This window comes from Mycobacteriales bacterium (assembly GCA_035995165.1).
Lineage (GTDB): Bacteria > Actinomycetota > Actinomycetes > Mycobacteriales > CADCTP01 > CADCTP01.
In genome coordinates this window covers 1-57341 of record DASYKU010000059.1, presented here as the reverse complement: position 1 = coordinate 57341, position 57341 = coordinate 1, and the positions used below count along the sequence as shown (strand labels likewise).

53 protein-coding genes, 1 tRNA gene, 3 pseudogenes and 1 riboswitch (1 of these 58 running past the window's edge) are annotated in these 57341 nt (G+C 74.7%); of the genes and pseudogenes, 17 read left to right on the top strand and 40 right to left on the bottom strand.

Annotated elements, in window-relative coordinates; all coding sequences use genetic code 11:
- The 3 genes in view from VGP36_09970 to VGP36_09960 are tightly spaced (at most 38 nt apart) and all read right to left on the bottom strand, a layout consistent with a single transcriptional unit that may run on beyond the window.
- Positions 1–1014, bottom strand: the 5' portion of a protein-coding gene (locus VGP36_09970) for an MDR family MFS transporter (GenBank protein HEV7655037.1). It extends 402 nt beyond the left edge of the window; only the first 1014 of its 1416 coding nucleotides appear in the window; it begins with the start codon at positions 1012–1014; its stop codon lies beyond the left edge, outside the window.
- A 38-nt stretch (positions 1015–1052) separates the two neighbouring features.
- Complete coding sequence (locus VGP36_09965; protein ID HEV7655036.1) at positions 1053–2876, bottom strand: hypothetical protein; 1824 nt, start codon at positions 2874–2876, stop codon at positions 1053–1055.
- Positions 2861–3616: an ABC transporter ATP-binding protein gene (locus VGP36_09960; GenBank protein HEV7655035.1), complete on the bottom strand. Its 756-nt coding sequence runs from the start codon at positions 3614–3616 to the stop codon at positions 2861–2863. Before VGP36_09960 ends, VGP36_09965 begins: the two co-directional genes overlap by 16 nt.
- A 77-nt stretch (positions 3617–3693) precedes the next feature.
- Between VGP36_09960 and VGP36_09955 the strand changes: the two genes are divergently transcribed.
- A complete protein-coding gene (locus VGP36_09955) occupies positions 3694–4455 on the top strand; it encodes a sulfite exporter TauE/SafE family protein (GenBank protein HEV7655034.1) in 762 nt (253 codons plus the stop codon).
- A 78-nt stretch (positions 4456–4533) separates the two neighbouring features.
- Here VGP36_09955 and VGP36_09950 read toward each other — a convergent pair whose 3' ends face one another.
- On the bottom strand, positions 4534–4935 hold the full coding sequence (locus tag VGP36_09950; GenBank protein HEV7655033.1) for a VOC family protein: 402 nt from the start codon (positions 4933–4935) through the stop codon (positions 4534–4536).
- A 204-nt stretch (positions 4936–5139) separates the two neighbouring features.
- On the opposite strand from VGP36_09950, the gene VGP36_09945 reads away from it, so the two are divergent.
- Complete coding sequence (locus VGP36_09945; protein HEV7655032.1) at positions 5140–5730, top strand: PASTA domain-containing protein; 591 nt, start codon at positions 5140–5142, stop codon at positions 5728–5730.
- Here the strand turns inward: VGP36_09945 and VGP36_09940 are convergent.
- Positions 5727–6866, bottom strand: coding sequence for a lysylphosphatidylglycerol synthase domain-containing protein (locus tag VGP36_09940; GenBank protein ID HEV7655031.1), 1140 nt, complete (start codon positions 6864–6866; stop codon positions 5727–5729). The two genes, VGP36_09945 and VGP36_09940, sit on opposite strands and share 4 nt — an antisense overlap.
- A gap of 197 nt (positions 6867–7063) precedes the next feature.
- Here VGP36_09940 and VGP36_09935 point away from each other — a divergent pair, with 197 nt between their 5' ends.
- Entirely contained in the window at positions 7064–8668 is a 1605-nt protein-coding gene (locus tag VGP36_09935) for a Na+/H+ antiporter (GenBank protein ID HEV7655030.1), read from the top strand.
- 164 nt (positions 8669–8832) lie between these two features.
- Here VGP36_09935 and VGP36_09930 read toward each other — a convergent pair whose 3' ends face one another.
- Genes VGP36_09930 through VGP36_09920 form a run of 3 tightly spaced genes read right to left on the bottom strand, consistent with a single transcriptional unit; the run spans position 8833 to position 11464 of the window.
- Complete coding sequence (locus VGP36_09930) at positions 8833–9789, bottom strand: sucrase ferredoxin (GenBank protein ID HEV7655029.1); 957 nt, start codon at positions 9787–9789, stop codon at positions 8833–8835.
- Positions 9790–9815: 26 nt separating this feature from the next.
- Entirely contained in the window at positions 9816–11042 is a 1227-nt protein-coding gene (locus tag VGP36_09925; protein HEV7655028.1) for a cupin domain-containing protein, read from the bottom strand.
- Positions 11043–11062: 20 nt separating this feature from the next.
- The gene (locus tag VGP36_09920; protein ID HEV7655027.1) at positions 11063–11464 is read right to left on the bottom strand and encodes a hypothetical protein; all 402 of its coding nucleotides are present in this window, start codon (positions 11462–11464) and stop codon (positions 11063–11065) included.
- A gap of 183 nt (positions 11465–11647) precedes the next feature.
- Between VGP36_09920 and VGP36_09915 the strand changes: the two genes are divergently transcribed.
- Genes VGP36_09915 through VGP36_09900 form a run of 4 tightly spaced genes read left to right on the top strand, consistent with a single transcriptional unit; the run spans position 11648 to position 15192 of the window.
- Positions 11648–12292: a hypothetical protein gene (locus VGP36_09915; GenBank protein HEV7655026.1), complete on the top strand. Its 645-nt coding sequence runs from the start codon at positions 11648–11650 to the stop codon at positions 12290–12292.
- Positions 12293–12302: 10 nt separating this feature from the next.
- Positions 12303–12911: a sulfite oxidase-like oxidoreductase gene (locus VGP36_09910; protein ID HEV7655025.1), complete on the top strand. Its 609-nt coding sequence runs from the start codon at positions 12303–12305 to the stop codon at positions 12909–12911.
- Positions 12904–13617 (top strand): FAD-binding oxidoreductase, encoded by a 714-nt coding sequence (locus tag VGP36_09905; protein ID HEV7655024.1) that lies wholly within the window; start codon positions 12904–12906, stop codon positions 13615–13617. Before VGP36_09910 ends, VGP36_09905 begins: the two co-directional genes overlap by 8 nt.
- A 42-nt stretch (positions 13618–13659) precedes the next feature.
- Positions 13660–15192, top strand: coding sequence for a fused MFS/spermidine synthase (locus VGP36_09900; protein HEV7655023.1), 1533 nt, complete (start codon positions 13660–13662; stop codon positions 15190–15192).
- On the opposite strand, the gene VGP36_09895 is transcribed toward VGP36_09900, so the two are convergent.
- The 3 genes from VGP36_09895 to VGP36_09885 form a co-directional block, all read right to left on the bottom strand.
- Positions 15176–16057: an NAD(+)/NADH kinase gene (locus VGP36_09895; GenBank protein HEV7655022.1), complete on the bottom strand. Its 882-nt coding sequence runs from the start codon at positions 16055–16057 to the stop codon at positions 15176–15178. The two genes, VGP36_09900 and VGP36_09895, sit on opposite strands and share 17 nt — an antisense overlap.
- Before the next feature lie 26 nt (positions 16058–16083).
- Positions 16084–16443, bottom strand: coding sequence for an oxidoreductase (locus tag VGP36_09890; GenBank protein ID HEV7655021.1), 360 nt, complete (start codon positions 16441–16443; stop codon positions 16084–16086).
- Between the two features lie 284 nt (positions 16444–16727).
- A complete protein-coding gene (locus tag VGP36_09885; protein ID HEV7655020.1) occupies positions 16728–17312 on the bottom strand; it encodes a nucleotidyltransferase family protein in 585 nt (194 codons plus the stop codon).
- A 104-nt stretch (positions 17313–17416) separates the two neighbouring features.
- Between VGP36_09885 and VGP36_09880 the strand changes: the two genes are divergently transcribed.
- From VGP36_09880 to VGP36_09870, 3 genes are all read left to right on the top strand, one after another.
- Positions 17417–17878 (top strand): SRPBCC family protein, encoded by a 462-nt coding sequence (locus tag VGP36_09880; GenBank protein HEV7655019.1) that lies wholly within the window; start codon positions 17417–17419, stop codon positions 17876–17878.
- Between the two features lie 64 nt (positions 17879–17942).
- The gene (locus VGP36_09875; GenBank protein HEV7655018.1) at positions 17943–18356 is read left to right on the top strand and encodes a hypothetical protein; all 414 of its coding nucleotides are present in this window, start codon (positions 17943–17945) and stop codon (positions 18354–18356) included.
- Between the two features lie 75 nt (positions 18357–18431).
- The gene (locus VGP36_09870; GenBank protein ID HEV7655017.1) at positions 18432–19946 is read left to right on the top strand and encodes a CYTH and CHAD domain-containing protein; all 1515 of its coding nucleotides are present in this window, start codon (positions 18432–18434) and stop codon (positions 19944–19946) included.
- Here VGP36_09870 and VGP36_09865 read toward each other — a convergent pair.
- The 15 genes from VGP36_09865 to VGP36_09795 form a co-directional block, all read right to left on the bottom strand.
- On the bottom strand, positions 19943–20950 hold the full coding sequence (locus VGP36_09865) for a DNA topoisomerase IB (protein ID HEV7655016.1): 1008 nt from the start codon (positions 20948–20950) through the stop codon (positions 19943–19945). The two genes, VGP36_09870 and VGP36_09865, sit on opposite strands and share 4 nt — an antisense overlap.
- Complete coding sequence (locus VGP36_09860) at positions 20931–21818, bottom strand: glycosyltransferase family 9 protein (GenBank protein HEV7655015.1); 888 nt, start codon at positions 21816–21818, stop codon at positions 20931–20933. The genes VGP36_09865 and VGP36_09860 overlap by 20 nt, the downstream gene beginning before the upstream one ends.
- Positions 21809–22516, bottom strand: coding sequence for an SDR family oxidoreductase (locus VGP36_09855; protein ID HEV7655014.1), 708 nt, complete (start codon positions 22514–22516; stop codon positions 21809–21811). Before VGP36_09855 ends, VGP36_09860 begins: the two co-directional genes overlap by 10 nt.
- Positions 22509–24053 carry a PfkB family carbohydrate kinase gene (locus tag VGP36_09850; GenBank protein HEV7655013.1) on the bottom strand — a complete coding sequence of 515 codons (1545 nt, stop codon included), beginning with the start codon at positions 24051–24053 and terminating at the stop codon, positions 22509–22511. The genes VGP36_09855 and VGP36_09850 overlap by 8 nt, the downstream gene beginning before the upstream one ends.
- A complete protein-coding gene (locus VGP36_09845) occupies positions 24050–25273 on the bottom strand; it encodes a glycosyltransferase (GenBank protein ID HEV7655012.1) in 1224 nt (407 codons plus the stop codon). The genes VGP36_09850 and VGP36_09845 overlap by 4 nt, the downstream gene beginning before the upstream one ends.
- On the bottom strand, positions 25270–26211 hold the full coding sequence (locus VGP36_09840; protein HEV7655011.1) for a glycosyltransferase: 942 nt from the start codon (positions 26209–26211) through the stop codon (positions 25270–25272). Before VGP36_09840 ends, VGP36_09845 begins: the two co-directional genes overlap by 4 nt.
- Positions 26208–27296 (bottom strand): glycosyltransferase family 9 protein, encoded by a 1089-nt coding sequence (locus VGP36_09835; protein ID HEV7655010.1) that lies wholly within the window; start codon positions 27294–27296, stop codon positions 26208–26210. Before VGP36_09835 ends, VGP36_09840 begins: the two co-directional genes overlap by 4 nt.
- Positions 27293–28768 carry an HAD-IIIA family hydrolase gene (locus VGP36_09830; GenBank protein ID HEV7655009.1) on the bottom strand — a complete coding sequence of 492 codons (1476 nt, stop codon included), beginning with the start codon at positions 28766–28768 and terminating at the stop codon, positions 27293–27295. Before VGP36_09830 ends, VGP36_09835 begins: the two co-directional genes overlap by 4 nt.
- A gap of 11 nt (positions 28769–28779) precedes the next feature.
- Positions 28780–30414 carry a carbamoyltransferase C-terminal domain-containing protein gene (locus VGP36_09825; protein HEV7655008.1) on the bottom strand — a complete coding sequence of 545 codons (1635 nt, stop codon included), beginning with the start codon at positions 30412–30414 and terminating at the stop codon, positions 28780–28782.
- A gap of 311 nt (positions 30415–30725) precedes the next feature.
- Positions 30726–30869: a GPGG-motif small membrane protein gene (locus VGP36_09820; protein ID HEV7655007.1), complete on the bottom strand. Its 144-nt coding sequence runs from the start codon at positions 30867–30869 to the stop codon at positions 30726–30728.
- 92 nt (positions 30870–30961) lie between these two features.
- Positions 30962–31369, bottom strand: coding sequence for a ChaB family protein (locus tag VGP36_09815; protein ID HEV7655006.1), 408 nt, complete (start codon positions 31367–31369; stop codon positions 30962–30964).
- 90 nt (positions 31370–31459) lie between these two features.
- A complete protein-coding gene (locus VGP36_09810; protein ID HEV7655005.1) occupies positions 31460–31654 on the bottom strand; it encodes a CsbD family protein in 195 nt (64 codons plus the stop codon).
- A gap of 91 nt (positions 31655–31745) precedes the next feature.
- Complete coding sequence (locus VGP36_09805) at positions 31746–33215, bottom strand: ATP-binding protein (protein HEV7655004.1); 1470 nt, start codon at positions 33213–33215, stop codon at positions 31746–31748.
- Positions 33212–34894, bottom strand: coding sequence for an FAD-dependent oxidoreductase (locus VGP36_09800; protein HEV7655003.1), 1683 nt, complete (start codon positions 34892–34894; stop codon positions 33212–33214). Before VGP36_09800 ends, VGP36_09805 begins: the two co-directional genes overlap by 4 nt.
- Before the next feature lie 183 nt (positions 34895–35077).
- A complete protein-coding gene (locus VGP36_09795; protein HEV7655002.1) occupies positions 35078–36667 on the bottom strand; it encodes a Na+/H+ antiporter in 1590 nt (529 codons plus the stop codon).
- A gap of 143 nt (positions 36668–36810) precedes the next feature.
- Between VGP36_09795 and VGP36_09790 the strand changes: the two genes are divergently transcribed.
- From VGP36_09790 to VGP36_09770, 5 genes are all read left to right on the top strand, one after another.
- A complete protein-coding gene (locus tag VGP36_09790; GenBank protein HEV7655001.1) occupies positions 36811–37074 on the top strand; it encodes a UBP-type zinc finger domain-containing protein in 264 nt (87 codons plus the stop codon).
- Between the two features lie 41 nt (positions 37075–37115).
- Positions 37116–37598, top strand: a complete 483-nt coding sequence (locus tag VGP36_09785) for a hypothetical protein (GenBank protein ID HEV7655000.1) — start codon at positions 37116–37118, stop codon at positions 37596–37598.
- A gap of 69 nt (positions 37599–37667) precedes the next feature.
- Positions 37668–38384 carry a methyltransferase domain-containing protein gene (locus tag VGP36_09780; protein ID HEV7654999.1) on the top strand — a complete coding sequence of 239 codons (717 nt, stop codon included), beginning with the start codon at positions 37668–37670 and terminating at the stop codon, positions 38382–38384.
- Positions 38381–39571 carry an acyl-CoA dehydrogenase family protein gene (locus VGP36_09775; GenBank protein ID HEV7654998.1) on the top strand — a complete coding sequence of 397 codons (1191 nt, stop codon included), beginning with the start codon at positions 38381–38383 and terminating at the stop codon, positions 39569–39571. The genes VGP36_09780 and VGP36_09775 overlap by 4 nt, the downstream gene beginning before the upstream one ends.
- Positions 39568–40611, top strand: coding sequence for a 3-oxoacyl-[acyl-carrier-protein] synthase III C-terminal domain-containing protein (locus tag VGP36_09770; GenBank protein HEV7654997.1), 1044 nt, complete (start codon positions 39568–39570; stop codon positions 40609–40611). The genes VGP36_09775 and VGP36_09770 overlap by 4 nt, the downstream gene beginning before the upstream one ends.
- 479 nt (positions 40612–41090) lie before the next feature.
- On the opposite strand, the gene gcvP is transcribed toward VGP36_09770, so the two are convergent.
- Positions 41091–43961 carry an aminomethyl-transferring glycine dehydrogenase gene (gene gcvP, locus VGP36_09765; GenBank protein HEV7654996.1) on the bottom strand — a complete coding sequence of 957 codons (2871 nt, stop codon included), beginning with the start codon at positions 43959–43961 and terminating at the stop codon, positions 41091–41093.
- Between the two features lie 92 nt (positions 43962–44053).
- Positions 44054–44146, bottom strand: a riboswitch (glycine riboswitch).
- Between the two features lie 214 nt (positions 44147–44360).
- Here gcvP and VGP36_09760 point away from each other — a divergent pair.
- Positions 44361–44579 carry a hypothetical protein gene (locus VGP36_09760; GenBank protein HEV7654995.1) on the top strand — a complete coding sequence of 73 codons (219 nt, stop codon included), beginning with the start codon at positions 44361–44363 and terminating at the stop codon, positions 44577–44579.
- A gap of 1 nt (position 44580) precedes the next feature.
- Positions 44581–47013 carry a glycoside hydrolase family 3 C-terminal domain-containing protein gene (locus VGP36_09755; protein HEV7654994.1) on the top strand — a complete coding sequence of 811 codons (2433 nt, stop codon included), beginning with the start codon at positions 44581–44583 and terminating at the stop codon, positions 47011–47013.
- Positions 47014–47158: 145 nt separating this feature from the next.
- On the opposite strand, the pseudogene VGP36_09750 reads toward VGP36_09755, so the two are convergent.
- The 13 genes and pseudogenes from VGP36_09750 to cmk form a co-directional block, all read right to left on the bottom strand.
- Positions 47159–47614 (bottom strand): annotated as a pseudogene (locus tag VGP36_09750) (MerR family transcriptional regulator).
- A 145-nt stretch (positions 47615–47759) separates the two neighbouring features.
- On the bottom strand, positions 47760–48227 hold the full coding sequence (locus VGP36_09745) for a bifunctional nuclease family protein (protein ID HEV7654993.1): 468 nt from the start codon (positions 48225–48227) through the stop codon (positions 47760–47762).
- A 105-nt stretch (positions 48228–48332) separates the two neighbouring features.
- Complete coding sequence (locus VGP36_09740; protein HEV7654992.1) at positions 48333–49085, bottom strand: MerR family transcriptional regulator; 753 nt, start codon at positions 49083–49085, stop codon at positions 48333–48335.
- 4 nt (positions 49086–49089) lie between these two features.
- A pseudogene (locus tag VGP36_09735) lies at positions 49090–49434 on the bottom strand (FHA domain-containing protein).
- Positions 49435–49543: 109 nt separating this feature from the next.
- Positions 49544–49611 (bottom strand): annotated as a pseudogene (locus VGP36_09730) (zinc-ribbon domain-containing protein).
- 101 nt (positions 49612–49712) lie between these two features.
- On the bottom strand, positions 49713–50099 hold the full coding sequence (gene gcvH, locus VGP36_09725) for a glycine cleavage system protein GcvH (protein HEV7654991.1): 387 nt from the start codon (positions 50097–50099) through the stop codon (positions 49713–49715).
- A gap of 14 nt (positions 50100–50113) precedes the next feature.
- Positions 50114–51469, bottom strand: coding sequence for a DUF881 domain-containing protein (locus VGP36_09720; GenBank protein HEV7654990.1), 1356 nt, complete (start codon positions 51467–51469; stop codon positions 50114–50116).
- 116 nt (positions 51470–51585) lie between these two features.
- Positions 51586–51918: a small basic family protein gene (locus tag VGP36_09715; GenBank protein ID HEV7654989.1), complete on the bottom strand. Its 333-nt coding sequence runs from the start codon at positions 51916–51918 to the stop codon at positions 51586–51588.
- On the bottom strand, positions 51915–52946 hold the full coding sequence (locus tag VGP36_09710) for a DUF881 domain-containing protein (GenBank protein ID HEV7654988.1): 1032 nt from the start codon (positions 52944–52946) through the stop codon (positions 51915–51917). The genes VGP36_09715 and VGP36_09710 overlap by 4 nt, the downstream gene beginning before the upstream one ends.
- Entirely contained in the window at positions 52943–53566 is a 624-nt protein-coding gene (locus VGP36_09705; protein HEV7654987.1) for a CDP-alcohol phosphatidyltransferase family protein, read from the bottom strand. Before VGP36_09705 ends, VGP36_09710 begins: the two co-directional genes overlap by 4 nt.
- 34 nt (positions 53567–53600) lie before the next feature.
- Positions 53601–53674 (bottom strand) — tRNA-Pro (locus VGP36_09700).
- 273 nt (positions 53675–53947) lie between these two features.
- Positions 53948–55291 carry a ribosome biogenesis GTPase Der gene (gene der / locus VGP36_09695; GenBank protein HEV7654986.1) on the bottom strand — a complete coding sequence of 448 codons (1344 nt, stop codon included), beginning with the start codon at positions 55289–55291 and terminating at the stop codon, positions 53948–53950.
- Between the two features lie 735 nt (positions 55292–56026).
- Positions 56027–56737, bottom strand: coding sequence for a (d)CMP kinase (cmk, locus tag VGP36_09690; GenBank protein HEV7654985.1), 711 nt, complete (start codon positions 56735–56737; stop codon positions 56027–56029).
- Between the last annotated feature and the right edge of the window lie 604 nt (positions 56738–57341).

Here is a 57341-nt window from a genome sequence, read left to right as displayed (position 1 = left end):
GGTCCGGAAGCCGGCCCGCAGGTAGATCCTGCCGGCCTGGGACGCCGCGATCGGCCAGCCCATCGACAGCGTCGCCAGCGCGAACCCGGCCACCAGCGGCCCGTGCCCGAGGACCTCCTGCACGTACGTCGGCACGTACGAGGTCAGGCCGAGCACGACCGCGCCGACACCGACGGCGACCAGCCCGCTGGCCACCAGCAGCCGACGCCGGAACACCCACAGCGGCAGCACCGGCTCCGGCGCGACCCGCTCGGCGAACCAGAAGGCGACCAGCAGCGCCACCCCGGCCGCGAGGACGCCGATCGAGGCGGGGGCGTCCCAGGCCCAGGCCTGCCCGCCCTCGAGCACGGCCAGGATCACCAGCGTGAGCCCGGCGGTGAGCAGCGCGGCGCCGCGGTAGTCGATGTGCGGGCGGCTGCGCTCGACCCGCTCGGCGAAGTTCCGGACGAGCATCGCCGCGGCCAGCAGGCAGAGCGGGATGTTGACGAAGAAGATCCAGCGCCAGGACGCGTACTCGGACAGGACACCGCCCAGCGTCGGCCCGACCACCGAGGCGATTCCCCAGACGCTGGCGATGTAGCCCTGGGCCTTGGCCCGTTCCTCGGTCGAGTAGAGGTCGCCGACGATCGTGATCGTGACCGGGGCGATCGCGCCCGCACCGAGGCCCTGCACGACCCGGGCACCGATCAACGTGCCCATGCTCCAGGCCGCACCGCAGAGGATCGAGCCGAACAGGAACAGGCCGATGCCGAAGAGGATCACCGGCTTGCGGCCGAAGAGGTCGGCGAGCTTGCCGTACACGGGGACGGAGACGGCCTGGGCCAGCAGGTAGATCGAGAACAGCCAGGGGAACGCGGAGAACCCGCCGACGTCGGCCACGATCGAGGGCACCGCGGTCGCGATGATCGTCGAGTCGACGGCGACCAGGCCGGTCGCGAGCATCACCGCGATGAGGATCGGCCCGCGTTCGGTACGGAAGCCGACCGCGTTCGCTCCCTGCCGTCGCTCAGCCATCACCGGAAGCAAAGCACTCCGGCCGGCGCCCATCTCCGTCAGGTGGCGGCGGCGTACCGGGCGGGCAGCCTCCAGGCGACCGCGTACATGCCCAGGCCGAGCGCGACCATGGCGACGACGACGAGCCAGTTCCAGGGCGCGGGCAGGTAGAGCGCGAGGAACCAGGACCGGACCTGCGGCGCGAACAGCAGCAGCGTCCCGGCCACCAGGCCCTGCGGGAACAGCGGGATCGCGCCGAGCGACCAGCACGTCCCGATCACGACGGTCGCCCACGGCGGCAGCGTCACCCCAGGCCGGGCGTTGGACCGCCCGGCCCAGGGCACGACCGCGTCGGACCGCCCGGTCCGCAGCAGCGTCAGCACCTCCGGGCCGCGCCGGACCAGCCGGTCCCCCGCCACCCGGCCGAGCCACCACGCGGCCGCGGCCCCACTGGCGACACCGACCAGGACCCCGGCCCACTCCAGCACGGCCAGCCCGCTCAGATAGCCGGCCAGCACGACGCCGATCGCCGGTACGGCGGCCAGCGGCACCAGCAGGATCATCGCCATCACCAGCCCGGCCGCGGCACCGTCCTCCTCGGACGTGGCGAGCGGGTTGCCGGCCCGCTTCTGCGGGTCGGTGCCGGGCACGGTCGCGACCACGGACAGCACCAGCGCCAGCCCGATCCCGCCGCCGGCCAGCGCGGGCAGCGCGGCCAGCACCCACGGCCAGGCCCAGTACTGTCCGGACACGACCGTGAGTACCACGGTGAGCAGCAGCGCGGCCGGGCCGACGACGAGCAGCCAGGCCAGCTGCCGGCCGCGGACGTCGGTGCGCTCGGCGCCGGGCGTGAGCAGGGTGAGCCAGAGCGCGGTGCCGTCGCCGCCGTACAGGTTGGCGCTGGTGCCGGCGGCCATGATCACCGCGATCGGCGCGGCGAACGGCAGCATGTCCGGGATCCCGGCGGCCAGCGGCAGCGCGGCGATCGCCAGGCCGTAGCAGAGCGAGAAGACCAGCGTGTTGATCCGGACCAGGTCCCGGCCCCAGCTGCGCAGCTCCTTGCCGACGACCGCGCCGAGCGGGCCGGTGCCGCGCAGCGGCCGCCCGCTCCCCCGCGGCGCGCCGACCCCGGCGGACGCCCGGCCGGCCGCGATCCGCCGCACGAGCAGGGCGCTCCAGGCCAGCAGCAGCACGCCGCCGAGCCCGAGCAGGCCGCCGAACGCCGCCATCCGGAGACCCCACGAGCTGCCGTCGACCGCGACGACCGGCCAGCCCGACGGCAGCGCGCGCAGGACCGTGCCGAAGTCGGCGGCCACCCCGGCCTCGGTCAGCGGCACGATCAGCCACCAGCCCTGCGCGCTCAGCGCCAGCACGACGCCGGTGAGCAGGCCCATCACGACCGCGCCGGTCCGCGACCGCAGCAGCATCCCGAACAGCGCCACCGCCACCCGCGACGCCAGCACCAGCACCGCCAGCGCCAGCAGCGCGACCGGGACGGCGACCAGCGCCGGACCGACCCCGAGCTGGGCGCCGCGGACCACCAGCCCGAGCAGCGCGAGCAGGCTGACCGCGGCGGTGATCCCGACCAGGCCGCCGGCCAGCAGCCCGGTCGCGAGCGTGCGCGGCCGCAGGCCGATCGAGGCGACGTACTCCGGGCGCAGCGTCTCGTCGCCGCCGCCCATGAGGACCGGCCCGATCACCCAGCCCAACGCCCAGACCAGGTACGCCGAGGCCAGCAGGTCCGGCCGCAGCCCGGCCAGCAGCAGCGTCCCGATCGCGGCCAGCACGCCGACGGCGCCGCCGGCGAAGACCGTGAAGACCCGCTCGCCGCGCCAGCTGTTGCGCAGCAGCGCGACCTTCATCCGGATCAGGACGACAACCACGACAGCCCCTCCAGCGACGCGGTCTTCGCGCCGACCAGGTGCACGAACGAGTCCTCCAGGCTGGCGGCGGCGCCCCGTACCCCGGCCAGCGGGCCGGCGGCGACGACCGCCCCGGCGGCCATCACCCCGACCGTGTCGCAGACCTCCTCGACCAGCGACATGACGTGGCTGGACAGCACGACCGAGCCGCCGCCGGCCACGAACCGGTGCAGGATCTGCCGGATCGTCGCGGCCGAGACCGGGTCCACCGACTCGAACGGCTCGTCCAGCACCAGCAGCCGCGGCGCGTGCAGCAGCGCGACGGCCAGGCCGATCTTCTTGCGCATGCCGGTGGAGTACTCCAGCACCAGCGTGCGCTCGGCCCTGTCCAGCTCCAGGACGCGCAGCAGGTCCTCGGCCCGGCGGCGGACCTCGGCCTCGGGCAGCCCGCGCAGCAGGCCCAGGTACGTCAGGACCTCCCGGCCGGTCAGCCGCTCCGGCATGGCCAGCCCGTCCGGCAGCACACCGACCAGCGCCTTCGCCTCGGCGGGCCTGGCCCAGACGTCGACGCCGAAGATCCGCGCCGTGCCGGAGTCCGGCCGCAGCAGCCCGACGGCCATCGACAGCGCCGTGGTCTTGCCGGCGCCGTTCGGCCCGACCAGGCCGAAGAACGACCCGGCCGGCACCTCCAGGTCGATCCCGGCGACGGCCGTCGTCGGCCCGTACGTCTTGGTGAGCTTCGAGAGCTGCAGGGCCGTCATGTCCCCGAGCCTGCCGTGTCCGGACCGGCGGCTGATCAACCGATCGGTTGGTCGGCGGTCCACCCTAGGGTGGGGGTGTGGCAGATCTGTCCGCCGGCGTACTCGTCCTGCTCGCGCTGATCGGCGTGGTCGGCGGGGTCGGGATCAGCGCGGTCGGGCCGGGCGGGGTGCTGCCGACGATCGGGCTGTTCGCGCTGACCCCGCTCGCGCCCGCGGTGGTGGCCGGGACCGCGATCGCGACGAACATCGCCTGCGGGATCGCCGGGACCGCCGCGTTCACCGCGTCCGGGCAGCTGCGGGACGCGGCCACCCGCCGGACGGCCCTGATCCTCGCGGCCGCGGCGGTGCTCGGCACTCCCCCGGGCGTGGTGATCAACACCCACGTGTCGAAGAAGGCGTTCGGGATCCTGCTGGCGGTCTTCGCGGTCGCGGTCGCGGTGCTCGTCTGGTGGCGCGGGCGGCAGGAGGCCGCTGCCGGGCACGCGCACCCGCGGACCTGGGTGCTGGTCGTGCTCGGCGCCGCGGTCGGCCTGGTCAGCGGCGTCCTCGGGCTCGGCGGTCCGATGCTGACCGTGCCGCTGCTGCTGGCGATCGGCGTCGGCGTGCTGGAGTCGCTGGCCGCGGCCCAGGTCCAGTCGATCGTGATCGCGTCCGTCGGCACGATCGGGTACGCGATCCACGGCAGCGTCGACTGGGGTCTGGTGCTGCTGATCGGCGCGCCCGAGCTGGCCGGGGTGATCGTGGGCTGGCGGATCGCCCGGGCGCTGCCGACCGCGACGCTGCGCGGGATCCTGGTCGTGGTGCTGCTGGCGCTGGCGCCCTACCTGGCGCTGCGCTGAACGCCGGCCGGGCCGCGGCGGCGGTCCGGCCGGACGCAGGCTGCCGGCCGCGGCGGCGGTCCGGCCGGACGCGCAGGCTCAGCCGGCGGGCGGGGCGAAGAACTCCAGCGCGATGCTGTCGGGGTCGCGGAAGGACAACCCGGAGCCGTAGGTCGCGTCGACCACACCGCCGTGCTTGATCCCGAGCTCGTCCAGCCGGGCGGCCCAGCTCTCCAGCTGGGCCCGGTCGGCGCAGGCGAACGCGACGTGGTCCAGCCCGGCGTCCCGCTCGTTGAAGTCCACCGAGCCGGCGTCGACGTGCTTGTGCAGGCCGAACAGCTGCCCGCCGTCGAGCAGGTACACGGTGTGGTGGAACGTGCCCGACTGCTCGTCCTCGTCCAGCACGGGTTCGGCGTCGAACAGCGCCGAGTACCAGCGAGTGCTGCGGTCGAGGTCGGTCACCGTGACGGCGACGTGGGCGAGGGACGGGAACGCGGGCATGCGCTGACCTCCAGGGATGACGGTGTCGGCCTTCACCCTGCCACTGCCGTACGGGTCCTGGCGCGGTCCGGACGGGCAGTCTTCCGTTGCTCCGGCGGGATGGGCGGGGACGTCCCGGACCGGACCCGGACGTACTGATCGGTCCCGTCCGGGCCGGGCGTGGGTTATCGTCCTCGGCGACCTGACGGCGTGGCGGGAGATCCGGTGGACGACGAGTTCGACCTGTTCCGGGAATCCCCGCGATCCACGCCGCCTGCGCGGCGCCCGCTCTGGCTGCTGCTCTCCGGCGCGGTGGTGGTCGCGCTGCTCGCGGTGGTGGGGGTGTTCTGGATGGTCTCCTCGGTGACCGGCCGGGGCGGCACGGTCTCGGCCGCCGCGACGCCGCAGCCGCCCGCGACCTCGGTGGCGGCGCCGGCGACCACCGCGGCCGCGGCCACCGGCGAGCCGGCCCCGCCGACCACGACCGTGCCGGCCCCGCCGACCGCGACGTTCACGGTGCCGGTGAAGCCGCTGCCGTCCGCGCACACGGTGGCGCCGCCGAAGCCCAAGCCGAAGCCCACGCCGCGGCCGACGTTGTCCACGCCGGTCGGGAAGCTGGTGACGGTCCCGGACGTGACCGGGCTGCGGGTGAAGCCGGCGACGGCTGCCCTCACCGCCGCCGGCCTCAAGGTCCAGGTGCTCGGCGGGCTGTTCACCACCGACCGGGACGACCGGCGGGTGACCTCGCAGCGGCCCACCGCCGGGTCCGTGGTCCGGGCCGGGTCCACCGTCATCCTGGTGACCGACGGGCTCTAGAGCAGGGCGCGGCGGCGGAGTACGCCGGCGGCGACCAGCCCCGGCACGGCCGGCAGCCAGACCGAGACCAGCCGGGACAGCAGCGCCGCGGCGGTTGCGGCCGGCAGCGGCATGCCGGCCGCGGTGAGCCCCGCGACCAGCGCCGCCTCGACCGGGCCGATGCCGCCCGGGGTCGGGATCAGCGACCCGGCGGTGGCCGCGCCCAGGTAGATCGCGGCCAGCGTGACCAGCGGCAGCGAACCGCCCGCGGCCGAGACGCAGGCCGCGAACGCGAGCACGTGGAACAGGGTGAGCGCGGCCGAGGCGGCCAGCCCGCCCGCGACCCGCCCGGGGTGCCGGCGGGCGTGCGCGGCCAGCGCGAGCTGCCCGCGCCAGGTCGCGGCCAGTACGGCCCGGACCCGGGCGCTGACCCGGGCCGCGATCCAGCCGGCCAGGACGAGCACGGCCAGCACGGCCAGGACGACCAGGACGATCGTGCCGCTGGGCAGCGAGGGCCCGGCGGCCGAGCCGGCTCCGAGCGCGGCGACCACGGCCACGGTCGCGACCAGCTGCGCGGCCTGGCCCGCGGCGACGGTGGCGGCCGCGTCGGCGACGCCGGCCCCGGACCGGGTGAGGTAGCGCACGATCACCGCCGGCATCCCGGCCGCCGAGGGCATCACCAGCCGCAGCCCGCCGACCGCGAGCTGGGCCAGCAGCGTCTGCCCGAACCGCAGCGGCAGCGGGGAGAACCCGGTCACCGTGTACGCGGCGGCAACCAGCGACAGCGCGAACCAGCCGAACGCGCCGGCCAGCGCGACCGGGTCCACCGCGGCGAACGCGGCGTCCAGCTCGGCGTCCCGCAACTGCAGCACGAGCATGGTCACCGCGGCGACCAGCACGCCCCCGGCCACCCACTTCGACGCCCGCGCCCACCCTCCGGCCCGGACGCCCGACCCGAAGCCCCGCCCGGCCGCCGTCCCGGCGACCGACCCGGAGACCGACCCGACGCCCGGAACGACGCCCGGAACGAGGGCCGGAACGAGGGCCGGGCCGACGCCCGGACCGGGGCGCGGCCCGGGCCGCGATCCGGGTCGCGGGGCGCGCCTCGGCCGGGGAACGGGCCGGGTGACCGTGGGCGCGGGGGCGGTGAGGACCATGTCCTCACCCTGCTCAGCCGGACGCGCCCCCGCATCGGGGAACGTGCCGAACCGGACTCGGGGTTCTCCCGGATATGGGGCGAGAAGAGTCACCTGTTGATCGTCGGCCGGACGGGTACGCCGGAGAACCGGGCCAGCGCCCGTACTGCCGGTGGGGCTGACCTCACCCCGCACCGCGGAAAGGGGATAGTGCACGCGTGATCGAGCACCAGGTGGCCTTCGTGCTCGCCGCGGTCGGGGTGGTCGTCCTCGGCTCGCTGGTGGCCCGGCGGCTGCGCATCCCGGTGCCGGTGGTGCTCGTGCTGGCCGGCCTGGCGTACGCGGCGCTGCCCGGGCGCAACGTCGGCCTCGAACCGGACCTGGTGCTGGCGGTGATCATCCCGCCGCTCCTCTACTCCGCCGCGATCGAGGCCAGCCTGGTCGACATCCGGGCCAGCCGCCGGCCGGTGGCCTCGCTCTCGGTCGGGCTGGTGCTGGCGACGGCGTTCACGGTCGGCGGGCTGCTGCAGCTGATCGTGCCGGGGCTGCCGTTCGCGGCCGCGCTGGCGCTGGGCGCGGCGGTGGCGCCGCCGGACCCGGTGGCCGCGCTCGGGGTGGCCCGCCGGGCCGGCCTGCCGCCGCGGCTGATGACGCTGGTCGAGGGCGAAGGGCTGCTCAACGACGCGACCGCGCTGACCGTCTACCAGGTCGCGGTCGCCTCGGTGGCCGGCGCCGGATTCTCCCTGCTGCATGCGTCCGGGCAGTTCGCGCTGGCGGCGCTGGGCGGGATCGCGGTCGGGTTGCTGATCGCCTGGCTGTCCCGGCAGCTCTACCGGCGGCTGGACGACTCGCTGCTGGAGACGGTGGTGTCGCTGGCGACGCCGTTCGCGGCGTACCTGGCCGCCGAGGAGGTGCACGCGTCCGGCGTGCTCGCGGTCGTGGTGGCCGGGCTCCTGATCAGCCACTCCTCGCCCACGGTGATCTCGGCCGCGACCCGGCTGCAGGCGCTGTCGGTCTGGCGACTGGTCGCGCTGCTGCTGGAGGGCCTGGTCTTCCTGCTCATCGGCCAGCAGGTGCCGGTCGTGCTGGGCGGGCTGGACGACATCACCCCGGGCCGTACGGTGCTGGCCTGCGTACTGACCCTGGCCGGGGTGCTGCTGGTCCGGCCGCTCTGGCTCTACCTGCTCGTGCACCTGCCCGGCCGGATGCTCGGGGAGAACGCGGCGGCCCTCGGCGGCCGCGAGCTGATCGCGCTGTCCTGGGCCGGCACCCGCGGGGTGATCACGCTGGCGGCGGCGTTCGCGCTGCCGCTGACGACCGGGGACGGGCGGCCGCTGCCGGGGCGGGAGCTGATGCTGCTGTGCGCGTACCTGGTCGTGCTGGTGACGCTGGTCGGGCAGGGGCTGACGCTCGGGCCGATCCTGCGACTGCTGGGGTTGCGCGACGACCGGGCCGGGCGGCTGCGGGCCCGCGGCGAGGCCCGGGTCGCCGCGGCCGAGGCGGCGCTGCGGCAGCTGGACGACCTGTCCGCCGGCGCGGACTTCGACGCCGACGTGCTGGAGCGGGTGCGGCAGGACAACGAGCGGCGGCTGCACCGGCGCAAGGAGCGGCTGCGGCTGCTGGACCGGGCCGACGTCGACGAGGCCGACGGCGTCGGCCCGGGCCTGGAGGTGGCGGAGCTGCGCCGGGCCATGATCGAGGCCGAACGGCGGGAGCTGCTGCGCCGCCGCGACTCCGGGCAGCTGCGGGACGCCGACCTGCGCACGCTGCAGCGGGAGCTGGATCACGAGGAGCGGCTGCTGTCCCGCAGCGAGCCCTCCTGACTAGAGGTGGACGACGCAGTTGCCGCCGTCGCGGTCGGCGTGCTCCGCGTCGAACCAGTGCCCGCCCGCGGACCTTGGTGGCACGGAACATGCGGTCTCCCCCGAGACTGTCGACGTCCCGACCAGCATGCGTCACGCTGCGACATGCTCCCGGCACGACACGCTCAGGCCCGTTCGAGGCGGAGCAGCTCCCAGGTGCGCGGGCGCTCGGCCCGTATCGAGGAGCAGGTGAGCCGGACCGGCGCGCCGAGCGCGGCCCGGACCGTCACCAGCAGGGCGCCGCCGGGCGCGGCCAGGCGGACGCGCCAGGTCCGGTCGGCCAGCGCGGCCATGCCGAGCGGGCGCAGCGCGTCCACCCGGGTCTCCCCCAGCGCGAGCCGGGCGTGGTGCTGGGCCGCCTGGGCCGGCGGCGCGAACGCGGACCGGCCGCGGAGCAGGTCGGTACGGACCTCGCCCTGCTCGTACGCGGTCGCCACCGCCGGCGCCGTGGCCGGGGTGACGTGCCCGTAGAACAGCCCGTGCGGCAGGGCGACGACGTTCGCGGCGAACCGGTCGCCGCCGATGTGCGAGCACTCCCAGACCGCGCCCGGCCGGGCCGCCTCCAGCGACTGCGCCACCGGGCGACCGCGGATCGCGCAGCAGGCGTCGTGCCGGCCGTGCGCGCAGACCAGGTAGAGCGGGCCGCCGGGCTCGCCCGCGTCGGCGCCGACCGGGAGGTCCAGCAGCTCGTCGGGGCGTTCCCAGCTGCCCCAGCCGACCCGTTCCCGGCCGGCCCGGGAGTCGACCACGGCCCAGGCGCGGCGGGCCGGGGCCGGTCGGCGGCCGGGCCGGCGGATCAGCAGCACCCGGATGCCGGCCCCGTCCTCCCAGCGGCGCAGGAGCTCCGCCCCGACAGTACGGTCCAGAGTGGACTCCAGCAGCGCGTCGGACCCCCAGCCGCCGGGCTGCTCGACCAGCAGCCAGCGCGCCGTCGGCGAGGCCGAGCCGAGCCGGAGGTCACCCCGCCGCTCGGCCGAGGGGGCACACCGCTCGGAGATCCCGCCCGGCCCGCTCCCGAGCCGCTCCAGCGCCTGGCCCAGCCGGAACACCGCCGAGACCGCCGCCGGAGGTCCCGCATCCACGGGGACTCCGGGAGCGGGCGGCTCGCTCATTCGGCCGACGGCACCACGATCGACTCGCGCAGCAGCCGGGCGGTCAGCGTCCGCCCGTCGGCCGCGTCCAGACCGGGCAGCTCACCCGCGGCCAGAACCTGTCCGGACAGCAACGCCCGCAGCGCGTCCGCGGTCGCGGCCGGCAGCGAGAGCGTCCGGTCCGGCAGCTCCAGCACCACGGTGCCGCCGTCGACCGGCCGCAGCCGGTGCCGCAGTCCCCCGCGCACCCGGACGGTCGTGCCGTCGGTGACCGAGCGGGCCGCGGCCGCCTGGGCCAGCGGGCCGACCGGCTCCGGCCGGGTCTGTGTCCACACGCGACGCCGCACGCGGTCGGCGACCTGAGCCGGGTCGGCCTTGCCGAGCCAGCCGGTCAGCGCCTCGACGGTCGCGGCCAGATCGGGCCCGAGCTGGTCCGGGTCGGCCACGTCGACGCCGAGCGGCAGCGAGGTCCGCAGCTCCGGTTCCTCCGCCGCCAGCGCGGTCAACGCCTCCACCAACGCGTACCGGGTGACGGAGTGGATGCCGATCGTCAGGTGTACGGACACGTCGCCGAGCGCCTCGGCCGAGTGCAGCCAGCCCCGCGGCAGGTAGAGCGCGTCACCCGGGCGCAGCATGGTGTCGATGGCCGGTTCCTCGGCCGCCCGCGCCGCCACCGCGGTGCGGTAGCGGTTCCATTCCTGGTCCCGCAGCGGCGCCTCGTGCACCGGCGCGTGGATGGTCCACCGCTTCTCGCCGGCGACCTGCAGCACGAACACGTCATGGACGTCGAAGTGCGCCGAGAACCCCTTGTTCTGCGGGGGTGTCACGTACGCGTTGATCTGGACCGGGTGCCCGAGCTCGGCGGCGAGCCGGCCGCCGAAGTCGACCAGCGGCGGCCAGGTCCGGTGCAGTCCCTGCAGCACCAGGGTGGAGCCGTCGGCGAACAGCTCGGTCAGCCGGTCGTCGGCGAGCTGGTCGGAGACCTCGGCGCCGGCGCCGCCACCGCGGGTGAACCGGGCCGGCTCGACGACCTTGCCCTGGTTGGCCACCCGCAGGAACGGCGTACGCAGCCCGCGGGTGGAGACCAGCTCGTCCACCGCGGCCAGGCTGAAGAGGTCCGCGAAGTTCCCGGCGGCGGGCGTCAGCAGGGGCTTGGCCGCCCAGTGCGAGGCCGCGAACTCGGCCGGGGAGATGCCGATGCAGCGGCGCAGGGCCGGGCGGTCCGGAGTGGGACCGCCCGGCACCGCGACGCCGGATTCCGTGCTCAGCGCTGTGCCCCGCCGTCCGCTCCGCCATCGGCGCCGCCGTCGTGGACACCGGCCGCGCCGGAGTCACCGGCACCGGAGTCGGCCGGACCCTCGGCACCGGAGTCGGCGCCGCCGTCGGCACCACCGTCGGACACGCCCGACGCGCCGCCGCCCGCGCCCGAGTCGGCCGGACCCTCGGCGCCGCCGTCCGCGCCACCATCGTGCGTCCCGGCCACACCGTCGGCCGCGCCCGAGTCGGCCGGGCCGCCGGCACCGGAGTCGGCACCGGAATCGGCACCGCCGTCCGCGCCACCGTCGGCACCACCGTCGTGCACGCCCGCGACGCCGTCGGCGCCACCGTCAGCCGGACCCTCGCTCCCCGGTCCGGACGTCACCATGTCGTCATCGTCCAGCGCCATCAGCGCAGCCTCCTCGTCGAGTCGGGGTACGGGCCGACCAGGCCCGCGCCGACCCTAGGCGTGCCCCCGAGGGGCCACAACTAACCGGTCGGCAAAGGGAGATCATCGTCCCGCCAGTAGTGTCCTCGGCTACGGCACGCCGGGGCTCCGGCGGCCGTCCGCGACGAGCCCGGATGGTGTGCGGTGACCGGAAGAGTGCTGCTGGTGGCGCTCGGCGCGGTCTGTGCGCTGATCGGTCTCGCGCTCGGCGTCACCGGTGTCGTGCTGCTCCTGCTGACCGGCCGCGACGGCGCCTTCGGCGGCAGCGCCGGCACGCTGTCCACCCAGCGGTACGCGTTGGTCTCCGACGCCGCGGGCCTGGGCACCGGTGGCCTCGACGCGACCGTGCGGGTCCGGGTCGAGTCCACCGACGGCGGCCCGGTCTTCCTCGGCGTCGGGCCGGCCGCGGCGGTCGACCGCTACCTGTCCGGCGTCGGGTACGACGAGCTGACCGCGGTCCGGCTGTCCCCGCTGCGGGCGACGCTGGTCCCGCACGAGGGCGCCGGCGGCCCGGCCCGGCCGGCCGGTCAGCGGGTGTGGACGGTCAGCGCGACCGGCAGCGGACAGCAGACGATCGACGTACCGGTGCGTACGGGCGGCCAGCGGCTGGTGGTGATGAACGCCGACGGGTCCGCCGGCCTGGAGGTGACCGCCGCGCTGGCGTTGCGGGCCGGTTTCCTGCGCCGGCTCGCGCTGGGGCTGCTGGTCACCGGGGTGGTCGTCGCGCCGGCCGGCGGTGTGGCGCTCGCCATCGGCGTACGCCGGTCCGTCCGGCTGCGGGCCGAGTAGATTCCTTCCCGTGCGAGCTTCGCGTGGTTTCACCGGTCGTCGCCGCGGCGGCGAGCCCGGCCGTCTTCCCCCGGGTCAGTACGACGTGGGCTCGGGGTGGCCCGTCCTCACCGCGGAGCTGACTCCGCGCCTCGACCTCGACTCGTGGTCGATCACCGTCAACGGGCGCGTCGAGAAGCCCATGACGTGGACCTGGAAAGAGGTCCAGCAGCTGGCGCCGGACCGCTTCAGCGGCGACATCCACTGCGTCACCACGTGGTCCAAACTGGACACGTCCTTCGCCGGCATCTCGGTCGACACGCTGCTGGCCGAGGCCCGGCCGACGCCGGAGGCGACGTTCGCGGTGGCGACGAGCAGCACCGGCTACACGACCAACCTGCCGCTGGCGGACATCACCGGCGGCAAGGCCTGGATCGTCTGGGAGCACGAGGGCCGGCCGCTGCCGGTCGAGCACGGCGGGCCGGTGCGGATGATCGTGCCGCACCTGTACTTCTGGAAGAGCGCGAAGTGGATCGAGACGATCACGCTGCTCGACCACGACGAGCCCGGTTTCTGGGAGGTCCGCGGCTACCACGACCGCGGCGACCCCTGGCGCGAGCAGCGCTACCAGGGTGACTGAGCCGGCGCCGACGCCGGGGCCGTGGACGTTCGCGACGGTGGAGTCGGTGCGGCCGGAGAACGCGCACGTGGCCACGTTGCGGCTGCGGGTGCCGGACCGGCGCGCGCACCTGCCCGGACAGCACTACATCGTCCGGCTCACCGCCGAGGACGGTTACAGCGCCAGCCGGTCGTACTCGGTGGCCTCGCCGCCGGAGGACGCGGGCGTGGTCGAGCTGACCGTGGACCGGCTGCCCGCGGGCGAGGTCTCGCCGTACCTGACCGAGGACGTGGTCGCGGGCGACGAGGTCGAGGTGCGCGGGCCGGTCGGCGGCTACTTCGTCTGGCGCGGCGAGAGCCCGCTGCTGCTGGTGGCCGGCGGGTCCGGGGTGGCGCCGGTGATGGCGATGCTGCGCTCGCGCCGGCTGTCGCACCCGGACGTCCCGGTCCGGCTGCTGTTCTCGGTGCGGGCGCCGGAGGAGCTGATCTTCGCCACCGAGCTCGGCCCCGAGACCACGGTCGTCTACACGCGACGGACGCCGCCGGCCGCGACGAGACCGGCCGGCCGGATCACCGCGGACGACGTCGCGGCGGTCGCCTTCGACGACGGCCCCGCGTACGTCTGCGGCTCCACCGGCTTCGTCGAGGCCGCCGCGACCCTGCTGGCGCAGCAGGGCTACGACCGGAGCCGGATCAAGCTGGAGCGGTACGGCTCATCCGGGTCCTGACCCGCTCCCGCGCGTCACAGCGCTGTCGGGGATCCTGACCCGGTGAGCGACACCCGCACCGAGCGCCCGACCCTCGCCCTGCCGCCCGCGTTCGCCGCGGTCATCGTGTTCGTCGCGGCCGCCGCGGTGCTGGTGCTGGAGACGCTGGCGCTGCGGCTGATCGCCCCGTACGTCGGGGTGACGCTGCAGACGAACACCGCCGTGATCGGCGCCGCGCTGATGGCGATCGCGGTCGGCGCCTGGGCCGGCGGCCGGGCCGCGGACCGGGTGGACCGGCCGCAGCGGCTGCTCGGCCCGCTGCTGCTGGTCGGCGCCTGCCTGACCCTGCTCACCCTGCCGGTGGTGCGCTGGGTCGGCACCGCCACCCAGGGCACCGGCGACGCCTCGGCGACCCTGCTGCTGGCGATGGCCGCGGTGATCCTGCCGGCCGGGCTGCTGTCCGCGGTGGCGCCGATCGTGGCCAAGCTGCAGCTGCGCGACCTGCACGAGACCGGCACGATCGTCGGCAAGCTGTCCGGGATCGGCACCCTCGGCGGCATCGTCGCGACGTTCGCGACCGGCTTCATCCTGGTCGCGGCGTTCCGGACCAGCACGATCCTCATCGGCACCGGCGTCGTCGTGGCGGTCGTGGGCGCGCTGGTGTTCCTCTGGGACCGCCGGCTGCCCGGCGGCGCGGGCACCGGCCCGCTGCCCGGGGCCGCGATCGCGCTGCTGCCGCTGTCGATCCTGCTGGTCGCGGTGGCGCCGAACCCGTGCCAGAAGGAGACCGAGTACCACTGCGCCCGGGTGGTCGCCGACCCGGAGCGGTCCACCGGCCGGACGCTGGAGCTGGACACCCTGCGCCACTCGTACGTGGACCTGGCCGACCCGCGGTACCTGGAGTTCGACTACACGAAGGCGCTGGCCGCGGTGGCCGACTCGATCCGGCCGGCCGGGACGCCGATGACCGCGCTGCACATCGGCGGCGGCGGCTTCACGATGCCGCGCTACCTGGCCGCCAGCCGCCCCGGCACCCGCGGCACCGTGCTGGAGATCGACGGCGGCGTGGTCTCCCTCGGCCGGCAGCGGCTCGGCGTCGACGCCATCCCGAACCTGTCCGTACGGGTCGGGGACGGGCGGACCGGGCTGCGGGAGCAGCCCCGGGATGGCTACGACTTCGTCGTCGGCGACGCGTTCGGCGGCCTGGCGGTGCCCTGGCACCTGACCACGAAGGAGGTCGCCGAGCAGGTCCGCGACGTCCTGCACGACGACGGCGTGTACGCGGTGAACGTCATCGACTACCAGCCCGACCGGTTCGCCCGGGCCGAGATCGCCACCCTGAAGTCGGTCTTCGGCCATGTCGCGCTCATCGGCGCGCCGGTCACGGTGGCCGGGCAGGGCGGCGGCAACCACATCCTGGTCGCCTCCCGGCAGCCGCTGCCGCTGGCCGGCATCCAGCGCGACCTGGCCACCCGCAACGCCTGGCTGGTCGCCGACGAGCAGGCCACGACCCGGTTCGCCGGCGCCGCCGAGGTGCTGACCGACGCGCACGCGCCGGTCGATCAGCTGATCACCCAGTTCACCCGGTCTTCGTGACGTCGACCTCGTCCAGCTCGGCCGGGTCGGCCAGCCGCAGCTTGCGCCGGGCCCGCTGGTAGAACGTCGTCGTCCCGAGCCGGACCACCCGCCCGGCCCGGGCGCAGAGGAACACGTTCACGGACTGGCCCGGCTCGACCGTGCCGGCCAGCAGCCCGTCGACCTCGACCGCGAGCCGGCCGCTGGTCGGCAGCAGGTCCAGCCCGACCGGCTCCCCCGCGGACAGGAACACCGCCCGGTTGAACGCCGAGTGCGGCGCGACCGGGATGACCAGCAGCCCCTCGGCCCGGGGCGAGACGATCGGCCCGCCGGCCGAGAAGCTGTACGCGGTGGACCCGGTCGGCGTGGCGATCACGATCGCGTCGGCCGCGTACCGCACGAAGGGCTGGCCCTCGACCTTGACCTCGACCGCGGCGACCGGCTGGCCCGGGTGCCGCACCACCGCGACGTCGTTGAACGCGAACGCGGTCGAGTCGTCGAAGTCGACCTGGACCGCGACCCGGGTCTCCACGGTCGAGTTGCCCGCGTCGATCTCGGTCAGTGCGTCCGGCAGGTCGGGCACGTCGATCTCGGCCAGGAAGCCGAGCCGGCCCAAGTTCACCCCGAGCACCGGCACGGCCCTGGGCTGGGACAGCCGCAGCGCCCGCAGCATCGTGCCGTCCCCGCCCAGGCTGATCAGCAGGTCCAGTCCGGACAGCTCGCCCGGCTCGACCTGCTCGATGTCGTAGCCGATGCGGTCGACCTCGCCGGGCACGCCGACCAGCGTGTGGTTGTTGCGGCGGGCCCAGTCCTCGATGGCCTTGACCGCCGGCTCGGAGTCGCGGCGCGGGTGCAGGACCAGGCCGACCCGCTTGGGCGAATGCATGGCCCCAACGTACTGGCCGTCGCGACCTAGAGTCCGCTCTCGCGCTTGCGCCTGGCGTTCCAGTCCCGCATCCGCTGCGGGTAGCCGACGACGGCGGCCTCGTACACCGGCAGCCGCAGGTCGCGGGCCAGCTTGCCGATCGCGGCCGGCGAGCCGACCCGGCGGCGGGTCCACTCCCCGTCCGAGGCGACCGCGACCGCCGTGGTGTCGGTGGCCGTGGTCTCCGGCTCGACGTAGAACTCCACCCCGACCTTGGTCGAGGCGAACTCGCGCAGGTGGGCCAGATCCTCCTTGGTCGCCTCGCGGTCCAGGAGGGTCCGCACCCCACCGGCACCCGCGGCCGACCGGCCGCGTCCGGACCGGCGCCGCCGATCGAACAAACCCATGCGTCCACTGTGCCTGATGTCCACGAAAATCAGTGTGAAGGACGCGGCACCGGATCGGCTGTGGGCGGGCTGAGCGCATCCTGTGCGCCGGTCCGGGCGGCCGAGGGCAGCCAGACCACGACCGTGCTGCCCACTGCGGGCACGTTGTGCAGGGCGACGGAGCCGCCGTGGCTCCCCGCGATCTGCCGCACGATGGCCAGCCGGAGGCCGGCGTGCACCCGGACCGGGCGGCAGGCGGCCGCGCGCCGCCCGGCTCCGTCCGACTCCGGGACCGGGCGGCGGGCTCAGTCGGTCAGCCCGAGGCGGTCGGCCAGCAGCAGGAACGCCTCCGCGAACGGCGACTGCGCGGTCCGCTCCCGGACCTGGCCCCAGTCGACCTGTTCCCGCAGCGCCCGCACCATCGGCAGCGCGCTGCCGAAGTCCGCGTAGTGGTCCCGGTACGTCAGCAGCTTGGTCACCACGAGGTCGGTCGCGGCCAGCACCGGCATCTGCACCGAACCGACCTCGATCTCCTCGGCCCGGCCCAGGATGTCCTCGGTGACCGGTTTCCCGGACAGCCGGAAGATCAGGTCGACCAGGTTGCCGCGATCCCAGAGCTTGGTCAGCCAGTCCTCGGGCGCCTCGGTGTCGGCCTCGAACCCGGTGGCGGTCATCGCGTCGACCGCGTGGGCCACGTCCCGCTCCAGCAGCGCGAAGTCGGCGTCGTGCTCGGAGCGCGGACCGCCCCGCGCGTACGTGGCCCAGCCGCCGCAGAGCGCGAAGGTGACCCCCGCCCGCTTGAGCTCGACCGCGGCCTTCTTCACCGTCTCCAGCAGGTCGGCGTCGACGACGGCGTCGGTGGCCTCGGCGACCTGCTCGGGAGTGCTCACGGCCGGAGCGGTACCCGCGCCGGCCCGGCGGCACACCGGCGCTGTTTGGAGTGATCCGGTCCGGGCATCCCTGCGTGGTAGCAGAAGGGAGGAGGACCGTCCTGATGAGCACCGTCGAGAAGTCGATCGACGTCGACGTCCCGGTCGGCACCGCGTACGACCAGTGGACCCAGTTCGAGTCCTTCCCGCAGTTCATGGAGGGCGTCGACCGCGTCGACCAGCTCTCCCCCACCCGGACGCACTGGGTGACCTCGATCGGCGGCGTGCACCGGCAGTTCGAGGCCGAGATCACCGAGCAGAGCCCGGACGAGCGGATCGCCTGGACCTCGGTGGACGGACCCAAGCAGGCCGGGGTGGTCTCCTTCCACCCGGTGGACGCGGGCACGAGCCGGGTGATCCTCGTCGTCGACTTCGAGCCGGCCGGCCTGGTGGAGACGGTCGGCGACAAGCTCGGCTTCGTCGGGCGCCGGGTCGAGGGCGACCTCGAGCGCTTCAAGAAGTTCATCGAGTCCCGCGGGACCGCCGAGGGCGGCTGGCGCGGCCAGGTCGACCGCCAGACCCCCTGAGCGCCCGCGGCCGATCTGGACGAGGATGTTCGGTGGGGGCCCTACTCGGGGAGGAGCACTGACCATGGAGCGCGGCAGCAGCAAGCACTCGGCCCGTCTCGACGACGAGATGGAGCAGGAGGTCCAGGGATTCATGACGGCGGAGCGGCCGACGCGGGCCGAGGAGTGGAAGGAGACCGAGCCCACCGGCGAGGACCAGGTCGACCCGGGTCGTCTCGAGGCGCCCGAGGGCCTGCAGCCCGGCGTGCCGGCCGGCATGACCCAGCAGGACGTGGAGCTGCGCAGCGAGCTGGGCGAGCACCTGCCCCGCTCGGTGTTCCCGAACGACGAGTCCGGCCTGCTCGGGCACCTCGTCGACACCAACGCGCCGGAGCGGCTGCAGCAGCTGGTCCGGCAGCTGCCCACCGGCCAGGTGTACGAGCAGCTCGGCGAGGTCGTGCAGGCCCTCGGCCTGCACGAGGAGGGCGAGCGCTTCTGACGCCCGTCCGCTGATGTACGCCGGGTAGCCTGCAGGTGAACGACGGCGACGGCGACGGTGCGGGAGGCGGGGACGGTGGCGAGCGAGATCGAGCGTAAGTACGAGGTTCCGCCGGACTTCGCGGTCGACCCGCGCCTCGCCCCCGCCGGCACCACGCTCGGCGAGCCGGCCACCCACGACCTGGTCGCCGTCTACTACGACACCGCCGACCTGCGGCTGGCCGCGGACAAGGTCGCGCTGCGCCGGCGTACCGGCGGGACCGACGCCGGCTGGCACGTCAAGCGCTACCGCGCCCCGGACGAGCGGGACGAGGTCCAGCTGCCGGCCGGGCGGACCGCCGCGGTGCCGGCCGCGGTCGGGGCCGAGGTCCGCGCGATCAGCCGCGGCGCCACCCTGCGCCCGACGGTGAAGATGGCCACCCGCCGGACCGAGTGGCCGCTGCTCGACCCGGACGGCCGGGTGCTGGCGCTGGTCGCCGACGACGAGGTCGCCTCCGAGGTGGTCGCCGACCCGGCCGCGGCGCAGCGCTGGCGCGAGCTGGAGGTCGAGCTCGTCGACGGCGACCGCGAGCTGCTGCGCACGGTGGACAAGAAGCTGCGCAAGGCCGGCGCGGCCCGCTCGGCCGACCCGGCCAAGATCGCCCGCGCCCTCGACGGCCGCTGGCCCGAGGCCGAGCCCGAGCCCGGCCCGAAGGGCAGCGCCGCCGCGGTCGTCGGCGCGTACGTGCGGGCCCAGCGGGACACGATCGTCGCGTACGACCCGCGGGTCCGCCGGGACGAGCCGGACGCCGTGCACAAGATGCGGGTGGCGACCCGGCGGCTGCGCAGCACGCTGAAGACGTTCCGGCCGCTGTGGGACCGGGCCGCCGGCGACCACCTGCGGGCCGAGCTGAAGTGGCTGGCCGACGTACTCGGCCGGGTCCGCGACGCCGAGGTGATGGCGGGCCGGCTGGAGGCCACGCTGCACACGCTGCCGCCGGAGCTGGTCGTCGGCCCGGTCTCGGCCCGGCTCACCGACGGCGTCCGCGCGCGGGGGGTCAAGGACCACAAGGCGCTGGTCACCGCCCTGAACGGGCGGCGGTACGCGGCGCTGCTGGACGAGCTCGACGCGCTGCTGGCCGCGCCGCCGACCGAGCACGGCCGGCGGCCGGCGAAGACGTACGTGCCGCACCGGGTGAAGCGGACCGTGGCCGAGGTGGACCGGCTGCTGGACACCGCGGAGAAGGCCGAGCCGCACGGTCCGCCGCTGCCGGGCGTGCTGGGCCGGGACACCGCGCTGCACGAGGCCCGCAAGGCGGCCAAGCGGTCGCGGTACGGGGCCGAGGCGGCCGCTCCGGTCGGCGGCCCCGGCCCGGCCGCGCTGGCCGCGGCGATGGAGGACCTGCAGGAGCTGCTCGGCGACCAGCACGACTCGGTCGTCACCCGCGAGCTGCTGCGCGCGGCCGGCATGCAGGCGCATGGCGCCGGCGAGAACGGCTTCACCTACGGCCTGCTGCACGCGGAGATGGCCACCGAGGCGGCCGACCTGGAGGCCGGGCTGCCCGCCGCCCGCAAGGCGATCGCCCGCCCGAAGGCGACCGGCTGGCTCTAGTCGGGCTCCACGTGCAGGAGGTCCAGGACCTCCTTCTCCAGGGCCGAGCGCATCGCGTCGTCGGAGCGCCTCGTCGGCGGGACCGCGATCGTGGTGCCGCCGTGGTAGAGGTCGACCACCCGCGGGTCCACATAGGACGCCTTGCTCACGGCCGGCGTGTTGCCGAGCGCCTCGGCGACCGCGACGTACCCGGCCCGCACGGCCTTGTCCCGGCCGCGCCGGCTGGCCGGGACGGCCGTCCGGCCGAGGACGGTGGCCATGAGCACGGTCGCGTGCCAGGTGCGGAAGTCCTTGGCCGACATGTCCAGCCCCGACACCTCGCGCAGGTACTCGTTGACCGTCGCGCTCTTCACGTCGTTCCAGGAGTCCCCGTGCCGGTAGGCGAACAGCTCCGGGTTGGGGTCGTCGGCCCGGTCGTGCAGCGCGGTGACGACCGCGGCCACGCGGGCGTTGCGGACCTCCTCCTGGCGGCGGATGCCGGCCTTGGCGGTGTAGTCGAAGACGAGGCGGGCGCCGCTGACGGTGACGTGCTCCCGGCGCAGGGTGGCCAGCCCGTACGTGCTGTGCTCCTCGGCGTACTCCTCGCCGCCGACCCGGAACAGGCCGAGGTCCAGCAGCGTCGCCGCGGCGGCCAGCACCCGGTTGCGGTCGAGGTCCTCGCGGCGCAGGTCCCGGGCCCAGCGCCGGCGCAGCGCCGGCAGCTTCTCCCCCACCTGCAGCACCCGCAGGTGCTTGACCCGGTCCCGGTGCTCCCGCCAGGCGTCGTGGTAGCGGTACTGCCGGCGGCCGGCGGCGTCGGTCCCGACCGCCTGGATGTGCCCGTTCGGATACGGGCTGATCCAGACGTCCTGCCAGGCCGGCGGGATCACCAGCGCCCGGATCCGCTCGACCGCGCCCCGGTCGGTGATCCGGCTCCCGTCCACGTCCCGGTACGTCCAGCCGGTGCCGGCCCGGCGGCGGGTGAAGCCGGGCCGGTTCGGGTCGCTACGGCGCAGCCGGGGCACGGATCCCCCTCCGGGCCGCGGCCAGCACCTCGGCCACGGTGATCCGCAGCAGGCCGGGGTCGGGCTCGGCGCCGTGCGGGTCGCCCCGGCCGCCGGACCAGAGCACGGTGTGCGGCCCGGAGCGCGGGCCCCACTCGGCCGGCGGGGTCGGGCCGAACAGCAGCACCGACGGCGTCCCGTACGCGGTGGCGAGGTGGGCGACGCCGGTGTCCCCGCAGACCACCAGCGCGGCCTCGGCCACCAGCGCGGCCAGCCCGGTCAGCCCGGTCGGCACCCACTCGGCCCCGACCGCGGCGGCCAGGTCGCGTTCGGACGGTCCGGCGGTGACCACGACCCGGTGCCCGTCCGCGGCCAGTTCCCGGGCCACCGCGGCGAACCGGTCGACCGGCCAGCGCCGCGACCCCGACGCCGCGCCCGGGTGGACCACCACCGCCCCCGGCGCCGGGCTCGGCTCGTCCGGCCGGTCCAGCCGGAGGTCGCCCGGATCGGCCGGGACGCCGTACCAGGACAGCAGCCGGCACCAGCGGTCGACCTCGTGCTCCCCGTCCGTCCACATCGGACCGAGGCCGTACGACCAGAGCTCGGCCGGCCCGGTCGCCCGCAGCAGCCGGGTCGACTGCGGCCCGCGGCCGTGCAGGTTCACCGCGAGGGCCGGCCCGTCCGTCCGGAGTGGACCGTCCAATCCGGACCGCGGCAGCACCGCGTCGACCGTGCCGGACAGCCGGGCCAAGGGTTCCAGCGCGGCCGGCCCGGCCAGCACCAGGCGGTGCCCGGGCCGGGCCCGCCGCAGTCCCCGCAGCGCCGGCACCGCGGTCAGCAGATCGCCCAGCCCGAGCGCCCGCAGCACCAGCAGGTCGGCTACGGCCACGAGCTCTCCACCGACGGCGTCACCACCAGCTCGCGCACCTCGCAGCCGGCGGGCTGGCGCAGCGCGAACAGCACGGTCGCGGCCACGTTCGCCGGGTCGTTGAGCTTCGCGTCCGCCGGCGGCTTGTACTTCTCGTCCCGGTCGTCGAAGAACGCGGTCTGCATCCCGCCCGGCACCAGCATCGTCACGCCGACCGTGCCCTGCAGCTCGGCCGCCAGCGCCCGGGTGAACCCGACCACCCCGAACTTCGACGCACAGTATGCGGTGGCGTCCGACAGCGCCCGGAACCCCAGCGTCGAGGCGCAGGTGACGACCCGGCCGTGCGACGCGGTCAGGTACGGCAGCGCGGCCCGCACCACCGCGGCGGTGCCGATCAGGTTGACCAGGATCACCCGGTCCCAGTCGGCACCGTCGACGTCGGCCAGCATGCCGCACTTGTCCGTACCGGCCGGGGTGAAGACGGCATCCAGACCGCCGGCCCGCTCCGCGATCGCCCGGACCGCGGCCTCGGCCGCCCGGGCGTCGGCCAGGTCGACCACCTCGAAGTCGGCGATCGCGTCCTTCACCTCCGCCGGTGGCGGCACCCGGTCCAGCACCAGCGCGGTCCCGCCCGCCTGTGCCACCGCCAGCGCGGTCGCCGCGCCGAGCCCGGACGCTCCTCCGGTCACCAGCACCGTCCCCAGTGGACGCTCAGCCATCCTGCCTCCCAGCAGTAGTCATCTCGTCGTTCCCACTCAGCTCGCCGCCGGCCGTCTCCACCAGGCGGGTGGTCGAGCGGCCGGCCAGGTACGGCACGACCACGACCTGCCCGTCCCAGCCGGCCAGCAGCTCGGTCTCCGGCAGCGCCGGTGCGGCGTAGTCGCCGCCCTTCACCCACACGTCGGGCCGGATCGCGTCGAGCACCGCCAGCGGGGTGTCCTCGGCGAACACGGTCACCGCGTCGACGGCGCCGAGCGCCTCCAGCACCCGGACCCGGTCCCGGGCCGGCACCAGCGGCCGGCCCGCACCTTTGAGCCGGCGGACCGACTCGTCGGAGTTGAGGCAGACGACCAGGCAGTCCCCGAGCCGCCGGGCCGCCTCCAGGGTCGCGACGTGCCCGGCGTGCAGAAGGTCGAAACAGCCGCCGGTGGCGACCACGACGCCGCCGGCGGCCCGGGTCCGGCGGACCACCTCGGCCGCCGGCCGGCTCACCGCGGCCGTCCCGGACCGGCCCACCCCGACAGGGCCGGGCCGGTCCGGAACAGCCAGTCCCGGATCCACCATGGACAGTGCCGAGCCGGCAGCCGACGCCACCGATCCGCCCGGCGCCGCCGACGGACTGCCGGACGGCGCCGACAGGACAGGGGCCAGCGAGGCCGGCCCACCGGCGGCGACGTAGGCCGACGCGGCCGCCACGCCGGCGGTGACGGCCTCGCTCGGCAGCGCCCCGGCCGCGAGCCGGACCGTCACCGTCGCGGCGAACCGGTCCCCCGCTCCGCACGGGTCCCCGCCCGCTGCCTGCGACACCGGCACGGCCAGCGGTACGTCGTCCGGTCCGGCCAGCAGCGCGCCGCGCGGGCCGAGCGTCACCGCGACCCCGGCCGCCCGCCACCGCCGGGCCAGCAGCCGGGCCGCCCGCGCCGCCGCGGCGACCGTCCCGCCGTCCGCGGACAGGCCGGTGAACCGCAGCGCTTCGGCCAGGTTCGGCGTCGCCACCCGGACTCCGGGCACCGGCTCGGCCCCGCGCGGGTGCGGGTCCCAGACCACCGGCACCGACGCGGTCGCCGCGGCCAGCGCCGAGCGCAGCCTGGCGTCCGCGCTCAGCCCCCGGCCGTAGTCGGAGACCAGCAGCGCCCCGGCACCGTGGACGGCTGCCCGCATCGCCGCGGTGACCACCGGCGGCCCGGGTGCGGCCTCCTCCCGGTCCAGCCGCAGCAGCGACTGCCCGGCGACCCGGATCCGCTCCTTCACCGGCGTCCGCCCCGGCAACCGGCCGGCGATCACGGTCACGCCCGCGGCGGCCAGCAGCGCGGCGACCCGCTCCCCGGCCGGGTCGTCGCCGAGCGCGGTGACGAGCACGACCTCGCCCGCGTCCCGGGCGGCCAGCAGCGCCGCCAGCCCGGCCCCGCCCGGCCGCTCGGCCTCGGTCAGCGCGCTGACCACCGGCACCGGGGCGTCCGGGCTGAGCCGGTCGGCCCGTCCGGACAGGTCCCGGTCCAGCAGCACGTCGCCGACGACGACCAGCGGGCCCCTCACGCGGGCGTGGTCTCGAGCGCGTCGGCGGCGGGCTCGACCCGGCCGAGCACGTCCTCGTACACGGCCAGGGTGCCGGCGGCGATGCGGTCCCAGGAGTAGCGGGAGCGGGCCCGGTCCACGCCCGCGGTCCCGTACGCCTCCCGCCAGAACGGCTCGGCCAGCAGTTGCCGCATGGCGGCGGCCAGCCGGTCCGGCCGGCGGGACGGCACCAGCGTGCCGGTCGCGCCGTCCACGACCGTGTCCAGGAACCCGCCGGTCGCGCCGGCGATCACCGGCACCCCGCAGGCCATCGCCTCCAGCGGCACGATCCCGAACGGCTCGTACCAGGGCGTGCAGACGACGACGTCGGCCGAGCGCATCAGCACGGGCATGTCCGCCCGGGACACCGCGCCGGCCAGCCGGACCCGGTCGGCCACGCCGAACCGCTCGGCCAGCCGCATCAGCCGGGCCGCCTCCGGATCGGTGGTCATCCGGTCCGCGACCGGGCCACCGGCGATGATCAGCTCTGCCTCCGGGACCGCGGCCAGCGCCCGGATGACGGTGTCGAAACCCTTGCGCGGCACCAGCCGGCCGACACACAGCACCCGCGGCCGCTCGCCCCGTTCGGCGACCGGCCCGTCCGGCCGGAACTGTTCGACGTCCACCCCGGACGGCACCACCGCGATCCGGTCGCGGGTCGCGCCCATCGCCAGCAGCTCGCCGACCTCGTCGGAGGACAGCGCGATGATCCGGGCGGCGTCGTGCGCCAGTGCCCGCTCGAACCGGATCCGGGTCGGCGGGCTGGTGTCCTGCTGGCCCTGGAAGCGCTGCTTGGTCACCCCCAGCGCGTGGAAGGTCTGCACCACCGGCACGTCCAGCTCCCGGGTGGCGGCCAGCGCGGCCAGCCCGGACATCCAGAAGTGGGCGTGCACGAGGTCCGGCGGGGCCGCGGCCAGCTGCGCCGCCAGGGCCGAGCCGAACTTGCCGATCAGCGGCAGCAGGTCGTCCTTGGGCAGCGGCGTCGCCGGCCCGGCGTCCAGGTGCGTGACGAGCACCCCGTCCGCCGTCCGGATCTGGGCCGGCAGGTCGGCCGAATCGCGTCGCGTGTAGACGGTCACCTCGTGCCCGGCCCGCGCCAGCGCGCGGGACAGGGCCTCGACGTGCACGTTCTGACCACCCGCGTCGACCCCCCCGACCACGGCAAGCGGGCTGGCGTGCTCGGACACCATGGCGATCCTCATCGGGTCACCTCCTTGAGAAGTCGGTCCCAGTCGTGCAGGAAGCGGGACAGCCCGTACCGGTCCAGGGCAGCGCGGCGGGCCACGCGGCCCGCCGCAGCGGCCGCGTCACGGTCGGCGAGCAGCCGGCGTACTCCATCGCTCAGCACGTCCATCCGGTTCGAACAGACCCCGGCACCCGGCGGCACCGCCTCGACCGCCTCGGTGGTGGCCAACGCCACCACCGGCATCCCGAGGTGCATGGCCTCGACCAGCGACAGGCCGAGCGATGTCCATCGGAACGGGTGCAGATACACCCTGCGCCGTGCGAGCGCATCGTGCATCTCGAGCTGGGGCAGATCGTGAGCGACGACACCCTCCACCTGGTCCGTGTTCATGCCGAACAGGTCGAGCGGGGCGATCCCGGCGAAGACCGGCAGCAGATCGGCCCCGACCAGCCGGCCGCGCCGGACCGGGTCGTTCACCACCACCGCGGCCCGGGCCAGCTCGCCGGTCCACAGTGGACCCGGGTCCGGTACGCCGTGCTCGATCACCACCGTGGGCGCCCGGCCCGAGTCCCACATCAGCGCGTTGAAGTGGGTCACGTGCACGATCGGGATGTCATCCCGGTCGGCCAGCGGGTGCCGGGTGCGCGGCACGTCCCCGCGCGGGCAGTCGTGCTCGACGTACACGGCCGGGACGTCGCGGCCGACCCGCCGGCCGCCGAGCCAGGTGTCGGCCAGCTCCAGGTCGCGCGGGCGCTGCAGCACGACCACGTCGACCGGCTCGGCGGCCAGCTGCGCCGGGGTCACCTCCCGGACCGCCGCCGGCCAGTCGTACGTCCGCGCCCGGCCGCGGCCGTCCGGGCCGCGGTCCGGGACGACCGGGACGAGGTGGTCGTGCGCGCCCCGGACGAACGCGGTGCTCCAGGCCCCGTGCACGTGCCAGCTGAGGACCCTCATGCCGCACCGGCCAGCTTCTCGACCGCGACGACGACGTCGTCCGCGGTCACCGTGTCCAGGCAGGGGTGCCCGGGGATCGGGCAGACCGTCGCCCGGGTGGCCCGGCAGGGCGCGTCCTGGTCGCCGAGCAGGACGCTCGGCACGCCGTACGGGGCCCAGCGGGCGGCCGGGACGACCGGGGCGAACAGCGAGACGACCGGGGTGCCGACCGCGGCGGCGAGGTGCGCCGGGCCGGTGTTGCCGACCACCACCACTGCTGCCCCGGCCAGCACCGCCGCCAGCTCCGCGAAACTCGTCCGCCCACCCAGATCCAGCACGCCCGCCCCGGCACCCGCCCGCGCGCCGGCACCCGGCCCCGGCCCAGCCGCCGCGGCCGGCCCAGCGACGGCGGCCGTCAGGGCGGTCTCGGCCGGCCCGCCGGTGACCAGGACGCGATGCCCGGCCGCGGCCAACGCCCGCACCGCGCCGGCGCACCGGTCCGGCGACCAGGCCCGGGCCGGCACCGACGCGCCCGGGTGCAGCACCACGTACGGCCCGGGTCCGGTGAGGTGGTCCACCGCCGGCAGCGGCCGGCGCACCCGCAGCCGCCCGTCGTCCCCGGGCGGCAGCCCGAACCCGGCCGCCGCCGCGGTCGACAGTCCCCGCTCGGCCTCCGGCAGGTCCTCCTCGACGCGGTGCCGGACGTCCAGCAGCGAGCCCGGGTAGTCCGCGCTGATCGCGGTCACATGCCGGACCCCGGCCAGCCGCAGCAGCAACGCCAGCGGCAACGCCGACTGGTGGTACGAGGTGAGCACGACCGCCGCATCCAGCCGCAGGAACCGCAGCGTCGCGACCAGACCGTCCACATCGGACCGCTCGACCGGCTCGGGCGCCGGGTCGATCCACGGCGCCCGCCATTCGATCGTCTCGGTCACCCCGGGCAGCAGCGCCGCCGCCTGCCGGCCGCGCGGTCCGGTCAGCAGCACGACCTCGGCCGCGGCGGCGACGGCCCGCACCGCCGGCCCGGCCAGCAGCACGTCGCCCTCATTGTCCAACCGCGCCACCAGCACCCGCTGCGGACCGGCCGAGGCGGACGGAGCGTTCACGACCGCCCCACCATCGCCAGGGCGACCTCCACCGCGGACGCGAGATCGGCCGCGACCACCGGCGCGGCCGCCACCTCCTCGGGCCGGGTCACCGCGGTCGGCACCAGCACCGACCGCGCGCCGGCGGCCCGGGCCGCGCCGAGGTCCCCGCCGATGTCCCCGATCACCACGCACCGCTCCGGCGGCACGCCGAGCGCGGCCGCCGCGGCCAGCACCAGCCCCGGCTGCGGCTTGCGGCACCCGCAGGCGGCGTCCGGCCGGTGCGGGCACAGCTGCCAGGTGTCGAACGGCCCGAGCAGCTCCTCGACCCGCGCGTTGACGAGGTCGACCTGGTCGCGGGTGACGTACCCGCGGCCGATGCCGGACTGGTTGGTCACCACCCCGAGCGGCACCCCGCCGGCCCGCAGCCGGTCCAGCGCCGCCAGCGCCCCCGGCACCGGCTCCACCAGCGCCGGGTCGCCGTTGTACGGGACGTCGTGCACGAGCGTGCCGTCCCGGTCGAAGAGGACCGCGTACCGCGGCGCGCGCAGCGGCCGCTCCCCCCGGGCGGTGAGCTCGCCCCGGACCCGGTGCGCCACCGCGACCGGCGGGATCACCGCCGAGGTCGCCAGCATGGTGGCCACCTCGGCCGGCGTCCGGGGCCCGGGCGCGATCCGGGCCCGGGCGAACTCCGCCGTCCCGGCCAGCCACGCCAGCCCCGCCCCGACCGCCAGCTTCCTGTTTCGTGTCACGACACCGACCAACGAGACGAGCGCGGCCGAGGTGACCATGACGTGCCGGGGCAGCCGCCCGCGGCCGGCACCGGCCCGCTCCCGCCAGGTCCGCCCGTGCAGCCGGCGCAGCAGCGCGTCGTCTGCGTTGCCGGCCTGGGTCCGTACGGACACCCAGCGCGAGGCCGGCCGGACCGGGTGCTCGACCTGCCGCGCACCCCGGACCAGCGTGAAGCCGGCGTCCAGCAGCCGCAGGGCCAGGTCGGCGTCCTCCCGGTACGCCCGCGGGAACCGCTCGTCGAAGCCGCCGACCCGGACCAGCGCCGGGCGCCGGAAGGCCATGTCCGCCGTCGCCCAGGCCGCGCCGGCCAGCCCCGCGGTCACCCGCTCCCAGTCGGTCGGGCGGCGGCCGGCCGGCAGCGGCACCCGCAGCCGGCCCTGCGACCCGGCCACCGCCGCGGGCAGCCCGGCCAGGTCCCGGACCAGGTCCGCCGTCCAGGACGGCCCCGGCCGTACGTCGTCGTCGAGGAAGGCGACCCAGGGCGTCGTCGCCGCCCGCCAGCCGAGGTTGCGGGCCGCGGCCGGCCCGCGGGCCGTACCCGGCACGACCCGGATCGGCGCCCAGGCCGGCAGGTCCAGGGCGCGGTCGGTCACCCGGCGGTCGTCCACCACCAGCACCGCCGCGGGAACCGGCCCGGTCCCGGCCGCGAGCGCGTCGAGCAGGACCCGCAGCGACGGGCGCCCGACGGTCGGGACGACCACCGAGAAAGCTGTCACGAGAGCGGCCGCCGGACCAGGTACGGCCCGAGGACGAGCACGTCCACCGGGGCCGACCCGAACAGCTCCAGCGCGTCCCGCGGGTCGTCCACGATCGGCCGCCCGGCCGTGTTCAGCGACGTGTTCACCAGGCAGGGCAGCCCGGTCCGCCGCTCGAACGCGGTGAGCAGCGCCGCCACCCCGGGCTCCCGCTCCGGGTCGACCGTCTGGGCCCGGGCCGTGCCGTCGACGTGCACGACGGCCGGGATCCGGTCCCGCCACTCGTCCCGGACCCGGTGCACGAACAGCATGTACGGCGAGGGCAGCGGCCCCTCGAACACGTCCGCCGCCCGGTCCAGCCGGATCATCGGCGCCACCGGCCGGAACTGCTCCCGGCCCTTGACGTCGTTGAGCTTCGTCAGGGTCTCCCGCCGGCCGGGGTTGGCCAGCAGGGAGCGGTGCCCGAGCGCGCGCGGGCCGTATTCGGCGCGACCGGCGAACCAGGCCACCACCCCGTCCGCGGCCAGCACGTCGGCGACCTCACCGGCCAGGTCGGCCGGTCGCGTGTACGGCCAGCGGGCGGTGTCCAGCCAGGCCGCGAGCTCGGCGTCGGTCCAGCCCCGGCCGAGGTCGGCGCCGGCCATCGGCTCGGCCCGCTCCCCCGCGGCCGCGGCCACGTGCAGCGCGCCGCCGAGCGCGGTGCCGGCGTCCCCGGCCGCCGGCTGCACCCAGACCGTCTCGTACGGCCCCTCGGCCGCCAGCCGCGAGTTGGCCACGCAGTTCAGCGCGACCCCGCCGGCCATCGTCAGCGCCTTCTCCCCGGTCTGCCGGTGCAGCCAGGTCGCCAGCTCCAGCAGCACCTCCTCCAGGCGGACCTGCACGCTCGCGGCCAGGTCGGCGTGCTCGGCGGTGAACTCGTCGGCCGCGGCCCGGCGCTTGGCCAGCGCGTCCCAGGCGACCGGGTCGGTCCGGAAGCCGCCGTCGCCGGTGGCCCGGATCGCCTCGCGCAGCAGCGGCAGGTGCCGCGGCGTCCCGTACGAGGCCAGCGCCATCACCTTGTACTCGTCGGAGGAGCGCAGGAAGCCCAGGTGCTCGGTGACGTCCTCGTAGAGCAGGCCGAGCGAGTGCGGCAGCGACTGGGAGGCCAGGACGGTCAGCGTGCCGTCGGCCGCGTACCGCCCGGCGAGGTGGGAGACGGCCTCGCCGCGGCCGTCGAGCACGAGCACCGCGGACTCGCGCTGCGGCGCGGCCAACCCGGCCGAGGCGGCGTGGGCGATGTGGTGCGGGACGTAGCGCACGGCGTCCGGGTCCAGCCCGGGAAGCGCGGTGGCCAGGAACTGCGGCGCCCGCTGCGCGTACGTGGTCCGCAGCGAGTCCCAGGGGTCCTCGACCCCGACCTCGGCCGGCGGGCGGACCAGCGCCGGGTCGAACGAGTACGTCACGACGTCCACGTCCGCGGCGGTCAGCCCGGCCCGTTCCAGGCACCAGGCCGCGGCCAGCTCCGGCAGCTCCCAGGCCGCGAACGGCACCGGCCGCTTGCCGTGCTTGCGGCGGCTGAACCGCTCCTCCTCGGCCGCGGCGACGACCTCGCCGTCGACGACGAGGGCGGCGGCCGGGTCGTGGTAGATCGCGTTGATGCCGAGGACACGCACGCAGGAAACCTCCGGTAGGCGATCTCGGCGCCGTCACAGAGATGAACCGGCGCCGAGACACGGGGGGATGCCTGCGGCTCAAGCATCGGCGCCGTAATGGTTCCCCGGCGCACCCGCCAGTCAAACCCGAACGGACGAGAACCGCTACTCAGCGCGCCCGGAAGAGACCTTTGCGGGGGACCCTGCGGCGGCCCGACCGCGGACAGGCGTCGGCCCGGTCCCCCGCGAGGGGAACCGGGCCGTGAGGTATCACCACCGGGACTCAGACAGCGCCGGCTTCCAACCTCGTCATCCCCGACTGATGCCAGGCCTTAGGTGAAGATGCTCACCCCGCCCGGCCCGACAAGCAGGCCCACCACGATGAGCACGATGCCGAACAGCAGCGCGCCGCGGACGATCTGGACGATCCCGGCGATGACCAGGATGACTGCGAGGATCCAGAGGATGAATTCCATGGCGTCTTGTTACCCCCTGAAAATGACTGTCCAAACAGGACGGTGGGTGATCTTCGACTACTCTGGGTGCGCGGTCGGATGCGGCTCCGCGGTCACTTCCGGAGGGACCGCGCGCTCTCCCGGTTGTTCGCCTTCCGGAGGGCCTCGACGAGCTCGTCCTTGGTCATCCGGGACCGGCCCCGGACGTCCAGGCGCTTCGCCAGCTCCATCAGGTGGGCCTTGGACGCGTTGGCGTCCACGCCGCCCGGGGTCGGCCGGGACTTGCGGGACGCGCGGCCGGACCGGGCCGCCTGAGCGTCCGACGGACCCTTCTCGTCCTTCTGCTCCCAGTGGTCGCCGACCTTCTCGTACGAGTGCTTGAGCGAGGAGAACGCGGTGCGATGGGCGCGCTCACCCTCCCCGTACTCCTCGACGGCCGAGTCGTGCGTCTTCGACCACGTCTCCTGCGCTTTCTTGGGCGACCGCTGGAGCGTCGCCGGCAGGTCCTTCTTGGCGGGCATCGACCCTCACCTCCTGGACCGGGTCATACCCCGGAAAGCCGGAAGGGCACCGGCCGGGTCGCGGCTGGTGCCCTTCCGGCAGGTCGCCGATCAGCGCTTGAACGCGTCCTTGACCTTGTCGCCGGCGTCCTTGACCTTCTCGCCGGCGTCCTTCACGTCCGCCTCGGTCTGCTGGCCGCGACCCTCGTTGCGCATCTCCTCGTCGTCGGTGGCCGCGCCGACCGCCTCTTTGCCGCGTCCGGCCGCACGGTCAGCGGCATTGCCGATCTTGTCGTCGAGTCCCATGACACTGGTCTACCCACCAAATTCCGCTCTATCCGCGACCGCGACCCCGATCGCGGTCGCGGTCGCCGGGTAGTGGACCGCCCCCGACGGGCTAGTCGTCGATGCCCTCGGCGGCCGACAGGTCCGGCATGTCGGCGTCGGAGGCGAGCGGGAGGCGGACCAGGAACCAGGTCGCGCCCGGCTCGGAGTCCAGCTGGATGTCGCCGTGGTGCTTCTTGACCACGATCCGCCAGGAGATGTCCAGGCCCAGGCCGGTACCCTCGCCGACCGGCTTGGTGGTGAAGAACGGCTCGAAGATCCGCCCGGCGATCTCCGGCGGCACGCCCGGACCGGTGTCCCCGATGGCGACGACGATGCAGTCGTCCTCGCGGGAGGTCCGCACGGTCAGCGTGCCCTCCCCCGCCATCGCCTGCACCGCGTTGTCGATGAGGTTGGTCCAGACCTGGTTGAGCTCGGCCGCGTACGCCGGCAGCGGCGGCAGCGTCCGGTCGTAGTCCTTGACCACCGTGACCTTGTCGCCGATCTTGCGGGCCAGCATCACCAGCGTCGAGTCGAGCAGCTCGTGCACGTCGACGACCTGGAACGGGGCCCGGTCCATCTGCGAGTACTGCTTGGCCGCGCCGACGAGCGTGGACACCCGGGTGGTGGCGTCCTCGATCTCGTTCATCAGCATCTCGGTCTCGACCGTGTACGCCAGCCAGCGGATCGCGCCCTCGGTGGCCGTGCCCGGGCACTTCTGCACCGCCTCGGCCAACCACTCGACGTCCAGCCCCGCGTTGACCAGCGTCGGGGCCAGGTCCCAGCCGCCGCTGACGCCGTGGTCCTCCAGCCAGTCACCGAGCTCGTCCTCGGCGTCGCTGGCCTCGATCGGGCCGAGCTTCGGCGCCTTCGCGACCCGCTCGACCGCCTCCTCCTGCAGCTTCACCAGCGCCGGCATGTTGGCCGGCGCGATCGCGCCGCCGGCCAGCATGGCCAGCTTGTGCCGCATCCCGGCGACCCGCTCGCGCAGCGCGGCGGTGGCCCGCACGGCGGCCGCGGCCGGGTTGTTCAGCTCGTGGGTCAGGCCGGCGGACAGCGACCCGAGCGCGAGCAGCCGCTCCCGCTCGTTGACCAGCCGCTGGCTGTTCTGCATCCCGAGGAAGATCCCGTCGAGCAGGTGGATCGCCATCGGGAACCACTCGCGGACCTGGGTACCCCACTCGTCCGCCGGCAGCTGGAAGATCCGCATCTCGGTCGCGGCCTCGACCGTCGCCCCGTACGTCTTGGAGGCCCGGTCGGTGCTCAGGTAGGACTGGGTGGCGCCGAAGTAGGACCCGACGTGGTCGGTCCGGTTGATCTGCACCCGCTCGCCCCCGGCCAGCCGGGACAGCACGAGCGTGCCCGACAGCAGCACGAAGAAGCAGGTGGGCGGGTCGCCTTCGGCGACCACCACGTCGCCGGCCGGCACCGTCCTGACCTCGCCGTGCTCGGAGATCCAGTCCAGCTGCTCATCGCTCAGCGACTCGAACAGGAACAGCCGCCGCAGCTCGTCGCGGCCCAGCGTCTCGCGCGTCTCAGTCACAGCTTCTCCAGGTACCGGTGCACCAGCGTGACGGCCATCGCGCCCTCGCCGACCGCGGACGCGACCCGCTTCACCGAGTCCGACCGTACGTCGCCGGCCACGAACACGCCGGGCACGCTGGCCTCCAGGTGGTACGGGTCGCGGTCCAGCGCCCAGCCGGCCGGTCGCCGGCCCTCCACGACCAGATCCGGACCCGTGAGCACGAAGCCCCGGGGGTCCCGGTCGAGGCAGCCGTCGAGCCAGTCGGTGCGCGGTGCCGCTCCTATGAAGACGAACAACCAGGACGCCGGGACTGTTTCCGTGCTGCCGCTCGCGTTGTTGCGCAGCTCCAGCGTCTCCAGATGCTCATCGCCGCTGCCGCCGACGACCTCGGTGCAGGTGCGGACCTCGATGTTGGGGACCTTGTCGATCTGGTCGATGAGGTAGCGCGACATCGAGGAGTCCAGGCTGCCGCCGCGGACGAGCAGGGTGACCTTGTCCGCGTACCGGGAGAAGTACATGGCGGCCTGGCCGGCGGAGTTGGCGCCGCCGACGATGTAGACGTCCTGGCTGCGGCAGGACGGGCCCTCGGTGGTGGCGGCGCCGTAGAAGACGCCCCGGCCGGCCAGCTCCGACAGTCCCGGCGCCTCCAGCATCCGGTACGACACCCCGGTCGCCAGGATCACCGTGTGCGCGGCCAGCTCCGAGCCGTCTTCGAACCGGACGACCCGGGCGTTGCCGCGCTGCTCCAGCCCGACCACGTCGCGGGTGGTGAGCATCTCGACCTCGAACTTCAGCGCCTGCCGGCGGGCCCGCTCGGTCAGCTGCTCGCCGGACACGCCGTCGGGGAATCCGAGGTAGTTCTCGATCCGCGAGCTGGTGCCGGCCTGGCCGCCGGTGGCGCGCCGCTCGACCAGCACCGTCCGCAGCCCCTCGGAGCCGCCGTACACCGCGGCGCCGAGACCGGCCGGTCCGCCGCCGACCACGACCAGGTCGTAGAAGTCGGTGGAGGGGTTCGTGGCCAGGCCGACGTGGGCGGCGAGCTCGGCGTCGGACGGCTCGATCATCGCGGCGCCCTCGGCGGTGATCACGACCGGCAGCCGGTCGTCGCCGACGGCGGCCGCGGACAGCAGCCGGACCGCCTCGGCGTCGTCGGCCAGATACCACCGGAACGGGACGGAGTTGCGGGCCAGGAAGTCGCGGACCTCGAACGAGCGGGCCGACCAGCGGTGGCCGATGACCCGGATCTCCCGGGCCGGCCGCCGGTCCACCGCGGCCCAGGACGCCAGCAGCCCGTCGACCACCGGATACAGCTTCTCCTCCGGCGGGTCCCAGGGCTTGAGCAGGTAGTGGTCGAGGTCGACCACGTTGATCGCCTGGATCGCCGCGTCGGTGTCCGCGTACGCCGTCAGCAGGACCCGGCGGGCCAGCGGGAACAGGTCCATCGCCTGCTCCAGGAACTCGATGCCGCTCATCTGTGGCATCCGGTAGTCCGCCAGCAGCACGGCCACCTGCTCGCCGCGCAGCTTGATCTCCCGCACCGCCTCCAGCGCCTGCGGGCCGGACTCGGCCCGGACGATGCGGTAGCCCTCGCCGTACTTGCGGCGCAGGTCACGGGCGACCGCGCGGGACACGCTGGGGTCGTCGTCGACCGTCAGGATCGCCGGTCGAGCGACGCGGCCGGTGTCGGGAGCAGTCATGGTGCCCTAGTCAATCAGCGCAGGCCCCCCACGTCTTCCCCGTTGCCCTTCGCGCACAGCGAACACCGTCAGGACTCGGGCGCGAAGACGGCGAGGCCGGACTCCGCCGGCCTCGACACGAGGCCTCCCGGCCCCGTTGAGCGTCCACGCCACCGGTCCTCCCGGCCACCGCATGTCCGCCGCTCACTCGCGCTGGAGGATGGATTCCTCGAGGTCGAGTTCGCGCTGGACCCGGAGGAGCACCTCGTCGTCGATCTGACCGCGGTCACGCAGGTCGATGAAGACCTCGCGCTCGGCCTCGATCATCGCCCGGCGCAGCCGCCGGAACGAGACCGTCGGCGGCTCCATCGCCGACCCGTCCGCCGCACCGCGGCCGCCGAGCCGTTCCCACGCGCCCAGCTGCCGGATCTCGGCCTTCTCCCGCAGCCGGGACACCACGTCCTCGGGCACGGTGCCGTTGTTGGCCAGCTCCTGGTCGAGCCGGGCCAGCGCCGCGTTCGCGGCCGCATGCTGCGCGCCGGCCTCCCGGATCAGGTCCTGCTGCTCCTCCGACCCGGTCACCCCGAGCCGGCGGATCAGCTTGGGCAGCGTCAGGCCCTGGATGAGCAGCGTCCCGACCACCACCACGAACGTGAGGAACTGGATCAGGTCCCGCTCCGGGAACGACTCCGGCAACCCGAACGCCGCCGCCAGCGACACCACCCCGCGCATCCCCGCCCACGCCAGCACGGTCGGGTACGTCCACGGCGGCCGGGTGTCCCGCCCGGCCACCTTCGGGATCAGCAACGGCAGGTAGGTCCCCGGGTACATCCAGGCGAACCGGGCCGCGATCGTGGTCACCAGCGCGACCGCCGAGGCCAGCACGAGCGTGCCCGGATCCCGCCCGGACAGGGCGTCCAGCACGGCCGGCAGCTGCAGCCCGATCAGCGCGAACACCACCGACTCGAGCAGGAACTCGATCACCCGCCAGACCTCGGTGCCCTGCAGCCGGGTGGCCGCGGTCTGCCGGCGCGGCGAGTTGTGCCCGAGGTACAGCCCGGCGGTGACGACCGCGAGCACCCCGGACCCGTGGTAGCCGGCCCAGCCGAGCTGCTCGGCGGCGGCGAAGGCGAGGAACGGCAGCAGCAGGACCAGCGTGTTCTCCAGCACCGGGTCGTGCAGGTACTGCAGCAGCCACTCGACCGCCACCGCCAGCACGATCCCGACGACGACCCCGCCGATCGCGGCGACGGCGAACTCGGCGATCCCCTTCCAGATCGAGAACCCGCCGGCCACCGCCGCCCCGACCGCGACGCGGTACGCGGTCAGCCCGGTCGCGTCGTTCACCAGGCTCTCGCCGGCCAGGATCGTGACCAGCCGGCGCGGCAGCCCGACCGTACGGCCGACCGCGGTGGCGGCGACCGCGTCCGGCGGCGAGACGATCGCACCGAGCGCGAACGCAGCCGCCAGCGGCAGGTCCGGCAGCACCGCGTGCACGGCGAAGCCGACCGCGAGCGTGGTGAACAACACCAGCCCGACCGAGAGCAGCCCGATCGGCCGCAGGTTCTGCCGGAAGTTGATCACCGAGCTCTGCCAGGCCGCGGCGAACAACAGCGGCGGCAGGATGAAGTAGAGGACGAGCTCCGGCTCCAGGTGGTAGTCGTCGACGCCGGGGATGAACGACGCGGCGATGCCGGCCACCACCAGCAGCAGCGGTGCGGACAGGGTGAACCGGCGGGCGACACCGGCCACGGCGGCCGCCGCCGCGACCAGCAACATCGTCTCGAACAGCATGGGCAGCCTCCTCCAGCTCGACCCGGGCGATGCCGGCCACAGCCGCCCGCAACACGCGTCGACCTGCGAAGGTTCCCGCATCGGCGGCGGAGGCGGAACTGCCGGGGCGTAGGTTCGCCCAGAGCAGACCTGAGGAGGAACCCGTGACCGCCTGCCCGCACGTCGCCGAGCTGCCCAGCCCCGCGCCGGCCCCGAGCACCACCCAGGGCTGCGAGGAGTGCCTGGCCGCCGGCACCTCGTGGGTCCACCTGCGGCTCTGCCTGACCTGCGGCAAGGTCGGCTGCTGCGACTCCTCGCCGCAGCGGCACGCCAGCAAGCACGCCGACGCCGACGGCCACCCGGTGATCCGCTCGTTCCAGCCGGGCGAGGACTGGCGCTGGTGCTTCGTCGACCAGATCCTGGTCTGAGGCGGTCCTGGCCCGAGGCGGGACTGGCAGACTGGCCCGCCGTGGACTCCCGGCCGCTCGCGGTGATCGACATCGACGGGGTGGTCGCCGACGTGCGCCACCGCCTGCACCTCATCCAGGACAAGCCCCGGCGCTGGGACGAGTTCTTCCTCGCCGCCGGCGAGGACCCGCCGCTGGCCGACGGTGTCACGCTGGTCCAGGAGCTCGGCGCCGACCACGACGTCCTCTGGCTGACCGGCCGCCCGGAGCGCACCCGGCGGCTGACCCGGGACTGGCTGGCCGCCCAGGGGCTGCCGGCCGAGCCGCTGCTCATGCGCCCGGACCGGGACTTCCGGCCGGCCCGCCTGACCAAACGGGACGAGCTGCGCAAGCTCCGCACGACCCGGGACGTCGCGGTCGTGGTCGACGACGACCCGGACGTGATCGACATGCTGGCCGCGGACGGCTTCCCGACCAAGCTGGCCGACTGGCTGCCGCACACCCCGACGCTGCGCAAGGCCCAGGAGTCCGACGGCCGGACCTGACCGGCCGACCTCGCGCGGCGGACCGGCCGCGCTCGGGCGGCGGACCGGCCGCCGACATAGCCTGTCGGTATGTCCCCGACGCTCGCGCTGCCGCGCAACGACGTCCGGCAGTACGAAGGCCTGGCCGACCAGTGGTGGCAGCCGTACGGGAAGTTCGCGATGCTGCGCTGGATCGCCGCCGCCCGGGCCGAGCTGATCCCGCCGGCGCCGCGGCCCGGCGCCGTGCTGGTCGACATGGGCTGCGGAGCCGGCCTGCTGGCGCCGCACGCGGCCCGGCTCGGCTACCGGCACGTCGGCGTCGACCTGGTCGACACCTCGCTCCGGCTGGCCGCCGAGCACGGGGTCCACGCCGTCCGGGGGGACGTCCAGCGGCTGCCGATCGCGGACGGGGCCGCCGACGCGGTCTCGGCCGGCGAGATCCTCGAGCACGTCCCGGACCTGCGGGCCGCGGTGGCCGAGGCCTGCCGGGTGCTGCGCCCGGGCGGGACGCTGGTGCTGGACACGATCGCGGCCACCCGGCTGGCCAAGCTGATCGCGGTCGACATCGCCGAGCGGTTGCCCGGCGGCGCGCCGCCCGGCATCCACGACCCGGCCCTGTTCGTCGACCGGGCCGAGCTCGTCGCCGAGGCGGCCCGGCACGGTGTCGCGCTGACGCTGACCGGCATGCGGCCGCCGATCCTGGGCACCCTGCGGTGGCTGGCCCGCCGCGACCCGGAGCCGCGGATGCGGCCCGTCCGGACCACCGCCGTGCTCTTCCAGGGCCACGGCATCAAGGAGGGCGCGTGACCGTTCCCGCCGCACTGACCGACCCCGGCGCGGCCCTGACCGCCGCCCGGGGCCTGGTCCCGGCGCTGGCCGAGCGGGCCGCGGCCCACGACGCCGCCGGCACGTTCCCGGCCGCCGACTTCGACGACCTGCGCGCGGCCGGCCTGCTCGGGCTGATGGTTCCCACCCGGCTCGGCGGTCCCGGGGCCGGCTTCACCGACTACGCCCGGATCGCGATGGCGCTCGGCGCCGGGGCCGGGGCGACCGCGCTGGTCTACAACATGCACGCCTCGGTCACCGGCGCGCTGGCCGGGACCCCGGACGACGTGGCCCGGGCGCTGGGCGTGCCGGAGTCGTACTTCGCGATGCGGGACGAGGCGCTGCGCCGGGCGGCCGCCGGGGCGCTGTTCGCGGTGGCGATGAGCGAGCGCGGCGCCGGCAGCCGGCTGTCGAAGCTCACCACCGCGTACGAGCCGGTGGAGAAGGGGTTCCGGATCACCGGGTCGAAGACGTTCGTGTCCGGGGCCGGGCACGCCGATCTCTACCTCGTCGCGGCCAAGCGCGCCGGTTCGGACCCGGCGCAGGTGTCGCACTTCCTGGTCCCGGCCGGCGACGGGCTGACCGTCGAGCGGACCTGGGACTCGATGGGCATGCGCGCCACCGGCAGCGACGACCTGCACCTGGACGTCGAGATCGGCGCGGACGCGCTGCTCGGCGGGATCGAGGGGCTGACCCTGCTGCTGGCCCAGGTGATGCCGCAGTGGCTCGTCGCCTCGTACGCGGCCGTGTACGTGGGCGTGGCCGAGTCCGCGGTGACCGCCGCGGTCGAGCACCTGCAGAAGCGCAACCTGACCCACCTGCCGGCGGTCCGGGCCAGGGTCGGCCGGGCCGAGACCCGGGTCGAGGCGGCCCGGCTGACCGTGCTGGAGGCGGCCCGGCGGGTCGACGCCGCGCCGGGCGATCCGGAGACCAACCGCTGGGTCTGGCGGGCCAAGCTGCTGGCCGGCGAGACCGCGATGGAGGTCGCGGCCTCGATGCTGGAGGCGGCCGGCACGTCGGCGACCCGGCGCGGCTCCCCGCTGGAGCGGATCTACCGGGACGCCCGCTGCGGCTCGTTGCAGCCGGCCACCTCGGACGTGTGCGCGGACTGGCTCGGCGCCGCCGCGCTCGGCCTCGACCCGGAGGCGACCGGGGTGTCGCGTTGGTGAGCACGGCGCGCATCGTCGGGATGGGGCACGCGCTGCCCGCCGCGTACTCGCAGCAGTCGGTCTGGGACGGGTTCTTCGCCGAGCACTTCCGGGACGTGCCGCTGGCCGAGCAGCTGTTCACCCGCTCCGGCGTCCGGACCCGGCACACCGTGGCCAACCCCGTGCACGAGGACGTCTCCCGCTGGGGCACCGCGGCCCGGATGGAGCGCTATCTGGCCGAGGCGCTGCCGCTGGGCAAGGACGCGGTCGCCACCGCGCTGGCCGACGCCGGGCTGGCCGCCGCCGACGTGGGGCTGTTCGCGGTCGCCTCCTGCACCGGGTACGTGACCCCCGGCGTCGACATCCGGCTGGCCCGCGACCTCGGCATGTCCGACCGGGTCCGGCGGCTGTTCGTCGGGCACATGGGCTGCTACGCCGCGCTGCCCGGGCTCGGCACGGTCGCCGACTTCACCGCGGCCCGGGACCGCCCGTCGGTGCTGCTCTGCCTGGAGCTGACCAGCCTGCACATCCAGCCGCCGACCACGGACGTGGACCAGGTCGTGGCGCACGCGCTGTTCGCGGACGCGGCGGCCGCGGTGGTGCTGGAGCCCTCGGCCCGGCCGGGGTTCGAGGTGGTCGACGTGGTCGCGCAGACCGACGTGAGCACGGCCGAGTACATGACCTGGGACGTGACCGATCTCGGCTTCCGGATGGGGCTCTCGCCGCGGGTGCCGGCGGTGCTGGCCAAGCACGTCCGGGGCGTCGTCGACGACCTGCTCGGCGCGCACGGGCTCGCCGCGGCCGACGTGGACGGGTGGGCGGTGCACCCGGGCGGGCGGCGGATCCTCGAGGTCGTGCAGCGCCGGCTGGAGCTCACGGACGGTGCGCTGGAGCACTCGTACGGGGTGCTCCGCGATCACGGCAACTGCTCCTCCGCCACCGTGCTCCTGGTGCTGGAGCGGATGCGGGCGGCCGGCGTAGTCGCTCCGGGGCGGTATCTGGTCGCGCTCGCTTTCGGCCCAGGTCTGACGCTGTACGCGACGTTGCTGCGGGCGGTGTAGCACCTCTTCGTACGGACGGCGCAACGGAAGAGTCTGACCGGATCTGGCGTTGCAAGATTTACCAAGTCGTTGCCGGGAAAGTTGCGCGTATCAGTCCCCGGCGTCGAACCTCGTAAGTACTGTGACCGTGACCACATACGACAACCAGAACTGACAGCCGACCGGAGCAACAAGCCATGTGCCCGCATCACCCAGCGTGTCCAACCTCGGACGCCGCCGACCGCGACGCCGCTGCTGTCGTCGCCAGCCATCCGGAGCAGGGGTGGAGCCTCCTCTGCAACGGGATCGTGCTGTTCGAGGACTGCGGCGAGATCCTGCCGGACGGACGCTGCATCGGTGCTCGACGCGCCACCAAGGTGCTACGCGTCGCCTGAGACCCGTGGGTCTCGCCGCCCGGCACTGAGCCGCCGGGCCCCATTCCCGACTACCGCCATTCCCGAACCGGGCCACCACCTCAGGTGACCCGGTTCTCGCGTTTCTCAGTCCTCGTAGGCTGCGATGGGCGGGCAGGCGCAGACGAGGTTGCGGTCGCCGTAGGCGCCGTCGATCCGGCGGACGGGCGGCCAGTACTTCGCGGTGCGGTCGACCGAGCCCGGGTACGCCGCCAGCTCCCGCTCGTACGGCCGGTCCCACTTGTCGGCGGTGACCATCGACGCCGTGTGCGGCGCGTTGCGCAGCGGGTTGTCCGACGCGTCCCACTCCCCGGACGCGACCCGGTCGATCTCCCCCTTGATCGCGATCATCGCGTCGGCGAACCGGTCCAGCTCGGCCAGGTCCTCGGACTCGGTCGGCTCGATCATCAGCGTGCCGGCCACCGGGAACGACATCGTCGGCGCGTGGAAGCCGTAGTCGATCAGCCGCTTGGCCACGTCGTCGACGCTCACGCCGGTCGCCTTGGTGATGGCCCGCAGGTCGACGATGCACTCGTGTGCGACCAGCCCGCCGTTGCCGGTGTAGAGCACCGGGAAGTGCGGCCGTAGCCGGGCCGCCACGTAGTTGGCCGCGAGGATCGCCGCCCGGGTCGCCGCCGCGAGCCCGTCCGGACCCATCAGCCGCACGTACGCCCAGGAGATCGGCAGGATCGACGCGCTCCCCCACGGCGCCGCCGACACCGGCCCGGGTCCGGTCGCCGGCCCGGCCAGCGGCTGCAGCGGGTGGTTGGGCAGATACGGCGCCAGGTGCGTCCGAGCCGCCACCGGCCCGATGCCGGGACCGCCGCCCCCGTGCGGGATGCAGAACGTCTTGTGCAGGTTCAGGTGCGAGACGTCCGCCCCGAACCGGCCCGGCTTGGCCAGCCCGACGAGCGCGTTGAGGTTGGCACCGTCGACGTACACCTGGCCGCCGGCGTCGTGCACGGCCGCGCAGATCTCGGCGATGTCCTGCTCGAACACCCCGTGCGTGGACGGGTACGTGATCATCAGCGCGCCGAGCCGGTCGGCGTGCTCGGTGATCTTGGCCCGCAGGTCGTCCAGGTCGACGTCGCCGTTCTCCCGGGTCGCGACCACGACCACCCGCATCCCGGCCATCGCCGCGGACGCCGCGTTGGTGCCGTGCGCGGACTGCGGGATGAGGCAGACGTCCCGGCCCTCCTGCCCGTTCGCGGCGTGGTACGCGTGGATCGCCAGCAACCCGGCCAGCTCGCCCTGCGAGCCCGCGTTCGGCTGCAGCGAGACCGCGTCGTACCCGGTGATCTCGGCCAGCCAGCGCTCCAGATCCGAGATGAGGTCGAGGTAACCCGGCACCTGCTCCGCCGGCGCGAACGGGTGCACGGACGAGAAGCCGGGCAGCGACACCGGCTCCATCTCGGCCGCCGCGTTGAGCTTCATCGTGCAGGACCCGAGCGGGATCATGCCGCGGTCCAGCGCGTAGTCGTAGTCGGCGAGCCGGCGCAGGTAGCGCAGCATCGCGGTCTCGCTGTGGTGGGCGGAGAAGACCGGATGGGTGAGGAACTCCGAGGTCCGCGCCGGCCCGTACGCGTCCGGGGTGCCGGCGTCGAGCGCGTCGAGGTCCGCGGTCACGCCGAACGCGGCCCACACGGCGGCGACGTGCTCGCGCCGGGTCACCTCGTCGCAGGCGATCCCGACCGTGTCGTCGTCCACCAGCCGTAGGTTGATTCCACCGCTTACCGCCTTGTCGACAACACTCTTTGCCGCTGAAGGGACCCGTACGGTCAGCGTGTCGAAGAAGCTCTCTGTCGACAGCTCGACCCCGCCCGCGCGCAGCCCGGCCGCCAGGATGGCGGTGTACCGGTGCACCCGGCGGGCGATCGCCCGCAGTCCGTCCGGCCCGTGGTAGACCGCGTACGCCCCGGCCATCACCGCGAGCAGCACCTGCGCGGTGCAGATGTTGCTGGTCGCCTTCTCCCGGCGGATGTGCTGCTCCCGGGTCTGCAGCGCCAGCCGGTACGCCGGCGCCCCGTCGGCGTCGACCGACACCCCGACCAGCCGGCCGGGCAGCTGCCGCTGCAGCCCGTCCCGGACCGACATGTAGCCGGCGTGCGGCCCGCCGAAGCCGAGCGGCACGCCGAAGCGCTGGGCCGAGCCGACCACGACGTCCGCGCCCCACTCACCCGGGGCCGGCAGCAGGGTCAGCGCCAGCAGGTCGGCCGCGACCGCCACGACCGCGCCCCGCTCCTTGGCCTCCGCGGCCAGCTCCGCGTACGAGCGGACCGCGCCGGATGCCCCCGGGTACTGCAGCAGCAGCCCGGCCAGCTCCCCCTCCGGCAGCCCCTCGGCGGCGACGTCGCGGACCACGACCGGGATGCCCATCGGCACGGCCCGGGTCCGGATCACCGCGATCGTCTGCGGCAGGCAGTCCGCGTCGAGCACGATCGGCGCGTCCGCGGGGGCCTTGGACACCCGCCGGGCCAGCGCGACCGCCTCGGCCGCCGCGGTCGCCTCGTCCAGCAGGCTGGCGTTCGCGGTCGGCAGCCCGGTCAGGTCGGCCACCATCGTCTGGAAGTTGAGCAACGCCTCCAGCCGCCCCTGCGAGATCTCCGGCTGGTACGGCGTGTACGCCGTGTACCAGGACGGGTTCTCGAAGATCGTGCGGCGGATGACCGGCGGCGTCACCGTGTCCGAGTAGCCCAGCCCGATCATGGACGTGGCGGTGCTGTTCCGCCCGGCCAGGGCCCGCAGTTCGGCCAGCACGGCGGCCTCGTCGGCGGCCGCGGGCAGCTCCAGCGAGCGGTCCGCGATCGAGCCCGGGACGGCGGCGGAGACCAGCTCCTCGATCGAGCCGTACCCGACCGCGGCCAGCATGGTCGCCTGGTCCTCGGCGTTGGTGCCGATGTGCCGCCCGGAGAAGGGCGCGGCCGACTCGAGCTCGGCCAGAGTGCTGCGATCCGACATGGAATCCTCGCTAGTGACAGGGCCGGGGGGTCGACGGTCTCCGGGCATCGACGCCCGGCGTTCCCCCTCTGTCCGTAGCCGTCCAGAGTCGCCTCGCCCGCGTGGTCCGTGCGCCTGAGAGGTTCCGGGGAGGTTGCCCCTTCGGCGCTCCGGCTGGCGGCCGGAGACTCTCCCACGCGGGTTTTGCAGCGGGATTCAGGCTACCAGTGGGCGCCCGGGAGGCTCGTACTCCGAGCCTGCTGTCATGGCTGTCATGCCGCAGTAACCCATGGGGCTCATGGGCGACCAGGCCTCAGGTTCAGGTCGAGTCCGGGGCGATCAACTCGACCACTCCCGAGTCCGGGCGGCCCGCCGGCGCCCGCACGATCGACTCGGCCAGGTGCCGCGTACGGGATCGACATGGCACTCGTGCCGGGCTCCTGCCGGACGGCGAGCCGCGCCAACGAACCGGGCGTGTTCACCATCGCCAACGCCGCGCCGCAGTCGCTGGCCCCGTTCCCGGGTGCCGCGCTGCTGGCCGTCGGCGGCGGTGCCAACCACGACCTCCTCTACCTGGGCGCGGCCGCGCTGACATTCCTCGGTGCCCTGGCCATTGTGCCGGTGCGGAAGGTGAAGTGACATGACCACCATGACCACGACCCCGCTCGACCTCGACGCCAGGATCGCCACCCTCGACCTGCGGGCCAAGGTGCGGCTGCTGACCGGGGCGACCTCGTTCACGCTGGCGCCGGCGCCGGAGATCGACCTCGGCGTGCTGCGGCTGTCCGACGGCCCGACCGGGGTACGCGGGCTGAAGTTCTCCGGCGGCCGGGTGGTCGCGCTGTTCCCGAACGCGACGCTGCTGGCCTCGGCCTGGAGCGAGGACACCGCGTACGAGGTGGGCGGGCTGCTGGCCGAAGAGGCGCAGGCCCAGGACATCCACGTGGTGCTCGGCCCGACGATCAACCTGCACCGCTCGGCGCTGGGCGGCCGGTTGTTCGAGGCGTACTCGGAGGACCCGCTGCTGACCGGCAAGCTCGCCGCCGCGTACGTCCGGGGGCTGCAGGAGCGCGGCGTCGGCGGGTGCCTGAAGCACCTCGTCGCCAACGAGTCCGAGACCGAGCGCAACTCGATGAACAGTGTTGTCGACGAAGCGACGTTGCGAGAGCTCTACTTGTTGCCATTCGAGATCGCGGTCGCGGAGTCCGAGCCGTGGTCGGTGATGGCCGCGTACAACGACGTGAACGGGGTCACGGCGACCGAGCAGGACGCGGTGATCAACGGCGTGCTCAAGGGCGAGTGGGGCTACGACGGGCTCGTCATGTCCGACTGGTTCGCGACCAAGACCGCCGGGCCGGCCGCCAACGGCGGCCTCGATCTGGTCATGCCGGGGCCGGACGGCCCCTGGGGCGAGGCGCTGGTCGCCGCGGTCGAGTCCGGTGAGGTCGCCGAGTCGGTGGTCGACGACCACCTGCACCGGCTGCTGCGGCTGGCCGAACGGACCGGGGCGCTCGGCCCGGCCCACCCGCACCCCGAGACCCCCGCTCCGGACAGCCCGACCCGGCGCGAGCAGCTGACCCGGCTGGCCGCCGCCGGCATGACCGTGCTGGCCAACGACGGCCCGGCGCTGCCGCTGGACCGCACGGCCCGGGTGGCGCTGATCGGCCGGCACGCGCTCGACACGATCGGCATGGGCGGCGGCTCGGCCCAGGTGAACGCGCCGTACCAGGTGAGCGTGGCCGCGGGGCTGACCGATCTGCTCGGCGACGCGGTCACCGTGACCGACGGGGTCGAGGTCCGGACCCGGCCGGTGCCCGCCGCGGCCGGCTTCGTCACCGACCCGCGGACCGGCGCACCGGGTGTCCGCATCACCCTCTACGACCCGGCCGGCGATGTGATCCAGGAGCAGCACAGCACTCTGGCCAGCATCGCGGTCGGCTTCGACGACGACTTCCCGCAGACCGTCGCGGCCGTGAAGTTTGAAGCTGTGGTCGAGAGTCAGCCGATCGCGATCGAGATCGGCGTCTCCGGGGCGGCGGACTGGGAGCTGGACGTCGACGGCGTCCTCAGCTCGCACGCGCTGGTCACCTCCGGTACCGGGATCGGCGAGGAGCTGCTGGCCCCGCCGAGCACGGTCGGCACGTACCCGGCGGCGACCTCGGTGGTCGCGACCGCGACCCTGCGGGCGGCCGGCGACTCCCCGCTCGCCCACGCCGGGCTCTTCCGGCTGGTCGCCCGGCCGGCCCGGCGCGCCGACGAGGCGGTCATCGCCGAGGCGGTCGAGGCCGCCCGGGCCGCGGACGTCGCGGTCCTCGTGGTGGGCCTGACCGAGGAGCAGGAGACGGAGGCCGTCGACAAGACCACGCTGCGGCTGCCGGGCGCCCAGGACGCGCTCGTGCACGCGGTCGCGGCGGCGGCGGCGGCGCAGCGGACCGTGGTCGTGGTGAATGCGGCAACGCCGGTGCTGATGCCCTGGCTGGCAGAGGTCGACGCGGTGCTCTGGGCCGGGCTGCCGGGCCAGGAGGCGGGCCGGGCGATCGCGGCCGCGCTGCTCGGCGACATCGAGCCGGCCGGCCGGCTGGTCAGCACGTTCCCGGCCGCCGACGGCGCCGCCCCGGCCTGGTCGGTCACCCCGGTCGACGGCGAGGTCGAGTACGCCGAGGGCCGCTTCATCGGCTACCGCGGGCACGTCGCCGGGATCGCCCCGGCGCCCGCGTTCTGGCTCGGGCACGGCCTCGGCTACGCGAGCTGGTCGTACGGTCCGGCGACGCTGCTGGGCGGGTCCTCCCCGGCGGTCTCGGTGCCGGTGACGAACACCGGCAGCCGCACCAGCCGCGAGGTCGTGCAGGTCTACCTGCGGCCGGCCGCGGCGACCGAGCCGGTCCGGCTGGTCGGCTGGAGCGCGGTCACGGCCGGGCCGGGCGAGACCGTCACGGTCGGCATCGACACCGACGCCCGGCTCTGGCGGCGCTGGGACACCGACGCGAACGGCTGGGGCGCGCTCGAGCCCGGTGGCGAGCTGCTGATCGCCCGCGGGCTTGGCGACGTCCGCGCCACCCTGCCGCTGGCCTGACGCACCGACGCCCGCTCAGCCGACCTCGGGGCGGCTGAGCGGGCGGTGGGATCTCAGTTCAGGCGGACGCAGTACGGCGCCGGCGGCGCTGGCCGAGCTCGTCGGACTCGGTCGGCGTCGCCGGGGTCGCGTCCTCGACCGGCTCCGCCCGCTCGGCCGGCAGCTGCGCCAGCGAGCCGTGCAGCTCCTTCAGCGCGCCGCTGACCGCGATGCCGAACACGCCCTGGCCGCCGGCGAGCAGGTCGACGACCTCCTCGGCCGAGGTGCACTCGTACACGGTCGTACCGTCGGACAGCAGCGTGATGTTGGCCAGGTCCCGGACCCCGCGGGCCCGCAGGTGCTCGACCGCGACCCGGATGTTCTGCAGCGAGACCCCGGTGTCCAGCAGCCGCTTGACCACCTTGAGGACGAGGATGTCCTTGAACGAGTAGAGCCGCTGGGTGCCGGAGCCGGCCGCCGAGCGGATCGAGGGGGCGACGAGGTCGGTGCGGGCCCAGTAGTCCAGCTGCCGGTACGTGATGCCGGCGGCGTTGCACGCGGTCGTCCCGCGGTAGCCGAGCAGATCGTCCGGGACCTCGTCGAGACCGTCGGTGAACAGCATCTCCTGCAGCGGTGGTTGACCGCCGGGATCGTTCACAGGATGCCCTCCTCGACGCACCGGCCGGGGAGTTGCACGGTGGTGATTCGGACGCTAAGCGGTGCGCGCCGCCAGGTCAACGCACGGACCCGGCGTGTCCGGTACCGGCTCATTGACCAGCGAAGTCGTCGGGCGAGATGGTGTCCAGGAACTCCCGGAACTTCTCCACCTCGTCCTCCTGCTCGTCCGGGATGGAGATGCCGGCCTCGGCCAGCACCGCCTCCTCGCCGAGGATGGTCGTCCCGGACCGCAGCGCGAGCGCGATGGCGTCCGACGGGCGGGCGCTGACCCGGGCCCCGCCGGCGAACACGAGCTCCGCATAGAACACGCCGTCGCGCAGGTCGGTGATGTGCACGGCCTCCAGCCGGGCGCCCAGCGCGCCGATCACGTCGCGGAGCAGGTCGTGGGTCAACGGCCGGGCCGGGCGGACACCCTGCTGCTCGAACGCGATCGCGGACGCCTCGACGGCGCCGATCCAGATCGGCAGGTAACGATCGCCGTCGGCCTCCTTGAGCAGCACGATCGGCTGGTTGACGGGCAGCTCCACCCGGACACCCACGACACGCAGCTCGTTCACAGCGGAGCCTCCCCAAGGAGCAAGACCTGCCGCTTTCGACGCTACACGGTGCAGGCCCGGGTTGCGGGCGGGTGGGGGCGGGGCGCCGCCACCGGGGTGACGGGACTAACCGCCGAGCTCGGCCCGCAGGCCGGCCTTCACCAGCGTCGAGTGCAGCCGTACGGACAGGGCGGCCAGCTCGCGCACGGCCTCCTCGGCCCGACCCCGGGCCTCCGGGTTGCGCTGCCGCATCATCGGGGTCACCACCTGCTCGAACAGGCCGATCTCCCGGTCCGCCGCGGTCCGGTACGCGCGCAGGTGCCGGGGCTCGATCCCGTACCGCGCCATCTCGGCGGCGCAGGTGGCGACCACCAGCGCGTCCCCGTCGTACTGGCCGCCGGCCCGCTTGCTCAGCAGCCCGTACTGCTCCAGCTGGTCGAGCTGGGCCGGCTCCAGGCCGGCGTGGCCGAGCAGCTCGTCGCGGGTCATCCGGACCTCGGACGGCTCCGGCGTGAACGCCTCCGCGCCCGGCAGTCCGTCCGGCACCGCGGAGACCGCCCGCGGCCCGCGCCGGGTGGTGGTGCCCGGACCGGCCTCCGGCGGCTCGAGCCCCCGGTCGATCGCGTCCAGGTGGTCCTTGATCACCCGCAGCGGCAGGTAGTGGTCGCGCTGCTCGGCCAGCACGAAACGGAGCCGGGCGACGTCGCCGGAGGAGAACTTCCGGTAGCCGGACGGTGTGCGCTCCGGGTGGATCAGCCCCTCGGCCTCGAGGAAACGGATCTTGGAGATCGTGATGTCGGGGAACTCCGGCCGCAGCTGCCCGAGGACCTCCCCGATGCTCAGGGTGGACCTGGCGTGCGCCCCCGCCGCAGACGTCACGGGATCACCTGCTGACGGCGGGCTCTTCACCGCCGGTGCGGGCGCCGGCGAGGTACAGCAACCGGAACTTGCCGACCTGGACCTCGTCACCGCCGGCCAGCGCGGCCACGTCGATGCGCTGACGATTCACATACGTCCCGTTGAGGCTGCCGACGTCGTGCACCACGAAGCCGCCGCCCTCCCGGCGGAACTCCGCGTGCCGCCGGGACACCGTCACGTCGTCGAGGAAGATGTCGCTGTCCGGGTGCCGCCCGGCCGTGGTCACGTCCTGGTCGAGCAGGAAGCGACTGCCGGCGTTCGGCCCGCGCTTGACCACCAGCAGGGCCGAGCCCGGCGGCAGCGCGTCGACCGCGCCGGCGGCCTCGTCGCCGGAGTCGTCGACCGGCGTCTCGTCGAAGGCGCCGGGCTGGAAGATCGACGTGGCGTCCGGCGACGACGCGTACTCGACCCGGGACAACGGCGCGCCGCACTGCGCGCAGAAGCGCGCGTCGTCGGGGTTGTCGTGGCCGCACCGGGTGCAGAACACGGTCGGGCTCGCCTCCCGCTCAGGTGGATGCTTCTTCGGAGTCGAGCGAGCCTAGTCAGCCCGTTCCACAAGGGTCAACCGGTAGTGGAGGGTGAAGCCGATCAGGATTCGTCGACGAGCTGTATGTACGCGTCCGCGGACAGCAGCGTGTCGAGCACGCCGATGTCGGCGACCTCGATCTCCACGATCCACCCCTCACCGTACGGGTCGGAGTTGAGCAGTTCCGGCTGCCCCTCCAGCGCGTCGTTGCGGGCCGTCACCGTCCCGGTCACCGGGGCGAAGACGTCCGAGACGCTCTTGGTCGACTCGACCTCGCCCAGCGGCTGGCCCGGCGTCACGGCCGTGCCGACGGTCGGCAGCGAGACGAAGACGATGTCGCCGAGCGCGCTCTGCGCGTAGTCGGTGATGCCGACGCGCAACGCATGGCCCTCGGCGACCCGGACCCACTCGTGCTCGGCGGTGTACCTCAGGTCCTCCGGCGTGTTCACGGCGCAGATCGTATTCAGTTCGTGGGCTGGGAGTAGCGCGGGGTGCGGATCGCGCGCAGCGCCCGGATGACGACCTGCTGCCGCTGGTCGGCCTGCGCGTCCCCGCCGGCGCGCTTGGCCGTGTCCGAGACCCCGCCCGGGATCTGCATCGCGGTCGCCAGCGTCGGCGGATCGCCGATCGCCAGGATCGTGTACGGCGCGGTCACGGCCACCCCGTCCACGGCGATGCCGCGGCCGACCGCGGTGAAGCTCGAGTCGAGACCGATCCGGACGCCGCCGACCTGGATCGCCTCGGCCCCGGCCGCCCGCAGCTCCTCGACGGTGTCGAGCAGGTCCTCGGCCGCGAGCCCACTGGTCGGGTCGGTCAGGGTCAGCACGATGCCCGGGCCCTGCGCGGGCACGGTGCCGGCCAGGATGCCGAGCGCGTCCGAGCGCTTGCGCGCTTCCTCCAGCGCGGTGCTGGTCGTGTCGCCGGTGGTCGAGAGCCGGGTCCTGGCCGCCTCGAGGTCGGCGATCTGGCGGCGGAGCCGGTCCTCGCGGGAGGAGAGGTCATCGAGGATCCGGACCAGATCCTCCTGGCGGGCGGCAGGCAATCCGCTTGTCGACGTATTGCTTCGTACCTGAACCGCTAAGCCGAAACCGAGGAGTCCTATCAACAGGCCGACAAGGAGAGCTGCTGGCGAGCGGCTCCACCCGAACGCCCGCGCCTTACTCCCCGCGTCGGCCGCGCTCCCACCCTCGCCGCTCCCGTCCTCGGCGCTCCCACCCTCGCCGCTCCCGTCCCTGGCGCTCCCACCCTCGCCGCTTCCGTCCCTGGCGCTCCTGCCGCCGGCCGCGTTCTCGCCGGCGTCGTCCCCCGGCTCCTCCTCCGCACCGGCCACCGCCGGCAACGCCCCTGACGTCTCCGCGTCGGCCGGCTCGGCGAACTGTTCCTCGTCGGCAACCGGCCGCAGCGGAAGACCGTCCGTCTCCTGGCCCAGATCCCTCGCCTGCCGTCCGCCCGAGACGCCGTCACCCGCAGAGTCGCCCCGGGCCTCTCCGCCCGCGAGGCCGTCCCGGGCGTCCGCGCCCGCGAAGCCGTCCCGGGCCTGCGCGCCGGAGAAGTCGGCCGGGGTCTCCGCGTCCGTGTAGGGGTCCCGGGCCTGCGCGCCGGAGAAGGCGTCCAGGGTCTCCGCGTCCGTGTAGGGGTCCCGGGCCTGCGCGCCCGAGTTGTCGTCCCGGGCGTCCGCACCCGAGTAGTCGTCCCGGGCGTCCGCGCCCGCGAGGCCGTCCCGGGCCTCCGCGCCCGCCGAGTCGTCCCGGGACTCTCCGACCGCGAGCGCGTCTTGAGCCTCGTCGGCTGTGACGTCGTCTTGAGCCTCGTCGGCCATGAGGTCGTCCCGAGCAGGAACGTCCTTCGCACCTTCGCTGCTGCGCGAGCCGCTCGTGGACGAATTCACCAAGCCGGTCTCATCCTCGGGTCGAGGTGAGGACATACGGTCCGAACTCATGCCCGGAACACGTGCCGGCGGATCGCGGCCGCGTTGCCGAAGATGCGGATGCCGAGCACGACCACGACCCCCGTCGAGAGTTGCGCGCCCACCCCGAGCTTGTCCCCGAGGAACACGATCAGCGCCGCCACCAGGACGTTGGACACGAACGAGACCACGAAGACCTTCGCGTCGAAGATCCCGTCGAGCCGGGCCCGGATCCCGCCGAAGACGGCGTCGAGCGCGGCCACCACCGCGATCGGCAGATACGGCTGCAACCACAGCGGCACCACCGGCTCGAACAGCAGGCCGAGCACCACCCCGACCGCCAGGGCGAGCGCGGGGATCACCGTCCACCTCCCGAGGTTCTGACCGGCGTCGGCGCCCTGGGCGAGGCCGACGCGGAGGGGGTCACAGTAGTCGGCGACGGGACCGGGGTGGCGTACCGCAGGTCCGGGTCGGTCGCGGCCCGCAGCGTGAGGTCGGCCGAGTCGTGCACGGTGAACTGGATCCCGTAGAGCCCGGTGTAGGACTGGAACCGCCGCGCCGCTTCGCTGTCGGCGAACCGCGGCAGCAGCGTCACCGGGTCCCCCACCGCCTCGATCGTGTACGGGCTCTGCACCGGCCGCAGGTCGACCAGGATCGCCTCCCCGGCGGCCCGGATCGTCGTCGTCGGTGCCATCCGCTGACCGTCGATCGCCATCGCCTCCGCGCCGGCCGCCCAGAGCGCGTTCACCAGCGACTGCAGGTCGCGGTCCCGGATCCGGCCGTTGTCGTCGGGCGGGACCGGCACCCGCTGCCCGGTCGTCGGGTCGACCTGGTCGGTGCCCGACGCGTCGCCGACCGCGACCGAGACGCCCGGCCCGTGCACCGCGCGCTGGGCCGCCGCCTCCTCGAGGCGCCGTACGTCGGCCGCGGCCCGGTCGCCGTTGCGGCTCGCGGTCAGCGCCGCGTCCCGCTGCCGGGACAGCTGACCGGACAGGGTCTCGGCCTGCCGCTGCAGCGAGTCGCTGAGCGACGAGCCGTCCTGGATGTCGTGCACGAGCGCCTGCCGGGTCCGCTCCGAGTCCGGCGCCTGCCGCAGCGTCCCCCGGTACGCGGCCGCCAGCACGAAGCCGAGCAGCAGCAGCCCGACCGCGAGGATCGCCGTCGTCCTCCGGCCCGCGACCGGCGCAGGATTCACCGACTCGTCTTCTTGTCGACGTGCCGCTGCGGCGGCATATCCGCTGTCGAGGTGATCGGTCATCAGCTCGTTGAGGAGTGAAGTCGACATGTTGCCGAATCGAGGCCGATGCTTGGTGTGCTCCTCGCCGCGCAGCCGCAGGGCCCGCTGCACCAGCGGGTCCGGAGCGCCCTCGGCGTGCTCCCCCTTCGTCACCCGGCGGCCGCTCTGGTGTCGGCCCGGACGACCTGCGCGACCTGCAGGCCGTACAGGACGCCGGACAGCACGTAGAGGACCGTCCCCCAGATCGCGAACGCCCACGCGACCGGGCGGCAGACGTCCGAGACGGCCCAGTCGTGCGCGCCGATGAGCAGCAGCGGGAAGGCATACAGGAGGCAGAAGGTGGCGGACTTGCCGATGTAGCTCACGTTCAGTGGGCCGTAGCGGTGCCGGCGCAGCAGCGCCACCCCCGGCGCGAGCACCACGTCCCGGCCGACGATGATCACCGCCAGCCACCACGGGATGACGTCGCGCAGGACGAACGCGACCAGCGTGGCCAGGATGTAGAGCCGGTCCGCGGCCGGGTCGAGAAGCACACCGAGCCGGCTGGTCTGACCGAGCGCGCGGGCGATCTTGCCGTCGAGGTAGTCGGTGATCCCCGCGACCATGAGCACGACGAGCGCGATGACGTCGGCGTGCGGGCCCAGCAGCAGCCAGAGGAAGACCGGAACGCCGGCCAGCCGGAGGACGCTGAGGATGTTGGGGATCGTGACGACACGGTCGGATGGGGTACTACCCCGGGCGGCCGTCGCTGGCTCCCCGCTGCTCGGCGGCACCCCGCCCTCCTCGGCCCCGTCCCGCGTTGCTCTGTCGGGACGACAGGATTTGAACCTGCGACCCCCTGACCCCCAGTCAGGTGCGCTACCAAGCTGCGCCACGTCCCGATCCGCACCCTCACGAGTGCGGCCCCGAGCCTACCGCAGCGCTACTCCCCCTTTGACCCCGCGCCACCCTCGGCGCGGTCGTCTTCCCGTCCGCGCGGAGACGGGACGCCCGGCACTGACCCGGGCGACGGCACCCCGCAGGACCGATCCGGTGGCCGGACGTTTCAGGCGGCGAGGTGCTGAACCTTCAGTTCCGGCCGGTCTCGACGTGCAGTGGAGGATCGGACTTTGGTCAGTGTTTCACGTGGATCCGTCCGCGATCTTCCGGCGCGCCTACTTGCGCCGTTCCCGTACGCGGACCGACACCTCGACCGGCGAGCCGGGGAACCCGAAGTCCTCCCGCAGCCGCCGCTCCACGAACCGGCGGTACGCCGGCTCCAGGAAGCCCGTCGTGAACAGCACGAACCGCGGCGGCTTGGTCCCGGCCTGGGTCGCGAACAGCACCCGCGGCTGCTTGCCGCCCCGCACCGGCGGCGGCGTCGCCGCGATGAGCTCCCCCAGCCAGCTGTTGAGCCGCCCGGTCGGGATCCGCCGCTCCCACGACTCGAGCGCCGTCCGCAGCGCCGGCGCCAGCCGGTCCACGCTCCGGCCGGTCAGGGCCGACACGTTCACCCGCTGCGCCCACCGGACCCGCAGCAGCTCGCGATCGATCTCCTTGTCCAGCCGCTCCCGCCGATCGGCGTCGACCAGGTCCCACTTGTTGAACGCGATCACCAGCGCCCGCCCGGACTCGATGACCGAGCTGATCACCCGCTGGTCCTGCTCGCTGATCGGCTCGCTCGCGTCCAGCAGGACGATCGCGACCTCGGCCGCCTCGATCGCGGCCGCGGTCCGGAGCGACGCGTAGTACTCGGCGCCGCTCGCATGCGAGACCCGACGTCGCAATCCCGCTGTATCGACAAACCGCCAGATCTCCGAACCGATCTCGACCAGCGAGTCGACCGGGTCGACGGTGGTGCCGGCGACGGCGTCGACCACCGCGCGCTCCTCGCCGGTGAGCTTGTTCAGCAGGCTCGACTTGCCGACGTTCGGCCGGCCTACGAGCGCGACCCGGCGCGGCCCACCGGCCTCGTCGTCCCGGTCCTCCGGCGCCTCCGGCAGCGCCTTGAGGATCGCGTCGAGCAGGTCGCCGGAGTTGCGCCCGTGCAGCGCGCTGACCGGGTACGGCTCCCCCAGCCCGAGCGACCACAGCGACGCCGCCTCCGGCTCGACCCGCTCGTCGTCGACCTTGTTCGCCGCGAGCACGACCGGCTTGCCGCCGCGGAGCAGCACCCGCGCGACCGCCTCGTCCGTGGCCGTCGCGCCGACGCTGGCGTCGACCACCAGCAGCACGGCGTCCGCGGTCCGCATCGCCCGCTCGGCCTGCGCCGCCACCCGGGCCGCGAAACCCTTCGCGTCCGGCTCCCAGCCCCCGGTGTCGACCACCGTGAACCGGCGCCCCGACCACAGCGCGTCGTACGCGACCCGGTCCCGGGTCACGCCCGGCACGTCCTGCACCACCGCCTCGCGGCGGCCCAGGATCCGGTTGACCAGAGTCGACTTGCCGACGTTGGGCCGGCCGACGACGGCAAGCACGGGCAGGTCGAGGACGTCTTCGCTGTCCTCGGCGATGGTCATGGTTGGTCTCTCTCCGGTTCCGGGCGCGTGGCGGCGACAGGGGCCGCGAGCGTGCGGTGGATCTCGTCTGCGGCAGCGGCAACGGTACGCCGGGACGCGGCGCCGCTGGGCAGGTGGAGCGGCGGTCCGAACGCGACCACGGTCGGCGGCCGCCGGAACCGGAGGAACGAGCGGCCGCGGCGGGGCCCGGGTGCTGTGGCAGGCGACCGGCGCGACCGGCGCCCCGGACCGTACGGCCAGGTACGCGATGCCGTGCCGGACCTGCTCGACCGTCCCCTCGCCCCGGGTGCCCTCGGGAGGACACCGACGATGCCGCCGGCGGCGAGCACGCCCAGCGCCGCCCGCAGCGGGCCGGTCTCGACCGTGCCCCGGCGGACCGGGATCTGGCCGGTGCGCCGCAGCGTGCCGGGCGGCCCGCGGAACACCTCCGCCTTGACCGGGAACGCGACCGGCCGCGGGAGCAGCCCGTAGATCATCGGGCGTCGACCAGCGCGGTGTGGTCGACCGCGGGCAGGGCAGTGCCGTCAGGCACCGAGCCGAGGACCGCGATCCGGGCCAGCGTCTTGCCCAGTCCGCGCCCGATCCCCGGGTGATCCGGAGCTGATCCGCTCCGACCTTCATCGCCTCGGTCACGCCCCACCCTGTCTCGGGCCGTTTCCCGTGCCCGGGCCCCCGGACCTCCCGGGCCCCCGGACCTCCCGAGCCCCGACCTCCCGAGGAATCAGTTCCGGGGCTTCACTTCCCCGGGCTGGCGTAGGTGATCGCCCGCTCGCCGGCCAGGTCGATAAGACGCTGGATCACCTCATCGACGCCCATCGTGGTCGTGTCGACATGCACCGCGTCGTCCGCGGCCCGCAGCGGGCTGTGCGCCCGGCTGCTGTCGTACGTGTCGCGGCGGTCGAGGTCGGCCGCGGTGGCCCGGTCGTCGCTGCCGTCCTGGCGGGAGCGGCGGGTGGCCCGGACGTCCTGGGAGGCGGTGAGGAAGATCTTCAGCGGCGCGTCCGGGGCGACCACGGTGCCGATGTCCCGGCCCTCCACCACGACCGCGCCCGGGCCGATCAGCTCCCGCTGCGCCGCGACCAGCAGCGCCCGTACGCCCGGGGCCGCCGAGACCGGACTCACCGCCGTCGTCACCGCCTTGGACCGGATCTCCCGGTCCACCGGGTGGCCGTCGACCGTGACGTGCTGGTGGTTCGGGTCGGTGCTGATCGTGATGGCGGTCCGCGCGGCGAGGTCGGTCACGGCTGCGGCGTCGTCGGGGTCCACACCCTCACGCAGCACGGCCCAGGTCACCGCCCGGTACATCGCGCCCGTGTCCAGGTACCGGAAGCCCAGCCGACGGGCCAGCCCCCGGGCGACGGTGGACTTGCCCGTACCCGACGGCCCGTCGAGGGCGATCACGTCGCGCCCCGCCTCCGGCGCCTGCTCCGACCACACGGGCGACATTGTGCTCACTCCCTCGCACTGGACACCGACCGCCCCACATCGCCAATTCTCGACCTCACCCCTAGACATTCTCCGTCTTGATGTCCATGTCTCTACTCCAGATCCGTCCGTTATTGCCTCCGGTAGACCACGACCACGCGTACTCCGCGACGACTCCAGGGCCCTACCTCCCCACAACCACCGGGCGTGCGGCTGCGACACGGCGATACCGATCGTCTCAACCGCCGCGCGCCCGGCCTAGCACGCGGCTCACTGTCCGCCCGCGCCCAGCTCCCGCTCGGGCCTTCCTGCCGGCGCCTCCGCTCGGTGACCTCCCCATCTGAGGGCCCTTCGTATTGGCGACAAGGCGTGGCCGCTCCCCGAGACGCATCCGGCTCCTGCGCAGGTCGTGCACGACGGGCTGTGCGTGCCTCGGATCGGGGCCAGGGGCCGTAATCGAGACGCACCGCAGGGTCGGCGCCCAGGGTGACGAGTCGGCACGGGGGCCCGGATCCGAGTAGCGATCGCCTGAGCCGGGCGAGTCGCCGGCTGGCGGCCCGCCACCGCCGTTCACGGCCGAACCGCTGGGCGCCGGTCCTCGGCTCAGCACGTCGTCAGGCCATCC

Bases quoted from the DNA above. Each gene is read 5' to 3' on its own strand.
- VGP36_09845 (HEV7655012.1), bottom strand. From the start codon at position 25,273: ATGAGGATCGCCATGGTGTCCGAGCACGCCAGCCCGCTTGCCGTGGTC.
- VGP36_09880 (HEV7655019.1), top strand. From the start codon at position 17,417: ATGAGCACCGTCGAGAAGTCGATCGACGTCGACGTCCCGGTCGGCACC.
- VGP36_09960 (HEV7655035.1), bottom strand. From the start codon at position 3,616: ATGACGGCCCTGCAGCTCTCGAAGCTCACCAAGACGTACGGGCCGACG.
- VGP36_09810 (HEV7655005.1), bottom strand. From the start codon at position 31,654: ATGGGACTCGACGACAAGATCGGCAATGCCGCTGACCGTGCGGCCGGA.
- VGP36_09780 (HEV7654999.1), top strand. From the start codon at position 37,668: ATGTCCCCGACGCTCGCGCTGCCGCGCAACGACGTCCGGCAGTACGAA.
- der (HEV7654986.1), bottom strand. From the start codon at position 55,291: ATGACCATCGCCGAGGACAGCGAAGACGTCCTCGACCTGCCCGTGCTT.
- VGP36_09890 (HEV7655021.1), bottom strand. From the start codon at position 16,443: ATGGGTTTGTTCGATCGGCGGCGCCGGTCCGGACGCGGCCGGTCGGCC.
- VGP36_09895 (HEV7655022.1), bottom strand. From the start codon at position 16,057: ATGCATTCGCCCAAGCGGGTCGGCCTGGTCCTGCACCCGCGCCGCGAC.
- VGP36_09760 (HEV7654995.1), top strand. From the start codon at position 44,361: ATGGCACTCGTGCCGGGCTCCTGCCGGACGGCGAGCCGCGCCAACGAA.
- VGP36_09840 (HEV7655011.1), bottom strand. From the start codon at position 26,211: ATGAGGGTCCTCAGCTGGCACGTGCACGGGGCCTGGAGCACCGCGTTC.
- cmk (HEV7654985.1), bottom strand. From the start codon at position 56,737: ATGTCGCCCGTGTGGTCGGAGCAGGCGCCGGAGGCGGGGCGCGACGTG.
- VGP36_09855 (HEV7655014.1), bottom strand. From the start codon at position 22,516: ATGGCTGAGCGTCCACTGGGGACGGTGCTGGTGACCGGAGGAGCGTCC.
- VGP36_09815 (HEV7655006.1), bottom strand. From the start codon at position 31,369: ATGCCCGCCAAGAAGGACCTGCCGGCGACGCTCCAGCGGTCGCCCAAG.
- VGP36_09875 (HEV7655018.1), top strand. From the start codon at position 17,943: ATGGAGCGCGGCAGCAGCAAGCACTCGGCCCGTCTCGACGACGAGATG.
- gcvP (HEV7654996.1), bottom strand. From the start codon at position 43,961: ATGTCGGATCGCAGCACTCTGGCCGAGCTCGAGTCGGCCGCGCCCTTC.
- VGP36_09800 (HEV7655003.1), bottom strand. From the start codon at position 34,894: ATGACTGCTCCCGACACCGGCCGCGTCGCTCGACCGGCGATCCTGACG.
- VGP36_09950 (HEV7655033.1), bottom strand. From the start codon at position 4,935: ATGCCCGCGTTCCCGTCCCTCGCCCACGTCGCCGTCACGGTGACCGAC.
- VGP36_09755 (HEV7654994.1), top strand. From the start codon at position 44,581: ATGACCACCATGACCACGACCCCGCTCGACCTCGACGCCAGGATCGCC.
- VGP36_09940 (HEV7655031.1), bottom strand. From the start codon at position 6,866: ATGGTCCTCACCGCCCCCGCGCCCACGGTCACCCGGCCCGTTCCCCGG.
- VGP36_09920 (HEV7655027.1), bottom strand. From the start codon at position 11,464: ATGGCGCTGGACGATGACGACATGGTGACGTCCGGACCGGGGAGCGAG.
- VGP36_09820 (HEV7655007.1), bottom strand. From the start codon at position 30,869: ATGGAATTCATCCTCTGGATCCTCGCAGTCATCCTGGTCATCGCCGGG.
- VGP36_09720 (HEV7654990.1), bottom strand. From the start codon at position 51,469: ATGGCCGACGAGGCTCAAGACGACGTCACAGCCGACGAGGCTCAAGAC.
- VGP36_09795 (HEV7655002.1), bottom strand. From the start codon at position 36,667: ATGCTGTTCGAGACGATGTTGCTGGTCGCGGCGGCGGCCGCCGTGGCC.